This window comes from Azospirillum brasilense (assembly GCF_008365405.1).
Lineage (GTDB): Bacteria > Pseudomonadota > Alphaproteobacteria > Azospirillales > Azospirillaceae > Azospirillum > Azospirillum brasilense_D.
Window position 1 is genome coordinate 1 of the sequence record NZ_QOKV01000036.1, and the last position, 41,615, is coordinate 41,615.

Consider the following 41,615-nt stretch of genomic DNA (forward strand, 5'->3'; position numbering starts at 1 on the left):
CCTTCCATGGCGCGCATTGAGAAGCGTCTGAGCAGCGACGCATTGCCCCCTCCCTGACCCTCCCCCGCTGACGCAGGGGAGGGGACAACTCCCTCTCCTGCGAAGCGGGGGAGGGAAGGGGCCCGCGGCGGAGCCGTGGGAAGGGTGGGGGCAACGCGCCGCCTCCTCACACCGTCCCCTGCGTGTCCTCCTTGATCCCCAGCGCCTGCATCCGCTCGTAGAGCGAGGCGCGCGAAATCCCCAGCAGTTTGGCAGCCTTCGCCTTTACCCCGCCGGTGCGGGACAGGGCACCGACGATGGCCGCGCGTTCCGTGTCTTTCAGCACGTCGCTCAAGGGACGGTTTCCGCCCTCCGCCGCGCGCTCGCCCGAACCGGCGGGACCCGCCGCGCGCGGCAAGGCGCCACGGATGTGGTCGGCGGTCAGGACCGCGTCGTCGGTCATGGCCGATACCCGCTCCAGCACGTTGCGCAGCTCCCGCACGTTGCCCGGCCAGTCGTAATCCTCCAGCACGGCGATGGCCCCGGCGGTCAGCTCCCGCGACGGGGCGGCGGTGGTGAAGGCCAGCTCGTCGAGGATGCGGTCGGCGATGCTGCCGATGTCCTCCGTCCGGTCGCGCAACGGCGGCAGGGTGATCGGAACCACGTTCAAACGGTAATAGAGGTCGGCACGGAACTGCCGCTCGCGGACCAGGGCGTCGAGGTCGCGGCTCGTCGCCGCGATGACGCGCAGATCGACGCGCACCACCTTGTTCGATCCGACCGCCTCGAATTCCCGCTCCTGCAGCACGCGCAGCAGCTTGGCCTGGAGCGGCAGCGGCATGTCGCCGATCTCGTCGAGGAACAGGGTGCCGCCGTCGGCGAGCTGGAACTTGCCCTCGCGCATTTTGCGGTCGGCGCCGGTGTAGGCGCCGGGGGCGACGCCGAACAGCTCCGATTCCAGGAGGTTTTCGGGGATCGCCGCGACGTTCACCCCGACGAAGGGCGCGTTGGCGCGCGGGCTGGCGGCATGGATGCCGTGGGCCAGCAGCTCCTTGCCGGTGCCGGTCTCGCCCAGCAGCAGGACGGTGCTGTCGAGCTGCGCGGCGCGGCGGGCCAGGCGCTTCACCTCGCGCATGGAGTCGCTGTTGCCGATCATCTGCGACAGGGAGTATTTCGCGCGCCGCTCCTGCGCCAGCTCCTGCCGGGTGCGGTTCAACTCCTCCTGGAGTTTCTGGTATTTCGACATCAGCGGGCGCAGCCGGTCGGCCCGGTCGAACAGGGCGAAGCCGATGGCGCCGATCAGCGTCCCATCCTCCGCGCGCAGTGGCAGGCGGGTCACCACGATGGTCCGCTCCCCGATGTCCATGAGGTCGAGCAGCATGGTCTGCCCGCTCTCCACCACATGGCGCATCTGGCTGTTGGGAATGACCTCCTCCACCGGGCGGCCCAGCGCGTCCTCCGGGTTGCCCGAATAGCCAAGCAACTCAAGATAGCGGTCGCCGATCCAGGCGATCCGTGCGTGTTGGTCGACCACGATCAGCCCGACGCAGGCGTCCGCCAGATGCTGGAACAGCGACTCCACGGCCCTTGCCCGCAGATGTTCGAAGTTCGGTTCGAGGCTCATGCCTTCTTCCTTCTTGATGAGGGGCTTGGTGGAGGGCGTCGCGGACCTAGCATCAAGTGGGGGCACCATACCAGGGAATCCAGTTGGGGAATGCTTGACCCATACGCACGGCAGCAACACTATGCCGAATTACGCCGTGTGCCGAGGGACACGCTGTTGTATGGTGCGGCACGACGCTGACCGACCGAAGATTTGTCCCTGGCATGCTGCCGAAGGCCGATTCGAACGACCCGACCATGCCGGACCACGAGCAACTGCTGCTTGCCGTCGCGCGCAACCGCGATTCCACCGCCTTCCGCGCGTTGTTCGACCACTTCGCGCCGCGGATCAAGGCCTACATGCGCCGGCTGGGCGCCGACAGCAGCGCGGCGGAGGAACTGGTCCAGGACGTCATGATGGCGGTGTGGCTGCGGGCGGACCGCTTCGACCCGGCGCTGGCCAGCGCCTCCACCTGGATCTACACCATCGCCCGCAACCGCCGGATCGACCGCGTCCGGCAGGAGCGGCGGCCCGAGCTTCAGCCCGATGATCTGATGTCGGACGGGGGGGAGGAGCCCACGCCCGACCACCAGTTCGAAGCGGCCGAGACGGCCTTCCGTCTGCGCGCGGTGATCGGCAACCTGCCGCCGGAGCAGGCCGACGTGCTGCGGCTCGCCTACTACGAGGACAAGGTTCATGCGGAAATCTCCGCCGAACGCGGCATCCCGCTGGGAACCGTGAAGACCCGCTTGCGGCTGGCCCTCGTTCGCCTGCGCCGGGCTTTCGGGGAGGAGGCGTGACCGTGCCGGCCCATCATCCCGCCCCCGAACGGCTTCTCGACTACGCCGCTGGCAGCCTGCGCGAGGTGCAGTCGCTGCTGGTCGCCGCGCATCTCGCCTATTGCCCGGACTGCCGCGCGCAGGTCGCGGAGCTGGAAGCCTGCGGCGGCGTCCTGCTGGCGGATCTGCCGCCGGAGCCGGTGTCCGATTCGCTGTTCGGCACTCTGATGACCCGGCTCGACGCGACGGCCGCCGCGCCGGCGCCCGTTCCCACGCCGGCCGGAAAGAGCCTGTTTCCCGGCCCGCTGCGCCGCGCCATCGGGGCGGAGCCGGAGGCGCTGGAATGGGTGCGCATCGTTCCGGGCGTCCATCTGTCGGCCTGGGGCGTCAGCGCCGGAACCGCCTCGGCCTGCCTGCTGCGCATGGCGCCGGGGTCGCGGGTGCCGGCCCACCGCCACACCGACAGCGAGATGCTGCTGGTGATGAAGGGCGGCTTCTCCGACGAGTTCGGGGCCTATCGGGTCGGCGACGTGGCGTCCTACGACACCGGCACGCCGCACCACGCCGTGGCCGACGCGGACGGGGAATGCCTGTGCCTGCTGGTGCAGGACCAGCCTTTGGTCTTCACCGGCCCGCTCGGCTGGCTGCTCAATCGGGGCTTCCGCTTCTGAGCGGAAAACTGGAACGGGACGGGAACATTCCTTTCCCGCCGCGGGCGCGCTGCTGCTAGACTGCGGCCATGGCTGTGTTCGACGATTGCAAGGTCCTGTGCCGCGACTGCGCGGCGGCTGTCCGCGGGAGCGAGCCGCGCTGCCCGAAATGCGGCGGCCGGCGGCTGGTCCGGCATGAGGAACTGCACGGCCTCGCCATCGGCCACATCGATTGCGATGCCTTCTACGCCACGGTGGAGAAGCGCGACCGGCCGGAGTTGGTCAGCCGCCCGCTGATCATCGGCGGCGACCGGCGCGGCGTGGTGGCCGCCTGCTGCTACATCGCGCGGATGGCCGGGGTGCGCTCGGCCATGCCGATGTGGCAGGCGCTGGAGGCCTGTCCGGACGCCGTCGTGCTGCGGCCCGACATGGCGAAGTACAAGGCGGTGGGCCGGCAGGCGCGGGAACTGATGCACGCTTTCACGCCGCTGGTCGAGCCGCTGTCCATCGACGAGGCCTTCCTCGACCTCTCCGGCGTGGCGGAGCGGCTGAGCATCAGCCCGGCCCAGGCGCTGGCCGAACTGATCCGCCGCTTCGAGAACCAGCTGGGCATCACCGCCTCGGTCGGGCTCAGCTACAACAAGCTGTTCGCCAAGATCGCCTCCGACCTGGAGAAGCCGCGGGGATTCTCGGTGATCGGGCGGGGGCAGGCGCTCGACTTTCTGGCGCCGAAGCCGGTGTCGATCCTGTGGGGCGTCGGGCCGGTGCTGCAGCGCAAGCTGCAGTCGGACGGCATCCGCACGGTGGGCGACCTGCGCGGCTGGACGGAGATCGATCTGGTGCGCCGCCACGGCAAGATGGGCCGCCTGCTGCACCGCTTCGCCCGCGGCCAGGACGACCGCCGGGTGGAGCCGGAATCGCCGAGCAAGAGCATTTCCGCCGAGACGACCTTCGACTGGGAGACCGCCGACAAGGCCGCGCTGAAGGACGCGCTGCTGCCGCTGGCTGAGACGGTGGCGCGCCGCCTGTCGACCGCGGGCTTGTGGGGGCGCAGCGTGGTGCTGAAGATGAAGACCGCCGATTTCCAGACCATCACCCGCTCCCGCCGCGTCGATCCGCCGGCGCGGTCGGCGGGGCTGATCTGGCAGACCGGCTGCGAGATGCTGGACGCCGAGCCGGACGGGCGGTCGATCCGCCTGATCGGCGTCGGCTGCACCGACCTGCTCGACCCGGAGACCGAGGCGGAGCCGGGCCTGTTCGACGGATTCGGCCCGTCTCCGCCGGGTTGAAGCGAATTCGGACCATTCCGGTCCAGGGATCGCTTGCCGCGGGGCGGCTGAGGCGCCCACTCTTCGCTTGGACGTTTCGGTATGGAGAGACGGGATGAGTCAGGCGGTGTGCGCGGGGGCGATGATGACCTGCAGCTTCGGGGCAGCGCCGTCCGCCCTGGTGGTGCTGCCGCTGAACCGGACGATGGCCGGCGGCCCGCCGATGGCGAACATCATGGACAACAAGCCGATCATGAACATCCCGCCCTTCGGTGTGTGCACCAGCCCGGCGAACCCGGTGGTGGCCTCGATGATTCCCGTGCCGCCGCCGGGCGTGATCAAGCCGCAGCCCTGCGTTCCCTGCACCGTCGCCCCCTGGGTGCCTGGAGCACCTACGGTCATGGTCGGCAACATGCCGGCCCTGACCTCCACCAGCAAGCTGATGTGCAATTGGGGCGGGGTGATCCAGATCACGCTGCCGGGGCAGTTCACGGTTCAAACGCCGTGAGGTGTGGGAGGTGCCCCCTCCCTACCCCTCCCCCGCTTTCGCAGGGGAGGGAACTGCCGCCGCTTCGCAGAAGGCACCCTCTCCCGCGAGAGCGGGGGAGGGCCGGGGTGGGGGCAAGACTGCCCAAAGGCTTCCCTCACCCCGCCGGAGGCTGCAGCACGGCGATTTCCTTGCCGTCCTCCGAATAGGTCCGCAGCGGTTCGATCAGCAGGCCGCGGCGGTAGACGCCGTGCTGCATCAGCGCGCCGGAGGGGAAGAAACGGCGCAGCACCCCGTCCTGAAGCCCGTCCAGGAAGGCCGCGCGCTCGCTCACCGTGCCGTCGTCGTAATAGCCCAGGACGGGGCCGTGCAGGCGGTCGTTGGCGTAGCTCTCGCGCCGCATCGGACGGCCTTGCGGGCTGTGGAACAGCGCCTCGCCCTCGCGCTTGCCGTCGCAATACTGGAAGACGGCGGCCACCGTGCCGCTCTCGTGAAAGAAAACCGACGGGCCGTTGAGAAGCCCGTCGCGGTAGGTCATGCGGCAGGTCGGGCGGGCGTTGGCGTAGAAAGTGGTCTGGCCGTGCTGCACGCCGTGCGCATACTCCGCCACCTGGACGAGGCCGCCGCCGGGCGCGTAGTTGCGCACCTCTCCGTGCAGCTTCCCGGCGCTCAGCCGGGCGCGCAGGATCGGGTGCCCGTCCTCGCCGTAGGCGGTGTAAAGGCCGTGAAACTGCTCGTCGCGCATCTCGCCGCTGCGGACGATGCGGCCCTGCTCGTCGCGCTCCTCCACGGGTTGGGGATCGGATACGGCTTCATCGGCTGTCTCACCGGCCATCTCAATTCACCTTCACCAGGGTGCCTTTGACGGTCATGATGGCGCCGGCGCTGACCTCGCCCATGGTCTGGGCCTTCAGCGTCGCGGACAGTCCCTCGGCGGTCAGGGCCATGCCGGCTTTCAGGTTCATGCCCATGCTCGCCTTCACGTCCATGCCCATGCCCGACTTGATCTCCATGGCCATGCCGGACTTCGCATTGAAGGCGCCGCCGGCGTCGAGCTTCATGTCCGTCCCGGACTTGACGCCGACCTCGCCGGAGGTGGCGGTTACCTTGACCGACTTGCCCTTGATGACCACATCGCCGGTCACGTCGATGGTCAGGTTGCCCTTGATGGTCAGGGTGTAGTCGCCGTCGGCCTTGTGGATGAAGTCCGCCTTGTTGGTGTGGGTCTCGTCCCCCTTCACCGTCACGGCGCGCGTGCCCTTCGCGACGTCGTGCGTCTCGTTGCCTTCCGACACGGTGATGCTGTGATCGTTCTTCACGGTCAGCTTGCGGTCGTGCTGGATGTCGATGGTGCTGTCGTTCTCGACCGTCTCCACCTCGTCGTGTTTGATGAGGCGGGTCACGTCGTTCAACACCTCGACGTTCATGTCCTTCTGGGCGTGAACGAAAATCTCCTCGGCATCGGCCTTGTCCTCGAAGCGGATCTCGTTGAACTTGCCGGTGCCGTTCTTCGAGGTCTGGGTCTTGATGGTGCTCTTGGTCGAATCGTCGGGCAGCGTGTAGGGCACGGTCTGCTCGGCGTTGTAGACGGAGCCGGTGACCAGCGGGCGGTCGGGATCGCCGTCGAGGAAGGTCACCACCACCTCCTGCCCGACGCGGGGGAAGAACATGATGCCGTAATTCTTGCCCGCCCAGTTCTGTGCGACGCGGACCCAGCAGGAGCTTTTCTCGTCCTTCTTGCCCAGCCGGTCCCAGTGGAACTGGACCTTGATGCGCCCGTACTTGTCGAGCCAGATCTCCTCTCCGCTCTTGCCGACGACGATGGCGGTCTGGGTGGAGTGGATGCGCGGCTTCACCGCCGTGTCGAGCGGGCGGAAGGGCAGGTCGGGCGGGAAGGCGGTGAAATGGGCGTTGAAATGGCCGCTCGCCCCGTCGATGCGCACCGAATGCAGGACATACTCGGCGTTCAGGTCGCTCTTGCGGTGGCCGGACACGGTGATGCGCGTCCCGGCCTCCAGCGAGCGGCATTCGCCGCTGCCGCGCACCCGGCGGCCGGGGAAGGCCAGCGCCTGCTGGCGCAGCTTGGCCATCGCCTCGCCGTCCGACGAGGTGGTGTGGCGGCCCATGTAGTCGCTGACCGTGCCGAAGCCCGACGCGCCCTCGGCGGTGGCGTAGAGGTCGGTGGAGGGCGTCTCGAAATGGTAGCCGTCGATGCCGTAGCTCTTGGTCGTCACACGCCGCTCGACGCTAAGCCCCGTCAGCACATGGTCCTCGTCGTCGTGCCCTTCGGTGGCGCGGTATTCGAAGGCGTCGAGCAGCGGGCTCTTGGCGAAGGCGTTGGCCCCGTCGCCCAGCACCAGCGTGTGCTTCCCGTCCTCATGGGCGAAGTAGTAGAAGATGCCTTCCTCTTCGAGAAGCCGGGCGACGAAGTTGTAGTCGGTCTCGCGGTACTGCACGCAGTATTCGCGCTTGGCGTAGGTGCCGGTCAGCGACTTCTTGAGGTCGGTGTAGCCGGCGCCCTTGCAGACCTCCTCGACGATTTCCGGGACCGTCTTTTCCTGGAAGATGCGGCAGTCGCCAGAATGGGTGAGCATCCACAACCAGGGATGAAGCTCCGCCTCGTAATGGGCGACCTGGCCGCGGTCGTCGACATGGGTCAGCTCGATCCGGCCGACGATGGCGTTGATGTGGCGCACCGTCTCCTGATCGCCGAGCGTGATGGCGACGGTCACCGCCTTGCCGACGATGCGGTCGAAGGCGATGTCCTCGTCCGACGAGATCATGGTCACGCGGTAGGTGAACAGCGACGACAGCCGCTCCTCCCCCACGATGGTGCGCAGCGCCAGCGCGTCCGCCCCCAGCGGGGTGGTGATGGACAGATACTGGCCGTCCTGGGAAAAGCGCTTCGCCATCCTCGCCGCTCCCCGGTCAGGCCGCCGTGCCGTCCACGCTGACGGTGAACCGCCCGTCCGCGCCATGGTCCACGGTGATGCGGCCCACCGGCTGGCCGGCGGCGACGCGGTCGAGGATGCGGATCGCCACCTCCGGCACCACGAACTCCGACAGCAGCGTGTCGATCATGCGCGCCCCGGCGTCGGAGTTCAGCGCCCGCAGGACCAGCGCCTCCACCGCCGCGTCGGTGACCGCCAGTTCGGCGCCGCGGTTGCCGGCGGTGCGGCGCTGCAGCTTGTCCAGCTTCATCGTCACGATGCGGCGGATCTGCGCCTCGTTCAGCGGGTAGTAGGGCACGACGGACAGGCGGCCGAGGAAGGCCGGGCGGAAGCGGCGGCGCAGCACGTCGGAGATGGCGGCCAGCCCCTCTTCCCGCGCCTCGCCGATGCGCCCGGCGTCGAGCGCCTCGCGGCCCAGAGCGAACAGCTCGGTGTCGCCCAGGTTGCTGGTCAGCAGGATCAGCGTGTTACGGAAATCCACCTCCACGCCCTCGCCGTCCTCCAGCACGCCCTTGTCGAAGACCTGGTAGAACATGTCCAGCACGTCGGGGTGGGCCTTCTCGACCTCGTCCATCAGCACCACGGCGTGGGGGCGGCGGCGCACCGCCTCGGTCAGCACGCCGCCGCTGCCGTAGCCGACATAGCCCGGAGGGGCGCCGCGCAGGGTGGCCACCGCGTGGGCCTCCTGATACTCCGACATGTTGATGGTGATCAGGCTGTCCTCGCCGCCGTTCAGCAGTTCGGCGAGCGCCAGGGCGGTTTCGGTCTTGCCGACGCCGCTCGGGCCGCTCAGCAGGAAGACGCCGATGGGGCGCTGCGGCTCGCCCAGACCGGCGCGGTAGCCGCGCACGGCCCGCGCGATGGCCTGGAGCGCCTGCGGCTGGCCGACGACGCGGGCGGCCGTGCGGTCCTCCAGCGTGGCGACCACCTCCAGGTCGTCCTTGGACATCGAGCCGACCGGGATGCCGGTCCAGTTCGACACCACGGCGGCGACCACCGCGCCGTCCACCCGGTGCGGGACCAGAGGGCTATCACCCTGAATCGCTTTCAGCTTCTCCATGGCCGCCGCGGCCTCCACCGCGTGGCCGGCCTTCAACGCGGCCTCCACCGCATCGACCAGATCGCGTTCGCGGGTCCAGCGCTCGTCCAAAGCGGCCTTCTCCAGGGCCAGCGCGCCGCGGCGTTGCGAAATCTGCGTCAGGCGGGCGTGGTGGGCGGTGCCGGGCTCGGCCTCCAGCCGCTCCGCCTCGCGGCCCAGGATGGCGTCCTCGCGCTCCATCGCCTCGATGGCCTCGGGCTTGGAACTGCGGGCGATGGCGACGCGGGCGCAGGCGGTGTCGAGCACGCTGATCGCCTTGTCGGGCAACTGGCGGGCGGGGATGTAGCGGGCGGACAGGGCCACGGCGGCGGCGATGCCGTCGTCGAGCACGCTGACCCCGTGATGCTCCTCGAAGCGGCGGACGAGGCCGCGCAGCATCGCCGCCGCCGCCGTCTCGTCCGGCTCCGGCACCGAGACGGGCTGGAAGCGGCGGGCCAGCGCCGGGTCCTTCTCGAAATACTTCTTGTACTCGGCCCAGGTGGTGGCGGCGATGGTGCGGAACTCACCGCGCGCCAGGGCTGGCTTCAGCAGGTTGGCGGCGTCGCCCTGGCCGGCGGCTCCGCCGGCGCCGATCAGTGCGTGCGCCTCGTCGATGAAGACGACCATCGGCACGGGGGAGGCCGAGACCTCCTTGATGATCGACTTCAGCCGGTTCTCGAACTCGCCCTTCACCCCGGCCCCGGCCTGGAGCAGCCCGAGGTCCAGCGTGCGGATGACCATGCCGCGCAGCGGCGGCGGCACGTCGCCCTCGGCGATGCGCAGGGCCAGCCCCTCGACGATGGCGGTCTTGCCGACGCCGGGGTCGCCGACCAGGATCGGGTTGTTCTGGCGGCGGCGCATCATCACGTCGATGACCTGCCGGATCTCGCGGTCGCGCCCGATCACCGGGTCGATCTTCCCGGCCTTGGCCTGGGCGGTCAGGTCCTGGCTGTACTGGTCGAGCATGGCCCGCCCGTCCGAGGCCGCACCGCCACCGACCGGTGCGGCGGCGGGGGCACCGTCGGACGCCGCGGCGGACGGCCCGCCCGCCTTCAGGGCGCGGACCAGTTCCGGCAGGTCCGACGCGGTGCGCTCGCGCGGCAGGGCGAGCAGGGAGGGGGCGGACTCCGTCACCACCGCCCGCACGGAATCGCAGGCGACCGCGGCCCAGAGGATGGCCGGGAGAAGGATCTGCGGGCTGTCCAGATGGGTGACGGAGATCAGCAGCGCCGTCTCCAGCATCTCCGGCACGCGGGGGGAGAAGGCCGGGGTGCGGCTGTTGCCGCGGCGGATGCGGTCCAGTGCGGCTTCGAGTTCCGTTTCCAGCCGGCCCGCCTCGACGCCGTAATGGCGCAGGATGCCGGCGACGGTGGCGTCCTTCAGCCGCAGCAGGGCCAGCAGCACATGCTCCGCCTCGACGTCGTAATGGGTCTGCGAGACGCACAGCGCGGCGGAGCGTTCGAGAACCTTGCGCCCGTCGCGGTCGAGCTTTCCGATGAGAGACTTGATGTCGGCGGTCACGGGACGGCTCCCTGGGATGACGTTGCGGGCGGGGCGGGATCGAGGGTCAGGCGCCCGTCCTTCAGGTTCGGGCGGCCCGGCGCCCGCAGCCAGGAGGTCCAGCCGAGACGGCTGCCTTCCGGCGGCTTGGTGGACAGGCGGGTCGGCGGCACCTTCGTGGCCTCCAGCACCAGCACGATGCGGAAGTCCATGCCGTCCCCGGTGTGGAAGCGGGCGAGCGCGCAGAGCGTCTGGTGGTGGCGCCCGTCGGGCAGGAACTCGCGGAAGCGCTCCAGGCTGTCGAGCGTCAGTTCGATGGCGTAGCAGCTCTGCTGGTCCCAGACGCGGCGGCCCAGCACCACGGTGCGGCCGAGGCTGTTGTTGCGCGCGCCGAAACCGCCGCCGATGCGGGTCCGGCTCTCGTCGTCCAGCGGTAGCCAGCGCCCGACGAAGCTCTCGACCCGCACCTTGACCCGGAAGACGGCGCCGAGGATCGCCTCCAGCCCAGCCGACGAGCGGCGGCGGTTGGCGAGGATGCCGGAAAAGGCCAGCAGCATGCGATCGGGCGTGCCGGGCAGGCGCTGCTCCAGGCCGGGCGTGCCGATGCCGGCCAGCGCGCGCAGCACGCGGGCCATCAGCGTGCGTTCCGGATCGCGCTCCAGCAGGGGCAGGCTGCCCTGGCGCGTCCGGTAGAAGATCGACATCAGGCGGTGGTTGAAGATGTCGTAGAAGGCCGAGCCCGCCGTGTCGCGCCGCGCCGCCCGCTCGACCAGCAGTTCGGTGGCGACGTAGGGCAGGGGGCCGTTGATGCCCGCCACGCCCAGAACGGGGGAGCGGACGACGCCACGCCCGTCCTCGGTCCGCCGCGCCTCGACCACGTCGCTGGCGGGGAAGACGAAGCTGGGGTCGTGCTCGATGCGGACGGCCTCCTGCTCCGGGTCGATTCCGGTGCCGAGCGGCGCGTAGCTGGGGGCGGCGCGCTCCAGCAGGGCGATGGCCTGCAGCAGGTCGAAGCCCCAGGGCTCGGCCTCCAGCCGGTCGATCAGGGCGGGAGGGTGGGACGCGCGGTCCGTCACAGGACTGGCTGGCTGCCGGCAAGGCGCGACCATGCCTTCCACACCCCTTCCCGTTGCACCGAGCGCAGCCGAAGCTGGGCGAAGGCGTTGACGTTGACGTAGAGCCCGAGGAAGCGGCTGAGCACCCCGCCGAAGACCAGCGGGCTGGCGCCGACGAAGTTCCGCTCGTCCAGGGCAACCGTCACTTCCAGCCCGCGCACGAAGCCGCGCCAAGCGTCCTGCCCCATGCGGTGCAGCACCGGGCGGGAGGACAGGCCCTGCACGCCGCGGATCTGGTGCTGGGCGGACGGATCGTCGGGCGCGTGAAGCAGCAGGATGGATTGCAGGGCGCGCAGCCCCTCGGCGTCGCCGGTCAGGCTGAGATGGTTGACCGACAGATGCGAGATCAGCTTCCAGGCCGACGAGCCGCCCGCCGGGGCGGGGCGGCCGGGCGTCGGCTTGTGCAGGCAGCGGATGGTGGCGATGGGTGCCGCCTCCTCGATCATCAGCGCGGCCCCTGCCGGGACCTGCTCGGCCAGCGCGCGGTTGGTGCAGAGCGTGCGGACGAGAAGCGTCTCGTCCGCCGGGTCGGTTGGCGTCAGGTCGAGGTGGTGCAGGCTGAGATGCAGGTCGGTGCCCGGCACGTCCTCCCGCTGGGTCGGCTCGCGCGCGGCCAGCCAGAAGCCGCGCGGTTCCGTTTCGGCCTCCGCGTGCTGGTGCGAGAACAGGGGGACGTAGCGGTGGTGCATGCCGTCGCCGTCGCGCAGGCCGCTGACCTCCAGGATCGAATGGACCTCGGTCGTCCGCTCGCGCAGGGCGTCGGGAACGACGCGGTAGGCGGTGCGCCGGTGGTTCAGCCGGATCGGCTCCGCCGTGCGGTTGAACAGGTTGACGATGGGCGTGCAGCCGAGGACGAAGCTGTCCTTGCGCAGGGTCAGCCGGTTGGGCAGCGGGCGCGACACCGCGATCAGGATGTCCACGACCTCCCCCGACAGCCGGCCCTGGGGAAGCGGCAGGTCGTAGAAGTCGAACTTCTGCGGGAACTCGAAGTATTCCTGCAGCAGGCCGTAGGCGGGCTGGGCGTGCTTGGGATGCGGCAGCACCGTCTCGTCCGGGCCGAAGCCCACGGGGGCGATCAGGTTCTCGCCGCGCAGCCGCACCGGCGGCTTGCCGGGCTGGACGTAGGCGATCTCGACCACGCCGCACAGGAACAGCTCGTGCAGGGCGGAGGTGAGGATCGTCTCGCCGTCGATGAACAGGCGCAGCTTGTCGATCGGCAGATTCTCGAAGGACTGGTTGCGCGTCTCCAACCTTAGCCGCAGCACCGACGCGGTGGCGGCGCCGTCGAGGAAGTCGTAGCGGTCGGCCGGCTCCACCGCGGCGTCGGTCACCGCGACCGGCCACAGCGTCACGTCGTAGGCGGTGCGGAAACGGCAACGGATGTTGTCCTCCGCCACGGCGTGCAACGGGGTGCCGCGCGGCACGCGGAAGCCGCCGGTCAGCCGCCCCTCGCCGGGCACCGGCTCCATCCGCGCGATGCCCATGGCCGGGATCGGCGCGATCATCTGCGGGTGCAGGATGCCGAGCAGCGCCTCGGAGAAGCGCGGGAACTCGCGCTCCAAATTCAGTTGCAGGCGTCCCGACAGGAAGGCGAAGGATTCGATCAGCCGCTCCACATTGGGGTCGGCGGCCTGATCCGGTCCCAGCGCCAGCCGGCGCGCGATCTTGGGATAGCTGCGCGCGAAGGCTTCGCCCGCCCGGCGGACGTAGAGAAGCTCGCGTTCGTAATGGTCGAGGAGATCCTCGCGCCGCATCCTGGTGCGTCCTTTCAGCCGGATTCGGCGTGGCCGCGCAGGCCCACGTCGAACTCCAGCCGTTCGGTGACGGTGCCCGCCACGACCTCGCCGGAGATGCTGGTGACCATGGTGCCGCGCCCGGTTCCGGCGCTGACGGTCACCCGCGGGCGCTTCAGCCGCGGCTCGAAGTCGATGATGGCCTGTCGCACCATCCGCTCCACCTGACGGCGGTCGGCGTCGGAGGCGGCGTCCAGATGCGTGATGTCGGAAATCCCATAGTCCAGCGCCGTTCCGCCGAGGTCGGGGCGGCGCGTGCCGGTGCTGCGGCTGTCGAGGATGCGCGCGACCTCGCGCCGGATCGACGCCTTGAGGTCGGGCATGGACAGCACCGTGGCCGACGGCTCGTCGCCCGTCGGGTGGTCCGGTTCGAAGTCGATCAGCCGTTCGAACAGCAGCGACCGTCCGCCGGTCATCGTCTTGGGCTGGGTCATCGCCGTGTCCGTTCGATGTTATCCCTCTCCCGCCCCGGGAGAGGGAAGGGACCCGCGCGCAAGCGCGGGAAGGGTGAGGGTGTTGCCAAGGTTCAATGTCGGGATACTCGGCGGCACACTCACCCGCCCGCTTCGCGGGCACCCTCTCCCGGGGCGGGAGAGGGGTGTTCACAAGTTTAGCTGTCGGACACGGTGCCCTTCAGCAGGTTGAACTTCACGCCGCCACCGCCCTCGTGCTTCTGCTCCTCGGTGTAGCGCTTGTAGGTCCAGTAGATCTCGGTGGCGTTGATCTCGATGGTCTCGGTCGTGTCGCCCTCGTTGACGCTCAGGCTGTGCTTGGCGATCAGCGGGTTGGTCAGCTCGATCGTCAGGAACTCGCCCCACTGGTGGGTGTCGCCGATCGGCTTCAGGCAGTGGATGGTCCACTGCTTCTTCGCCGTGTCGGAGTTGGCCGAGCGCAGCAGCAGCGAGATCAGCTTGGGCGAGGCCCGGTCCCACTTGCGCTCGAGCGTGATGTTCTCGACCTTCGGGGTGTGGACCGTGCGGCGGGCGTTGGTCGACACTTCCATTTCGACGGTCATGTCCTGCGACAGGGAATCGCACAGGATCATGTCCTTGAACACCGTGCCCCCGGCGATCTCCACCGCGGACTCCCCCTGGACGTTGGGGATATCGAGAATGATCATAGACATGCGGATTTACTCCGGACGATGCGTTCGGGGGGAGGGGATCAGGCTTCCGGCGCCGGCAGTTCGGCGACCATGCGGATGGAGGCCGACAGCTCTTCGAGCTGGAAATGCGGACGCAGGAAGATGTTGGCGCGGTAGACGCCCGGACGGCCCGGCACGTCGTAGACGTCGATGCGGGCCTCGCGCAGCGGGAAACGGGCCTTCGTGCCCTGCGACGCCTCGTCGTCCAGCAGGACGTAGTTGGCGATCCAGGTGTTCAGGTGGTCCGTGATGTTGTTGCGCGTCAGGAAGGCGCCGATCTTGTCGCGCAGCATCACCTTCAGGTAATGGGCGAAGCGCGACGACACCAGCATGTACGGCAGCATCGCGGAGATGCGGGCGTTCGCGTTGGCCTCGTCGGTGTTGTAGACCTTCGGCTTGTTCGTGGTCTGGCCGCTGAAGAACGCCGCGTAATCCGTGTTCTTGCAATGGACCAGAGAGATGAATCCGAGGTCGTTCAGTTCCTTCTCACGGCGATCGGTGATGGCGATCTCCGTCGGGCACTTCAGGGCGACGTCGCCCTCGTCGGTCTTGAAGGTGTGGCTGGGCAGACCCTCGACCTTGCCGCCGCCTTCCACGCCGCGGATGGCCGCGGTCCAGCCATGCTTGGCGAAGCTGTCGGTGATGCGCGCGGCCAGCGCCCAGGAGGCGTTGCCCCACAGGTACTTGGAATGATCGCGCCCGTCGGTGTCCTCGACGAAGTTCATGCCTTCGACCGGAACGGTGTTCGGGCCGTAGGGCAGGCGCATCAGGACGTGCGGCATGGTCAGCGAGACGTAGCGGGAGTCTTCCGACGAACGGAAGGATCGCCACTTCACCATCTCGGCCGTCTCGAAGATCTTCGACAGGTCGCGCGGGGCGCCCAGCTCGCCGAAGTTCTCCATGTCGAACATCGCCGGCGACACGGCGCTGATGAACGGCGCGTGGGCGGCGGCGGCGAGGTTCGACATCTTCTCCAGCAGGGAGATGTCCTGCGGATGGCGGCCGAACTCGTAATCGCCGACCAGCATGCTGTAGGGCGTGCCGCCCAGCGTGCCGTACTCGGCCTCGTAGACCATCTTGAACATGGCGCTCTGGTCGAACTCGACCGCGCTGTCCAGGTCCTTCTGGAGATCCTTGCGGGAGACGTTGAGGACGCGCAGCTTCAGCGTCGTCGAGGTCTCGGTGTTCATGACGAGGTAGTTGAGGCCGCGCCACGTCGCTTCCAGCTTCTGGAAGTCGGGGTGGTGCATGACCTCGTTCAGCTGGTCGCTGATCAGCTCGTCGATCTGCGCGATGCGCTGGTTGATCGCCTCGACCACGTCGACGGCGGAGGCGTCGCCGGTCTCGGCGAGGACCTGGTCGACGAATTCGGTCAGAAGGTCGCGGGCGTAGGGCCGCTGGCCCTCCTCGCGCGCCATCTTGCCTTCGACCATCATGCGGTCGAGCAGGGACAGATTGGCGGCGCTCTCAACGGACGTTTCCGTGCTCACCTGTTCGCTCCGTGAAGGGGGTTCTGGTTGGGCTTACCGGGAGGGGGGATCAGGCGGGCTCGCCCGCGGGCTCGCCGGCCGGGGTGCCGGCCACCGGGCCGAGGAGCTTCTTCAGCTCGTCCTGCTGTTCGGTGCTGGTGATGACGTCGTTCAGCAGGCCGTTCAGCTCGTCGTTGCCGTCCAGCTTGGCCAGCAGGTCCGACAGCTTCTGCCGGGCTTCGAACAGGCGGCTCAGCGTCGGCACCTGCTTCAGCACCTCCACCGGCTGGAAATCGTCCATGTGGCGCATGTTCAGCAGGATGTTCAGCTTGCCGCCGTCCTCCTGCAGCTTGTTGTCCACCTGGAAGGCGAGGCGCGGCGCCGTGGCGGCCATCACGTCGTTGAAGTTGTCGCGGTCGATCTCGACGAACTTGCGCTCCTTCAGCTTGGGAAGGGGCTTCTCCGGCTTGCCGCTGAGATCGGCCAGGATGCCGACCAGGAAGGGCAGCTCCTTCATCTCCTGGGCGCCACCGGTGTGGACCTCGTAGGTGAGCTTCACCCGCGGCGGGCGGACGCGCTCCAGCTTCTTCTGACTGCTCTCGCTCATATCTGACGACCTCATAGGGTTGTGCGCGTCGCGCGCCGGCTGTCGAGCTTCGCCATCATTCGAAAGGCACCCCTGTCGAGGCCAGTCGAGATGGACCCCAATTGGACGACATCGCCCCGGAACACCTCCGTTTCGGAGGGAATGTCCGGCATACGAAGCATCGCCCGCTCAGCTTCGAAGGTGCTGCAAGAGGAAGTTGCGGGCCTCCAGCAGTTGACTCATCCGCTCGGCGCTGGACAGCAGGCCGGTGTCGGGGTGGAAGATCGGGGCCAGCGTGCGGAAACGGCTGTTCACCACCTGCGGATCGAGGCCCCATTCATGGGTGAAGCCCAGCACGTAGGTGGCCTGCCAAGGCTTGCGGATCGGCTGGCGCAGCGGGCGGAAGGCCAGCGTCTCCAGCGCCGCGGTCAACTGCTCCAGGCGCAGGCGGCAGCGGCTCATCTCGCTTTCCACGGCGTTCAGCTCGCCCGCGGTGATGAGGTGCGCGCCGTCGTCGCTGCCGATGGTGGCGGCGACCCAGGCGGCCTTGCGCACGGTCGCCGCATCCAGCGGCGTGGCGTGGCGCACGCGCAGCTTCGGCACCACCCGCACGCGGCGGGTGCCGCCGCTCTTCAGCGTCACGGTGCGGTGGGAGACGTCCACCGGTTCGGGGCTGCCGGGATCGGGCAGATGGGTCAGCGCCTCCGGCCCGACCAGCGTCAGGCAGGATCGGATCAGGGCGGGCACCGTCATGCCGCGCGCCGCCGCCGCGGAGTCCACGGCGGCGTAAAGGGCATGCTGACAGGGTGCTGTGATGGTGGGCAAAGGGCCTCCGGGTACGCACGGCGGTATTGCCCCGCAAGGTGTGCGATGGCGGGCCGTCGCGGAACGCCTTGTTGGTCCACTCCCGGAGTCACGCCGTTGGAACTGCGTCCGTTGCGGAGTGAAGGCGGTCAGGCGTCCTTGCTGCCGCGGAGTTCCTCCATCACGGCGCGGATGCCGGTTTCCAGCGCCCGGACGCGGCGGCGCTGCCGCTCCTCCCGCCGCAAGGCCTCCTGCGTCTCGCCGCGCAGACGGTCCACCTCCTCGACCAGCGAGGGGGCGACGGTGCCGCGGTCGGTGTAGAACAGTCCGACCTGAATGACCTCGTAGAGGGAGGTTCCGGCGGGCATCAGCCGCTCCAGCGCGGAGAGGGCGGCCAGCCGTTCCCCGGGAGCATCGCTGCGCAGCCGGGCGAGGATCGCGTGCAGGCGGGCATCCCGGTTCATGATGGCCGGTTCATGATGGAGCGCGTCCTTTCTGATTGGCCGGTCTGGTTCGCCGGGGGAGTATCGCAGGGGCCGGGGAGCGGCAAAAGCAGATCAGACCAAGTTGGGCCAATCTGAACGGGATGCCCCCGCGGAAAGCCGCTATAGCCGGACCCTTGGGAGGCTGGCCATGCTCTACGGTTTCGGGCGTCTGGCGCTTGTGTTGTGGTTGTGCGCCGTGGGCGGGCAGGCGTTCACCCTGTTCGCCTTTCACAACGCGGTTGCGGAGGCGCACACGGCGGAAATCGCCGCGCGCGCGTCGGCGCTGGCCAGCCGCGTCGCCGCAAGCGCGGCGGAACGCGCCGCCATCGGCTTTCCGCTCGCCGACCAGAACGACCTGCAAAGGCTGATCGAAATGGCCTCCACCGGCGGCGGGGGCGTGCGGCTCTATGTGGTGGACCCGCGCGGGACCGTGCTGTTCGCCACCGCCCAGGCGGCGGGGACGCCGGTGCCGACCTCCTGGATGGGCGGCGCCGCGGGGCTGCCGGCGGAGCCGTGGGACCTCGCGGACCGCGACGGCGTGCTGGTCGGCGTGCCGGTGGCCGACGCCTTGGGCAAGCCCGCCGGCGCCGTGCTGGGCCTCGCCCCGCAGCAGGACGCACGGGTGGAGGTTCTGGCCGCGCTGCGCGAGACGGCGACGGTCACCGCCGTCTTCCTGGCCGCCATCGGGCTTCTCGCCGTTCTCGGCACGCGGCTGCTGCTGTCCGGCGTCTGCCGGTCCGTTCTGGAGCGGACGGCCTTCTACGCCGCTGAGGCGCGGCAGCTTCAGGCCAACGGGTCCGCCACCGTCGCGGTGGGCGATCCGGCGCTGTCCGCCGTCCTGGCCGGGCTGCACGCGGCGGAGACCGAGGCCGCCCGCATCGACGGGGAGGTGCTGCGATGACCCGCCCGGCGACGCTGTTCCCCCAGCGCAGCGTGTTGCGGCGCTTCATCCCGCTGATGGCGGTGGTGGTCGTCGTGCCCTGGCTCGCCACGCTGGCGGCGGCGCTGATCGCCGCGGCCGGGCTGGCTGACCGGGGAACCGCGTCCCGCGCCGAGATCGTCGGGACGGCCATCGCCCACGATCTGGAAAAGGCGCTGGCGCTCGGCCTGCCGCTCGACCGCATGGCCGGGATGGACGATTATCTGGGCGAGGCCGGCGCGGTGTTTCCGGAGATCAAGCTCATCCTGGTGGTGGACGGCGCCGGCCGCCCCTTGTTCCAGAAATCCGACGCGGCGCGCCCCGACCTGTCGGTCCGGCTGGTGCCGGCGGAGACTGACTGGTCCGCGCTGGGGCTGGTCCCGCAACGCTTTCCCATTCGCCAGGGCGCCGCGACGGCGGGAGAGGTTCTGCTGGGCCGCAGCGCCGTGGCGCAGCCGGCCAACGCGCCGCGCATCCTGATCGACTTCGCGGTGGCGCTGAGCATCGCGCTGGCGCTCGGCGGGCTGGCGCTGCGCACCATGCTGAACGCCCAGGTGATGGCGCCGCTGCGGCTGGCGGCATCGTTGGAGGCCAACCTCGCGCGTTCCGCCTACGACCGCATCGCCCCGCCGGTGGAGCAGAGCCTGATCGGCACCCTTCTGGCCGAGATGAACCGGGTGGTGACCGGCGTGAACGACCGCTTCGCCCGCCTGCGCAGCTACTTGGCCGAGGTGCGCGATCTCAGCTTCAACAAGGATGCCGCGGCGGAGGTGGCGCCGCTGATCGAGCGGATCGAGCGGTTGGGCCGCTTCTCGCCCGACCGGCTGACCGCTCTGGCGCCGCCGGACGCCGGGTCGTTGCCCTACGCCGCCGCCTTCTGCGCCGGTGTGGGGGCGGCCATCGCCGCGGCCATGGCGGCGCGGCATCTGCCGCCGGGTATCGCGCTCGGCGGGGTGGTTCTGGGCATGGCCGCGGCGGTTCCGCTCGCCTTCGCGCTCGGCCGCCGAGCACCCATTGCGGGGATGCTGGCGTTGGGCGGCTGGGCGTTGCTGAATGGGCTGGGAGACGGGGCGGCGGTCTGGCTGAGCGGCGTTGTGTTTGGCGGGGCGGTGCTGGGCGGGCTTTCCGCGGCGCTTCCCTTCCAGGCGGCGCGTCCCGCCGCGGAAAGTTTGCGCGCCGGGCCGGCGGTGTCCGCCGCGGGCGGTCTGGTCGCCGGGACGGGGCTGTCGGTCCTGTGCATCGGCGGTGGCGTGCCGGGCGTCCTCATGGCCGGCGCGGTGCTGTCCGGATTGGCCGGTCTGCTGGCCGCCGTCCGGCTGGAGCGGCGGAGCGGTCTGACGCTGCCGCGCGTGACCCTCCGCGCTCTGCTGGCGGTGGACCGCTGGTGGGTGGACGGGGCGCTGCGGCCGAAGGGCTGGGCGCTGTGGCTGGTCACGGCGCTGGCCCTGGCGGCGTTGAGCCGGACCGACGGCGGCGGGGCGGTGGACGCCCGCCGGGTTGCGGAACTCTTCTGGCTGCACGCCACCCCGGCTTGGCTGGTCGCCGCGCTGGTCGCGGTGCTGGTGCCGCGGGGGGCTGCGGGGCTGCTGAGTTTGGGCGCGACGGCGGTGGTCGGGCTTCTCCTGGCGCTTGGTCCGGTGGAGCCGGGAACGGCCGTCGCGCTGGGCATCGCCGCGGCGCTTGGCGCCGGCCATGCGGGATTCGCGGCGTCCGGGAACTGGGGGGGGCTGACCGCGGCCCGCGCCGCGCTGACCCTGGCCGGAACGCTCGGCGTGCTGTGGCTGTCCGGCGGGAGCAACACGGTGGTGGCCGCCGGAACGCTGCCCTCCCTCGCCTTGCTCGCCGGGATCGCCGCGCTGCCGCCGCTGGCGCTGGCCCTGTGGCGCTACGCCACGCCACGCCGGCGCGTTCCGGTCGAAGGGGAGGCCGCGCGATGACCGGTCTTCGCCAGCGCATGACGGTGGCCGCCGCCGCGGTGGTCCTCGCCGTGCTCGTCACCGCCGCGGTCTTCGCCCTGCTGCGCATCGAGAGCGGGGCAACCCGCCACGCCGAGGACGAAGGGCGGATGACCCTGCGGCTGTGGGAAGGGCTGCTCGACCAGTCCGCCGCCGCCGCTCGGGTGGCGGTGGGCGATCCCCGCCTCACCGACGCCCTGGAGCGCGGCAACGCCGCGGTGGTGGCGGAGCGGCTCGGCGCTCTGGGCTTCACGGCGGTAACGGTGATCAACGGCGCCGGGCAGACCCTGCTCGCCGTCCCGGCCGACCAGCCGATCCGCCTTCTCGACGAGCGGCGCATCGGGCAGGTATTGGCCCGCAACGACACGCAGGACGGTCTGGTGCTGACCGGCGGTGCCGCGCAGCTTCTGCTCGCCCGACCCCTCGGCGCGCAGCGGCCGGCCGACCGGGCGCTGGTCGCCATCCGTCCGCTGACCGGCAGCCTGGAGGCGCTGGCCGGCGTCCTCGGCGGCTCGGCCTTCCTGGTCGGCAGCGACGGCACGCTGTACGGTCACGCCGGGCCGCTGGCCTGGGCCGACGTGCGTCCCGCCGCTGAGCGCGGCGAGGAGGTGCAGGCGAGCATCGGCGCCCGCGGCTACGGCGTGCGCAAGCTGCGCCTGCCCAAGGTGGCCGGCACGGAGGGGGACGGCACGCTGTACCTCGTCACCGTGCGCGAGAGCACGCTGGCCACCATGGCCGACAGCCTGCTCGACAGCTCGGCCATCCTGGTGGTGCTGATGGTGCTGGTGGCGGGGACCCTGGGTCTGGACTGGTACTTCCGGCGGGTCTTCACGCCGGTCTACGCCTCGATGTCCGCCCTGTCGGCCCTGGCGGCGGGGGACACCGGCGTTGCCGTGCTGGGGGCGGAGCGCGCCGACGAGGCCGGGCAGCTCGCCCGCACCGTCGAGGTCTTCCGCAGCCGCAGCCGGGCGCTGCGCGACGCCGAGGAGCGGCGCGCCCGTCACTGGCTGCGCCAGCAGTCCTTCATCCGCCGCCAGATGCTCCGTCTGTCGGAAACCCTGCCGGAGCAGGGGCGGCGGGAACTTCTTGCCGACCTTGCCCGCATCGAGGCGGCGTCGGAGGGCAGGACGCCCTGCGCACGCACCGACGATCCCGGCGCGCTCGCGGTCGCCTTCGAGGTGATGGCGGAGCGCGTGCGCGACCAGCACACCGCGCTCGATGGCATGGTCCGGCAGCTTCAGTCGGCGCTGGACACCCGCACGGAGCTTGTGGAACTGCAGAAGCAGTTCGAGATCGCCCGGCGCATGCAGGCGGCCATCCTGCCGCCCGACCTGACCACGGCGCCCGATCTGGAAGCGTCGGGCCTGATGCGCCCGGCTGCGGAGTTCGACGGCAGCTTCTACGACTTCTTCCTGACGGCGGACGGGTCGCTGGCGGTGCTGATCGGGCAGGTGTCGGGCGGCGGGCTGGCCGCCGGTTTCATGACGGTGACGGCGCGCGCCGCGCTGCGGACGCTGGCGGCGGCCGGGCTCGGGCCGGCGGCCTGCCTGACCGGCGCCAACCGTCTGCTGGCGGCGGACAACGCCGCGGGGCTGTCGATCGGGCTCGCCATGGGCATCGTGTCGCCGCGCTCCCGCCGGTTGGTCTTCGCCGCCGCGGGCGTGCCGGAGCCCTTCCTGCTGCGGCGCTTCGGCGACGTCGTGGACCTGCCGGTGGCGGCCAACCCGCCGCTCGGCCTCGACCCCGCGATGACGGCGGTGGAGACCGCGCTCGACCTGCCGGTGCCCTCGACGCTGGTGCTGTGCAACGGCGGACTGCTGGACGGTGAGAACCGCTTCGGCGTCGCCTTCGGGCGGGCGCGGCTGACCGGCATCCTCGGCAATCTCGACGACCTGTCCTCGGCCAGCGTCACCGCGGCGGTGTCCGCCGGGCTGACCGAGCATGGGGGCGGCGCCGCGATGGCGGTGGATCGGCTGTGCGTCGCCCTGCGGGTGCGGGCATGAGGGCGCGCGGCATTCTGGCCGGCGCGCTCGCCCTGATGGTCTCCTTGCTGGCCGGGCCGGTGGCGGCGGAGGGTGCCCCGATGTCCGAGGGCGGACCGGCGCTGTTCCAGTGCAGCCGCTACCTGCGCAACGGGGAGGCGCTCTACGGCATTCCTCCGGGCATCCTGCACGCCATGAGCCTCGTGGAATCCGGGAGGGCGGGCATGCCCTGGCCCTGGGCGCTGAACGTCTCCGGCCGCCCGCACTATCCGGCGACGCGGCGCGAGGCGCTGCGGCTGATGCAGGACGGCGAGGGCGGCCTGCGCGGCGACGTGGCGGTCGGCTGCATGCAGATCCACACGCGCTGGCACGCCGGCTCCTTCGCGGGGGGCGACGACATGCTGGACCCCGCGGTCAACGTCGCCTACGCCGCCCGCTTCCTGCGGGAGCTGTACGACCGCCACGGCTCCTGGACCGAGGCGGTGCGCCGCTATCACGCCAGCGACCCGACGGCGCAGGACACCTATCTCTGCCTCGTGCTCGACCGGCGGGTGCGGCTCGGCTACCAGCGCGAGACGGCGGAGATGCGCCGGCTGTGCGGCGGCCCGGAATCGTGAGCGCGGCGCCATGAAGAAACTTCTGATCGGCGTGCTGGCGCTGCTCCTCCTCCTGGTGGCTTTCGCGGGCGGCTATTTCCTGGCCGGAGGATCCTTGCCGGGCACGGCGGAGGAGTCGGCGCCCGCAGAGGCGAACGCCGCGCCCGCTTCGCCGACCGCAGCACCGCCGGACGCGGCGAAGGCGGAGCCGGACAAGGCCGCGCCGGCCGCCGTCCCGGTCCGTCCGGTTGCCACCGTGAAGTCGGCGACGGCGCGCTTCTCCATCGAACTCGGTGTGTTCCGCTCCGCCGGGAACGCCCAGGACTTCGCGGCGGTGCTGGCCGGTCGGGGCCTTCCGGTGGAGATCGTCGAGACCATGGACGCCGCCGGAGGGCAGTGGCACCGGGTGCGCGCCGGTGCCTTCGCCGACCACTGGCAGGCCGAGGCGCGCCGCCCATCCTTCGAGCGCATCGCCGGGATCGGCGGTGTGGTGGTCGAGGAACCGCTTGCCACCGCCCAGCCCGCGAAGGCCGGCGGCGGCGAATGATCCAGTTCGGACCAACGGGGTAACCCACCGGATTTGCGGGCTTCTCCGCATGGTGGGGCGGGCCTCCGGGCCATCGCCGCGAAACCCCCGCGGGACTACGCCAGAACGAACCAGACAGCGCGCGGATTTGGGCCGCCGGGATGCTTCTATCAGGCTGGGCCGCCGCCCTGCGCGGCGGGCGGCCCGACCGATGATTTCTTCCCAGGAATTCCCGCGATGACCACGATCACGCTCGGACGATGGCAGGTGGCGGCTTTGGCCGCCGGCGTCGCCGTGCTGACCGTCGTGGCCCTGCTGCTCGGAGCGGTGATGGCGTCGCTGGTCCTGACCGGTGGCGACGACACGCCGGTGGCGTCGGCCGCCACGACCGCCGCGGCGCCCGCCGGTGGCGGCGGACTGGGCGCGATGGCACGGAGCAACATCGCCGACAGCTTCGAGGCCCGCCAGGGCGTGATCGAGACCGCCGACATCTTCAGCGACGAGGCGCGCGGACGGGCGATCTCGGCCACCGAGCCGATGACCCGCGGCGCCGCGGACGCGGCCCGCCGCTTCCTGCCCGGCTGGATGGCCGGCACCGCCGCCCACGTCATCGAGAAATCCGCTTACCGCGTCACCGAATTCGCCGGGAACAGCGTGGAAGGTGTTGTCGAGGACACGCTGAACGACCGGCTGGACGCGATGAAGGAGGACGGTGGCGGCAATGGGCCGGCGCCGGTCCGCCACTACGCCATCGAACTCGGGCGTTTCGCCACTCCGTCCAACGCGGAGTCCTTCGCCGCCGCCGCCGCCCACCGCGGCGTGCGCGGCACGGTCGATTTCGCGCCGCTGCCGGGCGGCAACGCCCCCTACGCCGTGCGCACCGGGCGCTACGCCGCCGCCGACGAGGCCGCCCGCGCGCTGGACGCGCTGACGCGGGCCAACGGCGTGTCCGGAACCGTCGTCACCCTTGCCGAAGCGGGAGAGCGCTGAACGCCATGACTCCGGTGAACGGAAAACGAGTGGGATTGGCCAGCGCGCTGGCGCTGGCGCTGCTGGCCGCGGGTTGCGCGGAGAAGCCGCGCGCCGCGTTGGACAGCGTGTCCTTCACGGTCGCCCCCGCCGCCAACGACACCACGCCGGTCGCCATCGACCTCGTGTCCGTCCGCGACAAGGCGCTGGTGGACAAGCTGGGCGCGCTGACCGCCGCGGAGTGGTTCGGCCAGCGCGAGCAGTCCATGCGCGATCATCCGACCACGCTCGGCGTGACGAGCTGGGAGCTGGTTCCCGGCCAGACGCTGAAGACGGACCTGCCGCCGGGCGAGCCGGCCTGGGCGATCCTGATCTTCGCCAACTATTCCACGCCGGGACCGCACCGCCTGCGCGTGCCGGACACACGAACGCTGACCCTCACCGCCGGGGACAAGGATGTCGAACTGGTTCCGTGATGTTCTTTCCTTTGCCGTGAGGGCCGCATGACCGAGGCGCGCGACATTCCCGACGCCATCGACTGGCACGACGGGATGCTGCTGGCCCCGCAGCATTTCCAGCAGCAGGCGCTGCGGCACGAGCGGCAGCTGACCTACCATGTCCGGCAGGCGCGGCCCTTCCATTGGGGCGTCGTTCATCTCCAGGTCGACCGCGTGCAGCTCGTCTCCGGGCTGGTCCAGGTGCGGGAGCTGGAGGCGATCCTGCCCGACGGCCTCGTCGTGGACTACCGCGCCGGGATCGACGAGCCGCTGGAGGTGGACATCTCCGCCTACGCCGACCCGGTGGGGCAGACGCAGATCACCATCCACCTGATCGTTCCAGCTGCCCGCGGCGACCGCGCGCCGGGCCCGGGGGAAACGCCGCGCTACGTCTCGGTCGAAGGTGCGCCGGTCGCCGACCAGCATGGCGGGGAGGAGCTGTCCATCGCCCGGCTGCGACCGCGGCTGGCGCTGTTCGCCACCACCGGCCCGACCCAGAAGCCGCCGCAGAAGTTCGTCTCGATGCCGATCGCGCAGGCGACCTTCCGCAACGATGCCTTCGTGCTGACCGACTTCGTGCCGCCGGCGCTGACCGTCGCCGCCAACGCGCCGCTCGGCCGGCTGGGGGCGGAGGTGGTGCGGCGCGTGCGCGAGAAGGCGCTGTTCCTGGCCGAGCGCTCCGGCGTCGGCAACGGCAACCCGGCGACCGAGCTGGCCGAGGCCGCGCGGACGGAGATCCGCAGCCTCGTCACCGGCCTGCCGCCGCTGGAGGCGCAGCTCGGCGTCGGCGTCTGCCACCCCTTCGACGTCTACCTGTCGCTGTGCACGCTGGCCGGGCACCTGTCGGCCTTCGCCAGCGGCGCCGTGCCGGCCAAGCTGTCGCGCTACGACCACGACGACCCGATGGCGAGCTTCGGCGAGGTGCGCGACTTCATCCTGCGCATGATCGACCGCGTGAAGGAGGGCGTCGCCCGCATCCCCTTCACCTTCGAGGACGGCATGTTCGGGCTGCCGATGGACGAGGCGTGGCTGAAGGGCCGGCTGGTGGTCGGCGTGCGCGGCCCGGCCTCAGCCCCGGTCAGCGAGGTCGCGGCCTGGATGGAGAACTGCATCGTCGCCTCGCGCTCGCGGCTGGAGACACTGTCCGGCCTGCGCGTCAAGGGGGCCGAGCGCGTCGCGCTGGACGACAGCGGCGAGGGCGGGGTGGCCGCCCCGCGCGGCGTGGTGCCGTTCGAGATCAAGGTCGATCCCCGCTACATCGTCCCCGGCGAACGGCTGGAGATCTGGAATCCGGACTCGCTGGGCAGCCGCTTCCGCCCGGTCGAGATCACCCTCTTCGTCAGCGCCTGAGGCTGGGAATGACCGCCATGCTGCACCGCCGGGATCTGGTCGATCACTTCCTCGCCTTCGCGCGGGAACTCCAGAAGCACCGCGCTTCGATCGGGGCGGGTCGTCCCGCCGCTGCCGCGAAGCCGGAGGGCGCCGCGGGGGAGACGGCGGACAGCCTGCCGGCCTTCCTGACCGAGGACGCCCTGGCGATTCCCGCGCCGCGCGGTGCCGCCGCGGCGGTGCCGGCCCTGGCGCTGGAGCCCGACGCCGAGATCATCATCCGCCGCCTTCAGGAGTTCCTGGAGGCGCAGGCGGTCCAGGTCGGGCGCACCGGTACCGACCTGATGATCAGCCAGCACCGCGAGGCGCAATACGCCATGGCGGCGCTGGCCGACGACCTGTTCATCCACGACGTGGAGTGGAACGGGCGGGAGCTGTGGCGCAGCGTGCTGCTGGAGCAGGCGGTGTTCCGCACCCGGCTGGCCGGCGAGCGGGTGTTCGACCGGATGGAGGCGCTGCTCGCCAGCAACGACCGGCGGCTGGTGCAATTGGCGGCGGTCTATCTCTGCGTGCTCGGCATGGGCTTCAAGGGGCGCTGCCGGGTGCCGGGCGGCGAGTCCACCCTGCGCGACTACAGCGCCCGCCTGTTCGAGTTCATCGCCGGCCGCGAGTCCGAGCTGGGCGCCGGCGTGCTGCCCGGCGGGCGGACGCTGATCCCGGCCGCCTACGCCTACACGCTGACCGACGGCAAGGCGCGCACGCTGGCCCGCGGGCCGCGCTGGCCGCTGGTGCTGGGGGCCATCGCGGGGCTGTGGCTGGTGCTGGGTCAGGCGCTCTGGTGGATGTCCACGGCGCAGCTTTCCAACGCGGCGGATGCGGTGCTTCAGGCATCGGTCCGCGTGACCCGCTGACGGGAGAGGACGGTCATGGAACTCCTGGCAGCGGTCCTGTCCGGCATCGCCGGCAACCAGATCTGGGTCTTCGCGGGGCTTCTCGTCCTCGTCCTGCTGATCATCGCGGTGATGGCGGCGATCCTGCTGCGCGCCCGCAGCGCCGCACCGCCCGCCCCGGCGGAACCGGCGGCCCTGCCGCCGCCGGACGCCGCGGCGGAGGAGGGCGGGGCGGTTCCGGCGCTGGCGGCGACGGTGCCCGACGTCACGCTGCGCGACATCCGCCGCCTGTTCCGCGACGGTCTGGCGGCCTACCGCGAGACGCTGTCGCGCAACGTCTATCTGGTGCCCTGGTACCTGCGCACCGGCGTCGCCGCGTCGGACGACGCCGGCCTGCTGTCCTGCGCGGAGGAGGTGCGTCCCCCGGTGACCGCCGAGCGGCACGTTGGATTCTCCTGGCGCTTCTACGACCGGGCGGTGGTCATCGACGTCGACGACCCCCGCGCCGCCTGGGCGGGCGTGCTGGACCTGCTGGGCCGCCGCCGCCCGATGCTGCCGGCCGACGGGCTGATCCTGACCATCCCGCTGGCCGAGCTGGACGACGTGCGCCGCGCCACCGCGCGTGGGACGGAGCTGTATGCCCGGCTGTGGGAGATCCAACGCACGCTGGGCTTCGCCCTGCCGGTCTATGTGGTGGTGACGGGCTGCGAGGAAGCCCCCGGCTTCGCGGCGCTGGCCGAGGCGCTGCCCGTGTCCCTGACCGGCGGGATGCTCGGCTGGTCGAGCCCCTACGCGCTGGAGACCGCCTTCTCCCCCGACTTCGTGAGCGAGGCGCTGCAATCGCTGGCGGACGGCCTGCTGGCGGTGGAGCTGGAGGTGTTCGGCGCGACGGCCACGCCGGACGGCGCCCCGCTGTTCGCCCTGACCGAGCGGCTGACCGGGACGGAGGCGGCGCTGCGCGCCCTGCTCGGCACTGCCTTCAAGCGCACCGCCTATCAGGAAACGCTCTACGTCCGCGGCCTCTACTTCACCGGCCGCCCCGATCCGGACGCGGCGGCGCTGTTCGGGCGCGACCTGCTGAACCGCAAGATCTTCCCCGAGGCCGGCCTGCCCAAGCCGACCCGAGCGCTGGCCGCGTCCCGCGCGTGGCGCCGCTACTCCTGGCCGGTGGGGACGGGGGTCGCCGCGCTGGCCGCGGTCCTGCTGCTGTGGATGGGCGTGCAGCGCGCCTCCACCCTGTCGGACCGGCTGGTTCCGGTCCTGGCCGACATTCCGGGCGGGCTCCAGCAGCTCGCCGACCAGCGCCCGGCGGTCGAGGCCGGGGCGCCGATGACCGCCGCCTACGGCGATCCCGCCGCCCGCTTCGTGCAGGGCGTGACGATGCTGCCCACCGACTGGACCTTCAACCCGCTGCCGGCCGCCTGGATCAGCGGTGTTCCGGATTCGGTGTCGGGGGCGCTGGCCGTCGGCTACCGCCGGCTGGCCCTGTCCACCGTGCGCGACGTCGCCGAGGACCGCTTGCGCCGCCTGACCCGCGACGGCGGGGTGGGGCCGGCGGGTGCGGGCGCCTTCGAGCGGCTGCGCGCCTTCGCGGGCGAGATCGGCATCGCCGAGGGGCTGGCCCGTGCCTACAACAACGTGGACGCCCGCGACCCGGCCCTGCCGCTGGACGAGGTGCTGGACTTCGCGCTGGGCTCCGGCGTGGCGCGCGGCTTCTCGGCGCGGCTGCACGGCTGGGAGATCGACCAGCCGCCGGGCGGCACCGCCATCCCGGCGCCGGGGCCGGGGGCGCAGCGTCCCATCGACCTGACCGCCCACCGGGCCGAGGTCAGCCGTCGCTTCCGGCAATACGCCGACTCCTATCTGCGCGACCTCGCCATGGGTGGCCTCGCCGCCGCGCGGCTGTCGGTCGCCGCCAGCGAGCTGGAACTGCTGGCCGGCGGGGCGCGGTCCGGCGCCGACGCGGCGGCGGCCTACGCCGAGGTGCTGTCGAGCCTGGAGGACGCCGCGCGCGGTTTGGGGGCGGAGCGCGGCGCCTGGATCGGCGCCAACGGCCCCGTCCTGCCGCCGGAGTTCGAGGCGCTGCTCGGCCGTCTGGAGAAGTCCGACCTGCTTGGACCCAACCTGCGCGCCGACATCCTGGATCTGGCGCAACGCCGCTACGACGAGGCGGGAGTCGGCGCCCGCAGCCTGGACTCGGTGATCGGCCGCCTGCTGGAGCAGGCCCCCAACGGCGGCGCCCGTCTGGCCCCGGCGGCGGAGCAGCTTCGCCGCACCCTGGCGGTGTGGATGGCCCGCCGCTTCATGAAGACGGACGAGTCCGGCGCGCTGGCGATGCCCGCCGTGGGCGCCGGCTGGGACCGCGCCGCGCTGGACAGCATCCCGCCGCTGGTCGAGGACTATCTGCTGTTCGACGCCAAGGACCTGCCGCAGGCGCCGGCCATGCTCCGCGCCTCGATGCGGGCGGCGGCGCAGCACCAGCTCCGCCAGGGGGTGGAGCGTATCCTCGTCCGCGCCCTGGCGGGAAGCCCGGCGGGCGGCGGTGTGGACCGGGCCGGCGGGCTGGCACAGCTCCGCGCCTCGGCCCATGCCCTGCGCACCGCCTTCCCGGTGCTGGCCGAGACCATGCAGTCCTTCCGCCAGATCGGGCTGACCACCTCCGCCGACACCATCCGCGACACGGTGGCCCGGCAGGCCAACGCCGTGCTTGCCCAGGCCGACCGGCTGCTGGAGGGCGACCAGCTCTACCGGCCCGACGCGCATGCGCTGGACGTTTGGGTGGACGGGCCGCTGGTGCCGCACCTTCTGTTCGGGCAGACCACGCCGGCCGGGCTGGCGCTCTATCTCGGCAACGCCCGGCAGGAGGTGACGGTGCTCGCCCGCGACATCGCCGCCCCGGTGGTCGAGATCCTGGAGCGCCCGGTGATGGGCGCCGGGACCGGATCGGGCGCCGCCTCCAAGTGGGCGCGCATCATCACCGAGCTGGACAAGTACGACGGCGGGCGCCCCAACAGCTCCCTGGCGCAGCTCGAAAAGTTCGTGACGGTGGAGAGCGCCGCGGTGGACGCCGCCGGTTGCCAGAATCTCGGCGCCATCGACGGGGTGCCGGACGACTTCTTCCGCAGCCGTCTGGCCGAGCTGAAGCAGTGGATCGCCACGCGCTGCGTGCTGGCCGCCGACGCCCGCGTCTACGACGCCTACGTCGACATGGCCGCGTCCTTCAACGAGATGCTGGCGGGACGCTTCCCCTTCGCCGCCGCCGCGGTGCCGGGCGAGGACGCCGACCCGGCGTCGGTGCGCGCCTTCTACGAGCGGTTCGACGCGCGCTCGGCCTTCGTGTTGGAGGGGCTGCGCCGAGGCGAGCGCTTCGGCACCGCCGGACGCGAGGCGCTGCGCTTCGTGGAGACGATGGAGCGGGCGCGTCCGCTGCTGATCGCCGCGGTGACCCCGGACCAGAGCGGCGGTCTGGCGCTCGACCCCGCCTTCCGCGTCAACCGCGGGCGTGAGGCCGGGGGCAGCGACATCATCGAATGGAAGCTCGCCACGCCGAACGGCGCCCTGTCCAGCATGCTGCCACGGACGCCGCTGCGCTGGTATCCGGGCGACAAGCTGAGCGTGACGCTGCGCTGGGCCAAGGATGGCACCGTGCTGCCGGTGTCCGGCGTCGGCGCGGGGGTGACGGTGGACGGACCCTCGCTGCGCTTCGACTATGACGGTCCATGGGCGCTGTTCGCCCTGGCCGGCCGACAGGCCGCGCCGCAGCGCGACCGCCGCCCCGGCCCGGACACCGAGCCGCTGCTGCTGTTTGAGGCCACGGCCAGCGGCCCGGTCAAGGAGGCCGCCGCGGCGGCCCCGCTGCCGATCGCTCCGGCCGTGCAGGCGGCGCAGCCCCCGGCGGTGAAGCCCAACGTGCGGGTCTTCATGACGCTGGTGGTCAAGCGCACCGTCCTGTCCGATGGAAAGCCGCCACGCGAGGAGAAGGTGGCCGTGCCGGCGCTGCCCGCGCAGGCGCCGCCGCTGGCCCCGGTCGGCTCCATGCGGCGAATGCCGGGGCTGGCCGGCTGGCCGGCCCCGTCGGGCGCGGTGGCCCCGGCGGACCGCGCCTTCTTCGACCTGGGAACCCCGCCGTCCCAGCCCCCGATGCTCCGCCCCGCGGCCCAACGCTTCCCGTGAGCAGCACCATGACCACCACGCCCCACCCGCTGATCGACATCGGCGCCCTGCTCCAGCCCATCCCTGGCGACGATCCGGCGGGCGACGACCTGCGCCACGGCCCGGAATTCGACGCGCTGACCGAGGCGCGCCGGATGGACGACGATCTGGACCAGGGCATCTGGCAGACCACCGTCAAGAAGGCCGACTGGAAGGGCGTCGTCCAGCAGTCCTCGGACCTGTTGACGACTCGCACGAAGGATCTCCAGGTCGCGGCGTGGCTGGTCCAGGCGCTGGGCCGCCTGCATGGTCCGGCGGGGTTGGCGCCGGGCCTTCTGCTGGTCCATGGGCTGGTCGAGGATTTCTGGGACGGCCTCTACCCGCGCCTGGACGACGGCGACCCGGAGCCGCGGCTGGCGCCGCTGGTCTGGCTGGACAGCCAGTTGTCGCGCGACCTGATGGCGACCACCATCACCCAGCCGGGGGCGAACGCCGACGAGACGCACCGTTTCCAGGACTGGCAGAACGCCCAGCGCCTGCGCAAGCTCGCCACCCGCGACCCGCGCGCCTTCCACGCGGCGGTCGACGACGGCGAGGTCACGGTCGAGCAGATCCTCGCCGCGCAGGACCGCACGCCGCCGGACTTCTACCAGATCCAGCACGGTCATCTGCGCGACACGGTAACCGCGGTGCGCACCCTGGCGGCGGAGCTGGACGCCGTGGCCGGCCGCGCAGCGCCCGGCTTCACCCAGCTTCTGAAGACCCTGGAGAGCCTGATCCAGTTCCACCGCGACGCGCTCGCCAAGCGCGGCATCGATCCGGACGACGGCGCCGCCGCGGAAGAGGCGGAAGGCGAGGAAGGGGGGGGCATCGACGCGTCCGCCGAAATCATTCCCGCCGCCTTCGCCCGCCCCGGTGGGCCGCGGACCCGACAGGAAGCCTACGCGATGCTGCACCAGATCGCCGATTTCCTGGCGCGGGAGGAGCCGCACAGCCCGACCTCCTACCTCGTCCGCCGCGCCGCCGCCTGGGGGAACCTGTCCCTGCCGGAGCTTTACGCCGAACTGCTGGGCGACCGCGGCGAGGTCGGGCGGATCTTCGGCCTTCTGCGGCTTGAGGAGCGCTGAGCCATGCCCCGCATCCTGCTCGACTACCCCGGCATCAAGGGCGAATCGCTGATCCGCAACTACAAGAATCTGGCCGACTGCGTCAGCTTCGACCTGTCCTCGGGCAAGCGCGAGGTCGGCGGCTTCAACTACGACGACCCGATCGAGGACAACTCCTATCTCAGCGGCCGGAAGGCGCAGAAGCAGGACAAGCTCGGCGTCGACAGCCTGAAGCTGGAACGTCACTTCGACCTCGCCTCGCCCAAGCTGATGCAGGCGGCCTTCGATCCGCAGAAGAAGGACGTCACCGCGACGATCCACTTCTTCCGCACCTTCGCGCAGTTGCAAGGCGGCGAGTATTTCGGTGAAAGCGACATCTTCGCCGAGCCGTACCTGACCATCATCCTGAAGAACACGCAGATCACGGAGTATGTGCTGTCGGTCGACGACGACGACAGCAGCAACGGGACCGAGACCATCTCGCTGGCCTTCGACCAGTTGCAGATGACCTACCAGCACCAGATCGACGGCCGGAAAATCGGCCAAATCCGTGGCGACATCACATTGGCGAGCAAGTCATGACCCAGTCGAACCCGTCGGCCCTGACCGGCGACACCACCCTCCTGTCCCGCAACGGCGCGGGGCGCCGCGGCCCAGGGCGCCGGGCCGAGCATTTCCTGGAGCAGGTGATGTTCCAGAGCCGCTGGCTCCTGGCGCCGCTCTATGTTGGCTTGGTGGGCGCGCTGTTGATGATCGGCTGGCGCTTCGCGCTGGAAATGGTGCACGCACTGCCGCTTCTGATTCATGGCACGGAAAACGACATCATCCTGATCGTGCTCGGGCTGGTCGATCTGACGATGGTTGGCAACCTCGTGCTGATGGTGATTTTCAGCGGCTACGAGAACTTCGTCTCGAAGATCGACGTCGAGGGCCACGCCGACCGTCCGGAATGGATGGGCAAGCTGGATTTCAGCGCTCTGAAGGTCAAGCTGATCGCCAGCATCGTGGCGATCTCCTCCATCCAGATCCTCAAGACCTTCATGAACGTGTCGGAGGTCTCCGACCGCGACCTGATGTGGCTGGTCGCCATCCACGTCACCTTCATCGTCTCCGGCGTGCTGCTGGCGACCATGGACGTTCTGGTCAAGAAGAGCCACGCGCACTGACGTCCGGCACGAAAGGAGATGGCATCATGATTCGGTATGCGCTGGCGTTCCTCGCCATCCTTCTGACCGGCCTGCCCGGAGCGTCGAGGGCGGAAACGCCCCCTGGGCCGGCGAAGGTGGTGGTCGGCACCTACGTCAACCAGATCACCGGGGTGAACCTCCGCGACAATCAGGTCAATGTGGACTTCTACGTCTGGTTCCGCTGGGACGACGACTCGCTGAACCCGCTGGAGACGTTCGAACTGATGAACGGGCGGATCGAATCCCGCACGCCGACCCCGGTCCGCAAGCTGAAGGACACCAACTACGGGCAGGCGCGCGTCCAGGCGGTTCTGAACCAGCCCTGGGACGTGAGCCGCTTCCCCCTGGACACCCAGACCATCCGTCTGGTGATCGAGGACAGCGACCTGACGGCCGAGCACTTCGTCTATGTGCCGGACACCGACAACAGCACGCTCGATCCCGACGTCGACGTCTCGGGCTACACTCTGACCAGCAACGGCGCCACCATCTCGGCGCACCGCTACCGCACCAACTACGGCGACATCACCCTGCCGAAGAACCACGAGTCGGTCTATTCCCGCTACACCCATGCGATCACCCTGGAGCGGCCGGATTCGGTCTATTACATCAAGACCTTCTCGACCATCTTCATCTCCTCGGTGGTGGCCTTCCTGGCCTTCCTGGTGAAGCCGGTGGACCTCGACCCGCGCTTCGGCCTGGGCATCGGCGCGCTGTTCGCGGTGGTCGCCTGCTACTTCGTCATCGCCAGCGACCTGCCGCGCAGCAGCGGCTTCACCCTGTCGGACCGGGTCAACCTCGCCTCCATGGGCATGATCTTCCTCAGCCTGATGCAGAGCGCGGTGTCGCTGATGATCTACGAGCGGAACGCGGCGAAGTCCCTGCTCCTGGACCGTTGGTGTCTGGTGGTCTTCCCCGTCGCCTACGCGCTGCTCTGCGTCTGGCTGACGACGGTGTGAGGCCGCCGCGGGGCGCCGCTCCGGCCTGAGCTTCGCCACAATCCTCCGTCATGCTCCGCAGAGAGCGACGAGGGAGAGTGGGATGATCGGAAACCGGACGGCGCTGGCTGCGGCGGCGTTTCTCGCCATCGGGATCGCGGTGGCGGGCTGGTCGGCGGGGCGCGAGGTCGCACAGGTCCGGCTGGCCGACCGCTTTGTCACCGTGAAGGGCTCCGCCGAGCGTGAGGTCAAGGCGAACCTCGCGCTCTGGCCGGTGCGCTTCGTCGCCACCGGGGACGATCTGTCCGCCGTCCAGGCGAAGACGGCGGCGGACGAGAAGGCCGTGCTGGCCTTTTTGGAACGCTACGGGCTGGGCGCCGACGCCGTCGTCTCGCGCTCGCTCGATCTCGTGGACCTGCTCGCCCAGGCCTACCGCCAGGGGCCGGCGGACCAGCGCTACATCCTCACCCGCACCCTGATGATCCGCAGCCCCGACGTGGAGCGGGTCGACCGCGCCAGCCAGAATCTGGCGGAGCTGCTCGACCAGGGCGTCACCCTGGGCGGCGAGCCGGGCATGGGCTCCGGCCCCAATTACCTGTTCACGCGGCTGAACGACGTGAAGACAGAAATGATCGCCGAGGCGACCGCCAAGGCGCGCGAGGCGGCGACCCAGTTCGCGACCGACAGCGGCGCAACGCTGGGCGGCATCCGCCGCGCCAACCAGGGCCTGTTCCAGATCCTCGCCCGCGACGAGGCCCCCGGCATCATGGAAAGCCGGCAGATCGACAAGGTCGTCCGCGTCGTGTCCACCCTCGATTGGGAATTGGTGGATTGATGGGGCGGAGCCCCGCTCCGCCCGCATCCATCGTTGTATAGGTTGCCTATATATTGGCTTCGCCGCATCCGGCCATTCCTTGCCGAAGGGATGGCGTGGACGCCGTGATTCATTGCAGACCTTTGACGGTGTGATGAAGACGGCATCGATAACTTGTTTCTTAAGAACACCACTCTCGATACCATACAAACAAAGAATGCGTCTTCACGCGCCGAGATCGCCTAGAAATTCAGCAAGATGAGCATGCGCTGTGCATGGATTGCTCGGTGCATTTCCTGGATTCTCCCGATTCCCAAATCGGCTTCGCGCGCCCTCTCACCAATATCCTTAAAAATTGCCGGCTTTATCAAAAAGCACTAGTTCACCTGCATCGAGTATGGTTATATAGCTAACATATATAGCGAAGTCGGGGTGTCTGCTCATGTCCGTCCAGCCGCAGGTATCGTTCGCCGGGCCGCACGCGTCGCCGATCGGCGCCGAGCGCATCCGGCTGTTGGAGGCGGTGGGGCGCGAGGGCAGCATTTCCGGCGCGGCGCGGTCGGTCGGCGTCACCTACAAGGCGGCTTGGGACGCCATCGACGCCATGAACAACCTGTTCGGCCGCCCGCTGGTCGAGGCGCAGGCCGGCGGAAAGCGCGGCGGCGGAACCGCTTTGACGCCCGATGGCGTGCGCCTGGTCGCCACGTTCCACCGTCTGCAGAGCGAAATGGTCCGCGCCTTCCAGGTGCTGGAACCGGAACTGAACGGCACCGGCCTGTCTGCGGCCAGCCTGATATGGGGATTTTTCATGCGCACCAGTGCCCGCAATACCCTCCGTGGAACCGTCACCGCCATCACTGACGGGGCGGTGAACGCCGAAGTTACCCTGACCGTCTCGGACCAGACCGCGATTGTCGCGATCATCACCCGCGACAGCGTGCGCGATCTGGGCCTGTTCCCCGGGCGCACGGCGACCGCGCTGATCAAGGCACCCTTCGTGATCCTCGCCCCGGCGGACGAGGCGAAGCGCACCTCGATGCGCAACCGCATCGAAGGCGTGGTGGCCCGCCGCGAGGACGGTGCCGTGAACAGCGAGATCACCCTGGACATCGGCGGCGGCAAGACGCTGACCGCCATCATCACGCTGCGCAGCGCCGACGACATCGGCCTGAAGGCCGGCGACCCGGCCTGCGCGCTGATCGACGCTTCGCACATCATTCTTGCGGTGGATTGACGATAGATCGGAAAGGGTTTTCGAATGACGCGTTTCCTGCTCGCAGCCCTCGGGCTGCTGTCCGTCTCGGCGACGGCCCATGCCGACGAATTCAACGTCGCGGTCGCCGCGAACTTCACCGCCCCGGCGAAGGAGATCGCCACCGCCTTCGAGCGGAAGACCGGCCACAAGGCCGTCCTGAGCTTCGGCGCGACCGGTCAGTTCTACGCCCAGATCAAGCAGGACGCGCCCTTCGTCGTCTTCCTCGCCGCCGACGACGAGACCCCGAAGAAGGCGGTGGAGGAGGGCTTGGCCGTTCCGGATTCCCGCTTCACCTACGCCGTCGGCCGGCTGGTGCTGTGGACCAAGGCCAGCGATACCCCCCTGGGCGAGGACACGCTGCGCAAGGGCGCCTTCGAGAAGCTGTCGATCGCCAACCCGGCGACCGCTCCCTATGGCGCCGCCGCCGTGCAGACGATGAAGAAGATGGGCGTCTACGAGGCGATCCAGCCGAAGATCGTCCAGGGCAACAGCATCGCCCAGGCCTTCCAGTTCGCCGAGACCGGCGCCGCCGAGTTCGCCTTCGTGGCGCTGTCCCAGGTGATCGCCAAGCCGGACGGCACCCGTTGGCCGGTTCCGGAGGCGCTGCACGACCCGATCTTCCAGGATGCCGTCCTGCTGAAGAAGGGCGCCGGCAACGAGGCCGCCACGGCCTTCCTCGCCTTCCTGAAGGGACCGGAGGCCGCGGCGGTGATCTCCAAGTACGGCTACGGCACGAGGGCGCCGAACTGACCATGCCGGCCTCCCTGGTAAGGACCGCCCGCCGATGAGTTGGCAACCGATCATCCTGACCCTGGAACTGGCGGCGCTGACGACGGTCATCCTGCTGATCGTCGGCACCCCCCTGGCTTGGTGGCTGGCGCGGTCCGGAGCCTGGTGGAAGGAGGCGGTGGCCACGGTGGTGGCGCTGCCTTTGGTCCTGCCGCCGACGGTCCTGGGCTTCTACCTGCTGATGCTGCTTGGGCCGAACGGCCCCGGCGGGTGGCTGGCCTCCCTGTGGGGCGCCCGCTCCATGGCCTTCACCTTCGAAGGGCTGGTCATCGGGTCGGTGCTGTACTCCATGCCCTTCGTGGTGCAGCCGATCCGCAACGCCTTCGAGGCGTTCGGCGACCGCCCGCTGGAGGCGGCGGCGACGCTGCGCGCCTCGCCGCTCGACACCTTCTTCACCGTGGCGGTGCCGCTGGCCCGCCGTGGCTTCCTGACCGGCGCCGTGCTGGGCTTCGCCCACACGATGGGCGAGTTCGGCGTCGTCCTGATGATCGGCGGCAACATCCCCGGCCAGACCAAGGTCCTCTCGGTGGCCATCTACGACTACGTCGAGACGCTGCAATGGGACGAGGCCCATCTGCTGGCCGGCGGCATGCTGGTCTTCTCCTTCACGGTGATCCTGACGATGATGCTGCTGGAGAAGCGCATCGGGCGGGGCGGGCGATGAGCCTGTCGGTGCATTTCCACGGGACGCTCGGCCAGTTCGCTTTGGACGTGGCGTTCGAGGCGCCAGGCCGCGGCATCACCGCGCTGTTCGGCCCGTCCGGCTGCGGCAAGACCTCGGTGCTGCGTTGCGCGGCCGGGCTGCAGCGGCTGAACGGGCGCTTCGCCCTGGACGGCGACGTCTGGCAGGAGGGGCGGACCTTCCGGCCCACGCACAAGCGGCCCATCGGCTACGTCTTCCAGGAAGCCAGTCTGTTCCCCCATCTGTCGGTGCGCACCAACCTGCTGTTCGGCCACCGCCGGACGGTGGGGCGCGGCGTGCCGGAGCACATCCACCTGAACGACGTGGTGGACCTGCTGGGGCTGGGGCATCTGCTCGACCGTTCGCCGGCGCATCTGTCCGGCGGTGAGCGCCAGCGGGTCGGCGTGGGTCGCGCGCTGCTCTCGCAACCGCGCCTGCTGCTGATGGACGAGCCCCTGGCGGCGCTCGACCGCTTCAGCAAGGAGGAGATCCTCCCCTATCTGGAGCGGCTGCACGGCGTGTTGTCGGTTCCCGTCCTCTATGTCAGCCACGACATTGCGGAGGTCGAGCGGCTGGCCGACCATCTGGTGCTGCTGCGCCAGGGGCGCGTCGTCGCCGCCGGCCCGATGCAGGAGCTTCAGGCCGATCCCACCCTGCCCATCGCCCGCATGCCCGAAGCCGGAGTGACCCTGCCCGCGGTGGTGGCGGGGCGGGAGGACGCCTACGGCCTGACCCTGCTGCGGCTGGACGGCGGTCACCTGCTCGTTCCGGGCGACCTCGGGCCGCAGGGGACGGCGCGGCGTGCCCGCATCGCCGCGTCCGACGTCAGCCTCGCCCGCAACCCGCCGGAAGGCAGCACCATCCTGAACGCTCTTCCCGCCCGCATCGTCGCGGCGGAGCGCCAGGACGAGGTTCAGATGATGGCCGTCGTGGCTCTGGGCGAGGAGGGCAGGGGCGCGCGCATGCTCGCCCGCGTCACCCGCAAGAGTTGGGACGCCCTCGGGCTGTCGCCGGGCCAGCCGGTCTATGCCCAGATCAAGGGTGTGGCTCTGGTTCAGGAATCGATGTGATTCGGACGGGCGCTGCGCCTATCCCGGCGTGAAGCGCTTGGGCAGGCGCAGCGCCCCCGTTCCCATCGCGATTCCGAACAGAACGCACATCAGCCCCGCCGCGTGGGCGAGCGTGAAGGCCTCGCCCAGGAACAGCACGGCGGCCAGCACGCCCGCCGCCGGAATCAGCCCGGTGAACAACCCGGCCCGGTTGGCCGGCACATGGGCGATCCCGCGCATCCACAGCAACACCGCCAGCAAACCGCCGGTCAGGCCGGACGCCACGAACAGCAGCCAGACCCAGCCAGGCACCGCGACCGGATCGAAGCTGCCCAGCGTCACCAGGGCACCCGGCGCCATCATCGCCGCGGCCAGCACATTCGCCAGACAGGTCAGCGCCAAAGGTGGAATCCGCCCGCCGAGCTGCCGGGCGAAGACCCCGTACAGCCCCTCCGACACCACCGCGCCCAGAACCAGCGCGTTGCCGACGACGGAATCGTCGGGTCCACCGCCGCCCCCGGGGCGCAGATTCAGCGCGACCATGCCAACGACCGCCAAGGCGATGGCCGCGGCGCTGGCAAAGCCGATCCGCTCGCGCAGGATCAGCGCCGCACCCAGCGCCGTCATGGCCGGGATGGTGCTGGTGATGATTCCGGCGGCCACCGCGCTGGTCTCACGAAGCCCATAGAGAAGGAACAGGTTGAACAGCACCATGCCGAACAGGGAGAGCAGGGTGAGGCTCGTCCAGTCCCGGCCGTTGCGCGGCAGCGCCGCTGAACCACCCCTGAGGGCGAATGGTGCCAACAGCACCGCGACCAGCGCGAAACGTATTTCCGCAGCCACAAGGGGCGGGATATGGGATACGATCACCTTGGAAGCCGGAACGGACAGGCCGACCAGGGTCATCGACAGGGCGAGATTGAGGTAAGCGGCGCGCATGGGCCGCATTCTATGGGCGCCGGCGCCGTCTTACGGAAGCGGCATTTTCACGCAATGAATTTGCAAAGAATGCGTGCCATTCTTCGTGCCAAGGTCGCGGTACACAAGGGGCGGGGTATGTCGGAGCCGATCCTCGGGATCACCAATTGGATGCATCTGTTCCGCTGGATCGTGAAGCTGATCCGTGACGAATACGGTGTGGATGAAAAGGTCCTGACCCGCAACGCCGTGCTGGACGGCGGAATCGGCCTCACCGCCGAGCAGCTCGAACAGGTCCTGGACCACATCGCCGAGACCTTCGAGCTGACCTTCCCCGAGAACACCCTGAACGAAACCGTGCGGTTGGAAGACCTCTGCACGCTGACCGCCTGGATGCGCGGCCTCTTCAAGAAGCCGGACTTCGTCACTCCGCCGTTCGAGGAGCGCTGCCGCTCCCTCAACAACGTGCCGGCCTGACCCGCGCGGTTGGTTCCCCAGGGCGCATGGCTGGAAACGCCGCCGCTGATTCCCATCTGCGGCAGCGAACCCGTCCCGCCAATCTTTTTTCTTCTGAGCATCCCATGCCGTTGCATCTCATCAAGCTGGCCGTCGGGATCGACGACCTCGATCATCTGGCCGCAGTGCAGGCGCGCCGTGCGCAGACCGTCGAGGGGCGGACGACGATTCCCGTCTTCACGCGCCGCGTGCCGAAGCGCGGGGAGGAAATCCTCGCCGGCGGTTCGATCTATTGGGTGGTCCGCGGCTCCGTCGTCGCCCGCCAGCGGGTGATCGCCATCGACACCACCGTGGACGAGGAAGGGGAGAGCTGCTGCATTCTTGGAATGGACCCGCAGCTCGTCGCCACCGTGCCGACGCCCCACCGCCCATTCCAGGGATGGCGCTATCTCAATCCGGAAACGGCGCCCAGGGACCTGTCCGAAGCGGGAGGCAAGGGCGACGAATTGCCCGCCCATCTGGCCGCCGAACTGCGGTCTCTTGGCCTGTTGTAGTCGGTTCGCCCGGCTGCGGCCCGCCAACCCATTGATTCTTAACGACCCGACAGAATTTTCATCACTCTGTCAAAAAAGCGCTTGCGTGTTTGTGGGGGAGGCGCCTATAACCCCCTCCACCGACGCGGTGGCCGCCAACGAGGCGCCGACGGGTCGGAAAACAGAGACATTCTGGCCCTGGCGGTCCGCTCCTCGAAGGGGATGGGCGCGGGGTGTTGCGGTTCTCCTGAGAGCCGCGGGATCTTGGATATCGTTGATACCGTGTTGTGAGAAGGGATGCGCAGGCGGCGGTTTTGGCCGTTGGCCGCGGACCGGTTCCGGAGAGGGACTGGCATCGCGGGTCGCTTGAGCATCTCGGTCA

The 41,615-nt window shown here is 70.2% G+C and carries 38 protein-coding genes; 25 read left to right on the forward strand and 13 right to left on the reverse strand.

What is annotated here, in order from left to right:
* Positions 1–166 precede the first annotated feature (166 nt).
* Positions 167–1,603 carry a sigma-54 interaction domain-containing protein gene (locus tag DS837_RS29765; protein WP_149168050.1) on the reverse strand — a complete coding sequence of 479 codons (1,437 nt, stop codon included), beginning with the start codon at positions 1,601–1,603 and terminating at the stop codon, positions 167–169.
* Positions 1,604–1,806: 203 nt separating this feature from the next.
* Between DS837_RS29765 and DS837_RS29770 the strand changes: the two genes are divergently transcribed.
* From DS837_RS29770 to DS837_RS29785, 4 genes are all read left to right on the forward strand, one after another.
* Positions 1,807–2,382, forward strand: a complete 576-nt coding sequence (locus DS837_RS29770; RefSeq protein ID WP_149168051.1) for a sigma-70 family RNA polymerase sigma factor — start codon at positions 1,807–1,809, stop codon at positions 2,380–2,382.
* Positions 2,379–3,032, forward strand: coding sequence for a ChrR family anti-sigma-E factor (locus tag DS837_RS29775; RefSeq protein ID WP_149168052.1), 654 nt, complete (start codon positions 2,379–2,381; stop codon positions 3,030–3,032). Before DS837_RS29770 ends, DS837_RS29775 begins: the two co-directional genes overlap by 4 nt.
* Positions 3,033–3,100: 68 nt before the next feature.
* On the forward strand, positions 3,101–4,300 hold the full coding sequence (locus DS837_RS29780) for a DNA polymerase IV (protein ID WP_149168053.1): 1,200 nt from the start codon (positions 3,101–3,103) through the stop codon (positions 4,298–4,300).
* Between the two features lie 94 nt (positions 4,301–4,394).
* Positions 4,395–4,787: a DUF4280 domain-containing protein gene (locus DS837_RS29785; RefSeq protein ID WP_137104949.1), complete on the forward strand. Its 393-nt coding sequence runs from the start codon at positions 4,395–4,397 to the stop codon at positions 4,785–4,787.
* A gap of 136 nt (positions 4,788–4,923) precedes the next feature.
* Here DS837_RS29785 and DS837_RS29790 read toward each other — a convergent pair whose 3' ends face one another.
* From DS837_RS29790 to DS837_RS29840, 11 genes are all read right to left on the reverse strand, one after another.
* Positions 4,924–5,601 (reverse strand): toxin-antitoxin system YwqK family antitoxin, encoded by a 678-nt coding sequence (locus DS837_RS29790; protein WP_149168054.1) that lies wholly within the window; start codon positions 5,599–5,601, stop codon positions 4,924–4,926.
* A gap of 1 nt (position 5,602) precedes the next feature.
* Positions 5,603–7,678 carry a type VI secretion system Vgr family protein gene (locus DS837_RS29795; RefSeq protein ID WP_149168055.1) on the reverse strand — a complete coding sequence of 692 codons (2,076 nt, stop codon included), beginning with the start codon at positions 7,676–7,678 and terminating at the stop codon, positions 5,603–5,605.
* Between the two features lie 16 nt (positions 7,679–7,694).
* On the reverse strand, positions 7,695–10,316 hold the full coding sequence (gene tssH, locus DS837_RS29800) for a type VI secretion system ATPase TssH (RefSeq protein ID WP_149168056.1): 2,622 nt from the start codon (positions 10,314–10,316) through the stop codon (positions 7,695–7,697).
* Complete coding sequence (gene tssG, locus DS837_RS29805) at positions 10,313–11,371, reverse strand: type VI secretion system baseplate subunit TssG (RefSeq protein ID WP_247890199.1); 1,059 nt, start codon at positions 11,369–11,371, stop codon at positions 10,313–10,315. Before tssG ends, tssH begins: the two co-directional genes overlap by 4 nt.
* The gene (gene tssF, locus DS837_RS29810) at positions 11,368–13,164 is read right to left on the reverse strand and encodes a type VI secretion system baseplate subunit TssF (protein WP_149168058.1); all 1,797 of its coding nucleotides are present in this window, start codon (positions 13,162–13,164) and stop codon (positions 11,368–11,370) included. Before tssF ends, tssG begins: the two co-directional genes overlap by 4 nt.
* A gap of 14 nt (positions 13,165–13,178) precedes the next feature.
* Complete coding sequence (gene tssE, locus DS837_RS29815) at positions 13,179–13,637, reverse strand: type VI secretion system baseplate subunit TssE (RefSeq protein WP_137116493.1); 459 nt, start codon at positions 13,635–13,637, stop codon at positions 13,179–13,181.
* A gap of 176 nt (positions 13,638–13,813) precedes the next feature.
* A complete protein-coding gene (locus tag DS837_RS29820) occupies positions 13,814–14,329 on the reverse strand; it encodes an Hcp family type VI secretion system effector (RefSeq protein ID WP_051658325.1) in 516 nt (171 codons plus the stop codon).
* Between the two features lie 38 nt (positions 14,330–14,367).
* Positions 14,368–15,837: a type VI secretion system contractile sheath large subunit gene (gene tssC / locus DS837_RS29825; protein ID WP_149168059.1), complete on the reverse strand. Its 1,470-nt coding sequence runs from the start codon at positions 15,835–15,837 to the stop codon at positions 14,368–14,370.
* Positions 15,838–15,886: 49 nt separating this feature from the next.
* Positions 15,887–16,423: a type VI secretion system contractile sheath small subunit gene (tssB, locus tag DS837_RS29830; RefSeq protein WP_109071733.1), complete on the reverse strand. Its 537-nt coding sequence runs from the start codon at positions 16,421–16,423 to the stop codon at positions 15,887–15,889.
* A gap of 168 nt (positions 16,424–16,591) precedes the next feature.
* Positions 16,592–17,227 carry a hypothetical protein gene (locus DS837_RS29835; protein ID WP_247890200.1) on the reverse strand — a complete coding sequence of 212 codons (636 nt, stop codon included), beginning with the start codon at positions 17,225–17,227 and terminating at the stop codon, positions 16,592–16,594.
* A 128-nt stretch (positions 17,228–17,355) separates the two neighbouring features.
* Positions 17,356–17,670, reverse strand: a complete 315-nt coding sequence (locus DS837_RS29840) for a hypothetical protein (RefSeq protein WP_149168061.1) — start codon at positions 17,668–17,670, stop codon at positions 17,356–17,358.
* A gap of 169 nt (positions 17,671–17,839) precedes the next feature.
* Between DS837_RS29840 and DS837_RS29845 the strand changes: the two genes are divergently transcribed.
* From DS837_RS29845 to modC, 19 genes are all read left to right on the forward strand, one after another.
* Complete coding sequence (locus tag DS837_RS29845; RefSeq protein WP_247890201.1) at positions 17,840–18,592, forward strand: hypothetical protein; 753 nt, start codon at positions 17,840–17,842, stop codon at positions 18,590–18,592.
* A complete protein-coding gene (locus DS837_RS32885; protein WP_247890202.1) occupies positions 18,589–20,547 on the forward strand; it encodes a hypothetical protein in 1,959 nt (652 codons plus the stop codon). The genes DS837_RS29845 and DS837_RS32885 overlap by 4 nt, the downstream gene beginning before the upstream one ends.
* Positions 20,544–22,568 (forward strand): PP2C family protein-serine/threonine phosphatase, encoded by a 2,025-nt coding sequence (locus DS837_RS29855; protein ID WP_149168063.1) that lies wholly within the window; start codon positions 20,544–20,546, stop codon positions 22,566–22,568. Before DS837_RS32885 ends, DS837_RS29855 begins: the two co-directional genes overlap by 4 nt.
* Positions 22,565–23,164 carry a lytic transglycosylase domain-containing protein gene (locus tag DS837_RS29860; RefSeq protein WP_247890203.1) on the forward strand — a complete coding sequence of 200 codons (600 nt, stop codon included), beginning with the start codon at positions 22,565–22,567 and terminating at the stop codon, positions 23,162–23,164. The genes DS837_RS29855 and DS837_RS29860 overlap by 4 nt, the downstream gene beginning before the upstream one ends.
* Positions 23,165–23,174: 10 nt before the next feature.
* On the forward strand, positions 23,175–23,690 hold the full coding sequence (locus DS837_RS29865; protein WP_149168064.1) for an SPOR domain-containing protein: 516 nt from the start codon (positions 23,175–23,177) through the stop codon (positions 23,688–23,690).
* A gap of 216 nt (positions 23,691–23,906) precedes the next feature.
* Positions 23,907–24,659 (forward strand): SPOR domain-containing protein, encoded by a 753-nt coding sequence (locus tag DS837_RS29870; protein ID WP_149168065.1) that lies wholly within the window; start codon positions 23,907–23,909, stop codon positions 24,657–24,659.
* Positions 24,660–24,688: 29 nt separating this feature from the next.
* A complete protein-coding gene (locus DS837_RS29875) occupies positions 24,689–25,114 on the forward strand; it encodes a hypothetical protein (RefSeq protein ID WP_247890204.1) in 426 nt (141 codons plus the stop codon).
* A gap of 27 nt (positions 25,115–25,141) precedes the next feature.
* Positions 25,142–26,485: a type VI secretion system baseplate subunit TssK gene (tssK, locus tag DS837_RS29880; RefSeq protein ID WP_149168067.1), complete on the forward strand. Its 1,344-nt coding sequence runs from the start codon at positions 25,142–25,144 to the stop codon at positions 26,483–26,485.
* 8 nt (positions 26,486–26,493) lie between these two features.
* Complete coding sequence (locus tag DS837_RS29885) at positions 26,494–27,375, forward strand: DotU family type IV/VI secretion system protein (RefSeq protein ID WP_149168068.1); 882 nt, start codon at positions 26,494–26,496, stop codon at positions 27,373–27,375.
* 15 nt (positions 27,376–27,390) lie between these two features.
* Complete coding sequence (locus DS837_RS29890; RefSeq protein WP_149168069.1) at positions 27,391–31,527, forward strand: type VI secretion system protein; 4,137 nt, start codon at positions 27,391–27,393, stop codon at positions 31,525–31,527.
* An 8-nt stretch (positions 31,528–31,535) separates the two neighbouring features.
* The gene (gene tssA, locus DS837_RS29895) at positions 31,536–32,633 is read left to right on the forward strand and encodes a type VI secretion system protein TssA (protein ID WP_149168070.1); all 1,098 of its coding nucleotides are present in this window, start codon (positions 31,536–31,538) and stop codon (positions 32,631–32,633) included.
* Positions 32,634–32,636: 3 nt separating this feature from the next.
* The gene (locus tag DS837_RS29900; RefSeq protein WP_149168071.1) at positions 32,637–33,194 is read left to right on the forward strand and encodes an Hcp family type VI secretion system effector; all 558 of its coding nucleotides are present in this window, start codon (positions 32,637–32,639) and stop codon (positions 33,192–33,194) included.
* Positions 33,191–33,778, forward strand: a complete 588-nt coding sequence (locus DS837_RS29905) for a TIGR00645 family protein (RefSeq protein ID WP_149168072.1) — start codon at positions 33,191–33,193, stop codon at positions 33,776–33,778. Before DS837_RS29900 ends, DS837_RS29905 begins: the two co-directional genes overlap by 4 nt.
* Before the next feature lie 26 nt (positions 33,779–33,804).
* Complete coding sequence (locus DS837_RS29910; protein WP_149168073.1) at positions 33,805–34,758, forward strand: ligand-gated ion channel; 954 nt, start codon at positions 33,805–33,807, stop codon at positions 34,756–34,758.
* A gap of 82 nt (positions 34,759–34,840) precedes the next feature.
* The gene (locus tag DS837_RS29915) at positions 34,841–35,572 is read left to right on the forward strand and encodes an SIMPL domain-containing protein (RefSeq protein WP_014198583.1); all 732 of its coding nucleotides are present in this window, start codon (positions 34,841–34,843) and stop codon (positions 35,570–35,572) included.
* 421 nt (positions 35,573–35,993) lie between these two features.
* Entirely contained in the window at positions 35,994–36,785 is a 792-nt protein-coding gene (locus DS837_RS29920; protein WP_149168074.1) for a TOBE domain-containing protein, read from the forward strand.
* A gap of 24 nt (positions 36,786–36,809) precedes the next feature.
* The gene (gene modA / locus DS837_RS29925; protein ID WP_149168075.1) at positions 36,810–37,556 is read left to right on the forward strand and encodes a molybdate ABC transporter substrate-binding protein; all 747 of its coding nucleotides are present in this window, start codon (positions 36,810–36,812) and stop codon (positions 37,554–37,556) included.
* Between the two features lie 34 nt (positions 37,557–37,590).
* Entirely contained in the window at positions 37,591–38,259 is a 669-nt protein-coding gene (gene modB, locus DS837_RS29930) for a molybdate ABC transporter permease subunit (protein WP_149168076.1), read from the forward strand.
* Positions 38,256–39,347: a molybdenum ABC transporter ATP-binding protein gene (gene modC, locus DS837_RS29935; RefSeq protein WP_149168077.1), complete on the forward strand. Its 1,092-nt coding sequence runs from the start codon at positions 38,256–38,258 to the stop codon at positions 39,345–39,347. The genes modB and modC overlap by 4 nt, the downstream gene beginning before the upstream one ends.
* An 18-nt stretch (positions 39,348–39,365) precedes the next feature.
* Here modC and DS837_RS29940 read toward each other — a convergent pair whose 3' ends face one another.
* On the reverse strand, positions 39,366–40,265 hold the full coding sequence (locus DS837_RS29940; RefSeq protein ID WP_149168078.1) for a DMT family transporter: 900 nt from the start codon (positions 40,263–40,265) through the stop codon (positions 39,366–39,368).
* Positions 40,266–40,382: 117 nt separating this feature from the next.
* Here DS837_RS29940 and DS837_RS29945 point away from each other — a divergent pair, with 117 nt between their 5' ends.
* Positions 40,383–40,721 (forward strand): hypothetical protein, encoded by a 339-nt coding sequence (locus tag DS837_RS29945; protein WP_040134734.1) that lies wholly within the window; start codon positions 40,383–40,385, stop codon positions 40,719–40,721.
* A 104-nt stretch (positions 40,722–40,825) separates the two neighbouring features.
* Positions 40,826–41,254 carry a DUF1489 family protein gene (locus DS837_RS29950; protein ID WP_149168079.1) on the forward strand — a complete coding sequence of 143 codons (429 nt, stop codon included), beginning with the start codon at positions 40,826–40,828 and terminating at the stop codon, positions 41,252–41,254.
* Positions 41,255–41,615 lie beyond the last annotated feature (361 nt).

Coding starts and splice junctions, on each gene's coding strand:
- DS837_RS29840 (WP_149168061.1), bottom strand. CDS start 17,670: ATGAACCGGGATGCCCGCCTGCACGCGATCCTCGCCCGGCTGCGCAGC.
- DS837_RS29785 (WP_137104949.1), top strand. CDS start 4,395: ATGAGTCAGGCGGTGTGCGCGGGGGCGATGATGACCTGCAGCTTCGGG.
- DS837_RS29940 (WP_149168078.1), bottom strand. CDS start 40,265: ATGCGCGCCGCTTACCTCAATCTCGCCCTGTCGATGACCCTGGTCGGC.
- DS837_RS29795 (WP_149168055.1), bottom strand. CDS start 7,678: ATGGCGAAGCGCTTTTCCCAGGACGGCCAGTATCTGTCCATCACCACC.
- DS837_RS29915 (WP_014198583.1), top strand. CDS start 34,841: ATGATCGGAAACCGGACGGCGCTGGCTGCGGCGGCGTTTCTCGCCATC.
- DS837_RS29905 (WP_149168072.1), top strand. CDS start 33,191: ATGACCCAGTCGAACCCGTCGGCCCTGACCGGCGACACCACCCTCCTG.
- tssF (WP_149168058.1), bottom strand. CDS start 13,164: ATGCGGCGCGAGGATCTCCTCGACCATTACGAACGCGAGCTTCTCTAC.
- modA (WP_149168075.1), top strand. CDS start 36,810: ATGACGCGTTTCCTGCTCGCAGCCCTCGGGCTGCTGTCCGTCTCGGCG.
- tssE (WP_137116493.1), bottom strand. CDS start 13,637: ATGACCCAGCCCAAGACGATGACCGGCGGACGGTCGCTGCTGTTCGAA.
- DS837_RS29885 (WP_149168068.1), top strand. CDS start 26,494: ATGACCGCCATGCTGCACCGCCGGGATCTGGTCGATCACTTCCTCGCC.
- modB (WP_149168076.1), top strand. CDS start 37,591: ATGAGTTGGCAACCGATCATCCTGACCCTGGAACTGGCGGCGCTGACG.
- DS837_RS29945 (WP_040134734.1), top strand. CDS start 40,383: ATGTCGGAGCCGATCCTCGGGATCACCAATTGGATGCATCTGTTCCGC.
- tssA (WP_149168070.1), top strand. CDS start 31,536: ATGACCACCACGCCCCACCCGCTGATCGACATCGGCGCCCTGCTCCAG.
- tssK (WP_149168067.1), top strand. CDS start 25,142: ATGACCGAGGCGCGCGACATTCCCGACGCCATCGACTGGCACGACGGG.
- DS837_RS29845 (WP_247890201.1), top strand. CDS start 17,840: ATGCTCTACGGTTTCGGGCGTCTGGCGCTTGTGTTGTGGTTGTGCGCC.
- DS837_RS29900 (WP_149168071.1), top strand. CDS start 32,637: ATGCCCCGCATCCTGCTCGACTACCCCGGCATCAAGGGCGAATCGCTG.
- DS837_RS29950 (WP_149168079.1), top strand. CDS start 40,826: ATGCCGTTGCATCTCATCAAGCTGGCCGTCGGGATCGACGACCTCGAT.
- DS837_RS29780 (WP_149168053.1), top strand. CDS start 3,101: ATGGCTGTGTTCGACGATTGCAAGGTCCTGTGCCGCGACTGCGCGGCG.
- tssB (WP_109071733.1), bottom strand. CDS start 16,423: ATGAGCGAGAGCAGTCAGAAGAAGCTGGAGCGCGTCCGCCCGCCGCGG.
- DS837_RS29820 (WP_051658325.1), bottom strand. CDS start 14,329: ATGTCTATGATCATTCTCGATATCCCCAACGTCCAGGGGGAGTCCGCG.
- DS837_RS32885 (WP_247890202.1), top strand. CDS start 18,589: ATGACCCGCCCGGCGACGCTGTTCCCCCAGCGCAGCGTGTTGCGGCGC.
- DS837_RS29790 (WP_149168054.1), bottom strand. CDS start 5,601: ATGGCCGGTGAGACAGCCGATGAAGCCGTATCCGATCCCCAACCCGTG.
- DS837_RS29860 (WP_247890203.1), top strand. CDS start 22,565: ATGAGGGCGCGCGGCATTCTGGCCGGCGCGCTCGCCCTGATGGTCTCC.
- DS837_RS29765 (WP_149168050.1), bottom strand. CDS start 1,603: ATGAGCCTCGAACCGAACTTCGAACATCTGCGGGCAAGGGCCGTGGAG.
- DS837_RS29770 (WP_149168051.1), top strand. CDS start 1,807: ATGCTGCCGAAGGCCGATTCGAACGACCCGACCATGCCGGACCACGAG.
- DS837_RS29865 (WP_149168064.1), top strand. CDS start 23,175: ATGAAGAAACTTCTGATCGGCGTGCTGGCGCTGCTCCTCCTCCTGGTG.
- DS837_RS29920 (WP_149168074.1), top strand. CDS start 35,994: ATGTCCGTCCAGCCGCAGGTATCGTTCGCCGGGCCGCACGCGTCGCCG.
- DS837_RS29890 (WP_149168069.1), top strand. CDS start 27,391: ATGGAACTCCTGGCAGCGGTCCTGTCCGGCATCGCCGGCAACCAGATC.
- DS837_RS29910 (WP_149168073.1), top strand. CDS start 33,805: ATGATTCGGTATGCGCTGGCGTTCCTCGCCATCCTTCTGACCGGCCTG.
- modC (WP_149168077.1), top strand. CDS start 38,256: ATGAGCCTGTCGGTGCATTTCCACGGGACGCTCGGCCAGTTCGCTTTG.
- DS837_RS29855 (WP_149168063.1), top strand. CDS start 20,544: ATGACCGGTCTTCGCCAGCGCATGACGGTGGCCGCCGCCGCGGTGGTC.
- DS837_RS29870 (WP_149168065.1), top strand. CDS start 23,907: ATGACCACGATCACGCTCGGACGATGGCAGGTGGCGGCTTTGGCCGCC.